This is a genomic window from Pseudarthrobacter adonitolis (assembly GCF_055412845.1).
The window spans coordinates 1-48,697 of record NZ_JBVAYW010000025.1; the positions used below are offsets into that span (position 1 = coordinate 1).

38 protein-coding genes and 2 pseudogenes are annotated in these 48,697 nt (G+C 65.3%); 20 read left to right on the plus strand and 20 right to left on the minus strand.

What is annotated here, in order from left to right; all coding sequences use genetic code 11:
* Both ACZYZ4_RS17245 and ACZYZ4_RS17250 read left to right on the plus strand, forming a co-directional pair.
* Positions 1-114 (plus strand): annotated as a pseudogene (locus ACZYZ4_RS17245) (IS5/IS1182 family transposase); the annotation flags it as partial.
* 2 nt (positions 115-116) lie between these two features.
* Complete coding sequence (locus tag ACZYZ4_RS17250; protein ID WP_463862854.1) at positions 117-1,733, plus strand: serine/threonine protein kinase; 1,617 nt, start codon at positions 117-119, stop codon at positions 1,731-1,733.
* A 28-nt stretch (positions 1,734-1,761) separates the two neighbouring features.
* Here ACZYZ4_RS17250 and ACZYZ4_RS17255 read toward each other — a convergent pair whose 3' ends face one another.
* Positions 1,762-2,655: a TIGR01777 family oxidoreductase gene (locus ACZYZ4_RS17255; protein ID WP_463862856.1), complete on the minus strand. Its 894-nt coding sequence runs from the start codon at positions 2,653-2,655 to the stop codon at positions 1,762-1,764.
* Between the two features lie 74 nt (positions 2,656-2,729).
* On the opposite strand from ACZYZ4_RS17255, the gene ACZYZ4_RS17260 reads away from it, so the two are divergent.
* Positions 2,730-6,215 (plus strand): S41 family peptidase, encoded by a 3,486-nt coding sequence (locus ACZYZ4_RS17260; protein ID WP_463862858.1) that lies wholly within the window; start codon positions 2,730-2,732, stop codon positions 6,213-6,215.
* Between the two features lie 107 nt (positions 6,216-6,322).
* On the opposite strand, the gene ACZYZ4_RS17265 is transcribed toward ACZYZ4_RS17260, so the two are convergent.
* The 6 genes from ACZYZ4_RS17265 to ACZYZ4_RS17290 form a co-directional block, all read right to left on the minus strand.
* A complete protein-coding gene (locus ACZYZ4_RS17265; RefSeq protein ID WP_463862860.1) occupies positions 6,323-6,751 on the minus strand; it encodes an OsmC family protein in 429 nt (142 codons plus the stop codon).
* A 255-nt stretch (positions 6,752-7,006) separates the two neighbouring features.
* Complete coding sequence (locus ACZYZ4_RS17270; protein ID WP_463862862.1) at positions 7,007-7,357, minus strand: hypothetical protein; 351 nt, start codon at positions 7,355-7,357, stop codon at positions 7,007-7,009.
* 168 nt (positions 7,358-7,525) lie between these two features.
* Entirely contained in the window at positions 7,526-9,238 is a 1,713-nt protein-coding gene (gene sucB, locus ACZYZ4_RS17275; protein WP_463862864.1) for a 2-oxoglutarate dehydrogenase, E2 component, dihydrolipoamide succinyltransferase, read from the minus strand.
* A gap of 116 nt (positions 9,239-9,354) precedes the next feature.
* The gene (gene lpdA, locus ACZYZ4_RS17280; RefSeq protein ID WP_463862866.1) at positions 9,355-10,737 is read right to left on the minus strand and encodes a dihydrolipoyl dehydrogenase; all 1,383 of its coding nucleotides are present in this window, start codon (positions 10,735-10,737) and stop codon (positions 9,355-9,357) included.
* A 281-nt stretch (positions 10,738-11,018) separates the two neighbouring features.
* Positions 11,019-12,545 carry a leucyl aminopeptidase gene (locus tag ACZYZ4_RS17285; RefSeq protein ID WP_463862868.1) on the minus strand — a complete coding sequence of 509 codons (1,527 nt, stop codon included), beginning with the start codon at positions 12,543-12,545 and terminating at the stop codon, positions 11,019-11,021.
* Between the two features lie 11 nt (positions 12,546-12,556).
* Positions 12,557-12,781 (minus strand): hypothetical protein, encoded by a 225-nt coding sequence (locus ACZYZ4_RS17290; RefSeq protein ID WP_463862870.1) that lies wholly within the window; start codon positions 12,779-12,781, stop codon positions 12,557-12,559.
* A gap of 24 nt (positions 12,782-12,805) precedes the next feature.
* On the opposite strand from ACZYZ4_RS17290, the gene ACZYZ4_RS17295 reads away from it, so the two are divergent.
* The 4 genes from ACZYZ4_RS17295 (at position 12,806) to ACZYZ4_RS17310 (ending at position 18,141) form a co-directional block, all read left to right on the plus strand.
* Entirely contained in the window at positions 12,806-13,744 is a 939-nt protein-coding gene (locus ACZYZ4_RS17295) for a proteasome assembly chaperone family protein (protein ID WP_463862872.1), read from the plus strand.
* A 69-nt stretch (positions 13,745-13,813) separates the two neighbouring features.
* The gene (locus ACZYZ4_RS17300; RefSeq protein ID WP_463862873.1) at positions 13,814-15,163 is read left to right on the plus strand and encodes an MFS transporter; all 1,350 of its coding nucleotides are present in this window, start codon (positions 13,814-13,816) and stop codon (positions 15,161-15,163) included.
* Between the two features lie 81 nt (positions 15,164-15,244).
* Positions 15,245-16,492 (plus strand): DUF4192 domain-containing protein, encoded by a 1,248-nt coding sequence (locus ACZYZ4_RS17305; protein WP_463862875.1) that lies wholly within the window; start codon positions 15,245-15,247, stop codon positions 16,490-16,492.
* Positions 16,493-16,833: 341 nt separating this feature from the next.
* The gene (locus ACZYZ4_RS17310; protein ID WP_463862877.1) at positions 16,834-18,141 is read left to right on the plus strand and encodes an RNA polymerase sigma factor; all 1,308 of its coding nucleotides are present in this window, start codon (positions 16,834-16,836) and stop codon (positions 18,139-18,141) included.
* A gap of 161 nt (positions 18,142-18,302) precedes the next feature.
* Here ACZYZ4_RS17310 and ACZYZ4_RS17315 read toward each other — a convergent pair whose 3' ends face one another.
* Positions 18,303-18,524 (minus strand): DUF7455 domain-containing protein, encoded by a 222-nt coding sequence (locus ACZYZ4_RS17315; RefSeq protein WP_463862879.1) that lies wholly within the window; start codon positions 18,522-18,524, stop codon positions 18,303-18,305.
* 256 nt (positions 18,525-18,780) lie between these two features.
* On the opposite strand from ACZYZ4_RS17315, the gene ACZYZ4_RS17320 reads away from it, so the two are divergent.
* The gene (locus ACZYZ4_RS17320; protein ID WP_463862882.1) at positions 18,781-20,889 is read left to right on the plus strand and encodes a DNA gyrase/topoisomerase IV subunit B; all 2,109 of its coding nucleotides are present in this window, start codon (positions 18,781-18,783) and stop codon (positions 20,887-20,889) included.
* Positions 20,890-20,954: 65 nt separating this feature from the next.
* On the opposite strand, the gene ACZYZ4_RS17325 is transcribed toward ACZYZ4_RS17320, so the two are convergent.
* Positions 20,955-21,968, minus strand: coding sequence for a M56 family metallopeptidase (locus ACZYZ4_RS17325; protein WP_463862884.1), 1,014 nt, complete (start codon positions 21,966-21,968; stop codon positions 20,955-20,957).
* A gap of 6 nt (positions 21,969-21,974) precedes the next feature.
* A complete protein-coding gene (locus tag ACZYZ4_RS17330) occupies positions 21,975-22,361 on the minus strand; it encodes a BlaI/MecI/CopY family transcriptional regulator (protein WP_193339923.1) in 387 nt (128 codons plus the stop codon).
* A gap of 262 nt (positions 22,362-22,623) precedes the next feature.
* On the opposite strand from ACZYZ4_RS17330, the gene ACZYZ4_RS17335 reads away from it, so the two are divergent.
* The 3 genes from ACZYZ4_RS17335 to cydD are packed head-to-tail and all read left to right on the plus strand — an operon-like array spanning position 22,624 to position 28,819.
* Positions 22,624-24,216, plus strand: coding sequence for a cytochrome ubiquinol oxidase subunit I (locus ACZYZ4_RS17335; RefSeq protein WP_463862886.1), 1,593 nt, complete (start codon positions 22,624-22,626; stop codon positions 24,214-24,216).
* A gap of 22 nt (positions 24,217-24,238) precedes the next feature.
* Positions 24,239-25,288 (plus strand): cytochrome d ubiquinol oxidase subunit II, encoded by a 1,050-nt coding sequence (cydB, locus tag ACZYZ4_RS17340; RefSeq protein ID WP_463862888.1) that lies wholly within the window; start codon positions 24,239-24,241, stop codon positions 25,286-25,288.
* Between the two features lie 6 nt (positions 25,289-25,294).
* The gene (cydD, locus tag ACZYZ4_RS17345; RefSeq protein ID WP_463862890.1) at positions 25,295-28,819 is read left to right on the plus strand and encodes a thiol reductant ABC exporter subunit CydD; all 3,525 of its coding nucleotides are present in this window, start codon (positions 25,295-25,297) and stop codon (positions 28,817-28,819) included.
* Between the two features lie 61 nt (positions 28,820-28,880).
* Here the strand turns inward: cydD and ACZYZ4_RS17350 are convergent, their stop codons facing one another.
* Both ACZYZ4_RS17350 and ACZYZ4_RS17355 read right to left on the minus strand, forming a co-directional pair.
* Positions 28,881-29,399, minus strand: a complete 519-nt coding sequence (locus ACZYZ4_RS17350) for a DinB family protein (RefSeq protein WP_463862892.1) — start codon at positions 29,397-29,399, stop codon at positions 28,881-28,883.
* A gap of 9 nt (positions 29,400-29,408) precedes the next feature.
* A complete protein-coding gene (locus ACZYZ4_RS17355; RefSeq protein WP_463862894.1) occupies positions 29,409-31,919 on the minus strand; it encodes a DNA gyrase/topoisomerase IV subunit A in 2,511 nt (836 codons plus the stop codon).
* Positions 31,920-32,030: 111 nt separating this feature from the next.
* On the opposite strand from ACZYZ4_RS17355, the gene ACZYZ4_RS17360 reads away from it, so the two are divergent.
* The 3 genes from ACZYZ4_RS17360 to ACZYZ4_RS17370 all read left to right on the plus strand — a co-directional run bounded on the left by ACZYZ4_RS17360 (position 32,031) and on the right by ACZYZ4_RS17370 (position 36,750).
* Positions 32,031-34,715, plus strand: a complete 2,685-nt coding sequence (locus tag ACZYZ4_RS17360; protein WP_463862896.1) for a bifunctional acetate--CoA ligase family protein/GNAT family N-acetyltransferase — start codon at positions 32,031-32,033, stop codon at positions 34,713-34,715.
* Positions 34,716-34,757: 42 nt separating this feature from the next.
* On the plus strand, positions 34,758-35,504 hold the full coding sequence (locus ACZYZ4_RS17365; RefSeq protein ID WP_463862898.1) for a DUF5998 family protein: 747 nt from the start codon (positions 34,758-34,760) through the stop codon (positions 35,502-35,504).
* A gap of 79 nt (positions 35,505-35,583) precedes the next feature.
* Positions 35,584-36,750 (plus strand): alkaline phosphatase family protein, encoded by a 1,167-nt coding sequence (locus ACZYZ4_RS17370; RefSeq protein ID WP_463862900.1) that lies wholly within the window; start codon positions 35,584-35,586, stop codon positions 36,748-36,750.
* A gap of 4 nt (positions 36,751-36,754) precedes the next feature.
* Here ACZYZ4_RS17370 and sepH read toward each other — a convergent pair whose 3' ends face one another.
* The 3 genes from sepH to ACZYZ4_RS17385 form a co-directional block, all read right to left on the minus strand.
* The gene (gene sepH / locus ACZYZ4_RS17375; protein ID WP_463862901.1) at positions 36,755-38,137 is read right to left on the minus strand and encodes a septation protein SepH; all 1,383 of its coding nucleotides are present in this window, start codon (positions 38,135-38,137) and stop codon (positions 36,755-36,757) included.
* 431 nt (positions 38,138-38,568) lie between these two features.
* A complete protein-coding gene (locus ACZYZ4_RS17380) occupies positions 38,569-39,612 on the minus strand; it encodes a DUF4238 domain-containing protein (protein WP_463862903.1) in 1,044 nt (347 codons plus the stop codon).
* Positions 39,613-39,828: 216 nt separating this feature from the next.
* On the minus strand, positions 39,829-40,512 hold the full coding sequence (locus ACZYZ4_RS17385) for a nuclease-related domain-containing protein (protein WP_463862904.1): 684 nt from the start codon (positions 40,510-40,512) through the stop codon (positions 39,829-39,831).
* A gap of 461 nt (positions 40,513-40,973) precedes the next feature.
* On the opposite strand from ACZYZ4_RS17385, the gene ACZYZ4_RS17390 reads away from it, so the two are divergent.
* The 3 genes from ACZYZ4_RS17390 to ACZYZ4_RS17400 all read left to right on the plus strand — a co-directional run bounded on the left by ACZYZ4_RS17390 (position 40,974) and on the right by ACZYZ4_RS17400 (position 43,112).
* Positions 40,974-41,357 carry a hypothetical protein gene (locus ACZYZ4_RS17390; protein ID WP_463862906.1) on the plus strand — a complete coding sequence of 128 codons (384 nt, stop codon included), beginning with the start codon at positions 40,974-40,976 and terminating at the stop codon, positions 41,355-41,357.
* A gap of 78 nt (positions 41,358-41,435) precedes the next feature.
* On the plus strand, positions 41,436-42,104 hold the full coding sequence (locus tag ACZYZ4_RS17395) for a hypothetical protein (protein ID WP_463862908.1): 669 nt from the start codon (positions 41,436-41,438) through the stop codon (positions 42,102-42,104).
* 267 nt (positions 42,105-42,371) lie between these two features.
* Complete coding sequence (locus tag ACZYZ4_RS17400; RefSeq protein WP_463862909.1) at positions 42,372-43,112, plus strand: hypothetical protein; 741 nt, start codon at positions 42,372-42,374, stop codon at positions 43,110-43,112.
* Between the two features lie 275 nt (positions 43,113-43,387).
* On the opposite strand, the gene ACZYZ4_RS17405 is transcribed toward ACZYZ4_RS17400, so the two are convergent.
* Together ACZYZ4_RS17405 and ACZYZ4_RS17410 are read right to left on the minus strand one after the other, a co-directional pair.
* A complete protein-coding gene (locus ACZYZ4_RS17405; RefSeq protein ID WP_463862911.1) occupies positions 43,388-43,984 on the minus strand; it encodes a recombinase family protein in 597 nt (198 codons plus the stop codon).
* 392 nt (positions 43,985-44,376) lie between these two features.
* Positions 44,377-44,520, minus strand: a complete 144-nt coding sequence (locus tag ACZYZ4_RS17410) for a hypothetical protein (RefSeq protein ID WP_463862913.1) — start codon at positions 44,518-44,520, stop codon at positions 44,377-44,379.
* 14 nt (positions 44,521-44,534) lie between these two features.
* On the opposite strand from ACZYZ4_RS17410, the pseudogene ACZYZ4_RS17415 reads away from it, so the two are divergent.
* Positions 44,535-44,645: pseudogene (locus ACZYZ4_RS17415) on the plus strand (tetratricopeptide repeat protein); the annotation flags it as partial.
* A 182-nt stretch (positions 44,646-44,827) separates the two neighbouring features.
* On the opposite strand, the gene ACZYZ4_RS17420 reads toward ACZYZ4_RS17415, so the two are convergent.
* Positions 44,828-45,478: a hypothetical protein gene (locus ACZYZ4_RS17420; RefSeq protein ID WP_463862915.1), complete on the minus strand. Its 651-nt coding sequence runs from the start codon at positions 45,476-45,478 to the stop codon at positions 44,828-44,830.
* Positions 45,479-45,705: 227 nt separating this feature from the next.
* On the opposite strand from ACZYZ4_RS17420, the gene ACZYZ4_RS17425 reads away from it, so the two are divergent.
* Both ACZYZ4_RS17425 and ACZYZ4_RS17430 read left to right on the plus strand, forming a co-directional pair.
* A complete protein-coding gene (locus ACZYZ4_RS17425; RefSeq protein WP_463862916.1) occupies positions 45,706-45,954 on the plus strand; it encodes a hypothetical protein in 249 nt (82 codons plus the stop codon).
* A gap of 67 nt (positions 45,955-46,021) precedes the next feature.
* Positions 46,022-46,669 carry a leucine-rich repeat domain-containing protein gene (locus ACZYZ4_RS17430; protein WP_463862918.1) on the plus strand — a complete coding sequence of 216 codons (648 nt, stop codon included), beginning with the start codon at positions 46,022-46,024 and terminating at the stop codon, positions 46,667-46,669.
* Positions 46,670-46,827: 158 nt separating this feature from the next.
* On the opposite strand, the gene ACZYZ4_RS17435 is transcribed toward ACZYZ4_RS17430, so the two are convergent.
* The gene (locus ACZYZ4_RS17435; protein WP_463862920.1) at positions 46,828-47,466 is read right to left on the minus strand and encodes a hypothetical protein; all 639 of its coding nucleotides are present in this window, start codon (positions 47,464-47,466) and stop codon (positions 46,828-46,830) included.
* 539 nt (positions 47,467-48,005) lie between these two features.
* Positions 48,006-48,392, minus strand: a complete 387-nt coding sequence (locus ACZYZ4_RS17440; RefSeq protein ID WP_463862921.1) for a hypothetical protein — start codon at positions 48,390-48,392, stop codon at positions 48,006-48,008.
* Positions 48,393-48,697 lie beyond the last annotated feature (305 nt).

Here is a 48,697-nt window from a genome sequence, read left to right on the forward strand (position 1 = left end):
AAGCAATGGCGCGGCCTCGCCACCCGCTACGACAAGCTCGCTCTGACCTACCGCGGCGGAGTCGTCCTCCGCGCCATCACCATCTGGCTCAAGGAATTAGGAGACATGCCCTAGCGGTGACGGGCGGAGGGACTATAGGGCTGCTGCTGGATTACGCGCCCGGCGGTTCCCTCGGAGATCTGGTCGGCAGCAGGGCCAAGCTCACCATCGGGGAGACGGTCACTGTGCTCACCCCTATTGCCCAGGTACTTGGCTACCTGCACGGTCAGGGGTTCACCCACGGTGACGTATCGCCCGGGAACGTCCTCTTTACAGGTCATGGCAAGCCAATGCTGTCCGACGTCGGCATTGCCAGGATGGTGGGTGATGTTTCAGCAGTGCCGGACCATGGCACCCCGGGGTTTATGGATCCGGCACCGGTGGACGCCGTGAGGGCCGGGCTGCAGCCGGAACGTGACGTCTACTCGGTGGCGGCCCTGGGGTGGTACTGCCTCACGGGCCAGCCGCCACGCCGGACCGCCGACCGCCCACCTCTCTCACTCCTGCTCCCCGACGTTCCTGCCGAGCTGGCCGCTGCCCTGGAGGCGGGCCTTAATGAGGACCGGCGGCTGCGGCCCACGGCTGTTGAGCTGGCGACGGCGGTCTACCGCAGTGCCCCGCCGCTGCCGGTCGACCTTGCGTCCTCCGTCCACGCCACGGTCATCCCGCAGCTGCTGACGCGGCGCCGCGTCCCGAAACATCCCGGCGGAGCAGTAAGGAACCGTCTCCGGGCGTTGCGGCGCCGGATTTCGACGTCGCGCTGGTCTGGGCTGGTGGGAGCGCCGCAGGTCCTCCCGTTCCCGGTCGGGGAGGAAGCGGAGATGCCGCTGGTGCGTGCACCAGCGCTCCGCGAACCAGAGGCCAAGGCACCAGAGGCCGGCAGCCCAGCCGCACCGGCTCAACCGGTCGACGGCGGAAAGCCGGCGCCGCGCGGCAGGCACGCCGTGGAACCCGGGCCCAAGGATCACGAACCAATCCTCGGGGCCAAGCGTCGGACGGTGGCGTCGCAGAAGTCGGTGGATCCCGGCCCGAACCGGCGCGGCGGGCGTGCGCGGCTGGCCGGACGCAATCGGGGCACCGTGCTGCTGGCAGTGGGAGCCGGTGCCATCGTGGCAGGCGCCATCTGGGCCGCCGGTGCCTTTGCGCCGGACGCGCCGTGGGTGGCGCCCGCTGGGACAGGGGCGGTGGCCGCCGGCTCCGGTGACAGGACCCGCGGACCGGCCGAGGCGGACAGTGCGGATACCGGAGAGGCGGACACCATGCTCGCCGCCGCAGGCGTCCCGGCCGCCGCTGCGGCGCAGCTGGATTCGGCGGACCCGCTCGACGCAGTCCGGGGACTGGCCGCCGTGAGGTCCCTGGCCTTCAGCTCCGGCCGGCTGGAGCTGCTGGATCTGGTTAATGCCCCGGGATCGGCGGCTTCCGCCGCGGATGCAGGCCTCAAAGCTGAGCTCCAGGTGTCCGGTCACGTCCTGGCCGGATTCACCAGTTCCGTATCGAACCTGCACGTCCAGCCCGGCAGTCCAACCGGCCAAGTTGTTGTCAGTGTCACGTCAGCCACGTCGCCCTATGAGGAAAGGGACGCTTCCGGAAAAGTCGTGGCAGCAGGCGCGCCGGTGGCCGCCCAGAACCTCCGGCTGGTGCTGGTCTCCGTTGGCGGCCGCTGGCGGATTACGGACGTCCTGCCGGGGTCCTGACTGTCTGGCTCAGCCCATTCCCTCAGACTCAGTGCTTGCCGGCCACCCAGGCAGCGCCCTCGGCCAGCGACGGGTGCTGCCACTGGAATCCGGCGGCTTCAAGTACCGCCGGTTCCATCCGCTGGCTGGGCAGGATGAGTTCGTCGGCCAACTTCCACATGACCAGGCGCAATGCCGGCGCCGGCACGCGGAAGATTGCGGGCCGGTGCAGGGCCGACGCCAGCGCGGCGATCAACGTATTGACGTCTGTGTCTTCGGGGGCGCACACATTGACCGGTCCGCGGATTCCGGCGCCCACCAGGAAGAGGAAGGCGGCGGCGACGTCCGGCACAGTGATCCACGGCCAATACTGCCTGCCATTGCCCAGCGGACCGCCCACCCCGAGCCGAAGCAGCGGCAGCAACCGGCCCATGGAGCCGCCTGAACGGCCGAGCACAATCCCGGTACGGGTTGTCACCACGCCGACGCCGTCGGGCGCCTCATGGGCGGCGGCCTCCCACTCGACGCACAGGCGGGCCAGGATGCCCGAACCTGGCGAGGCGTCTTCCCGGAGCTGCGCGGGCCCTGAATCGCCGTAGTACCCGGACGCCGACTGGCTGATGAACGTCCGTGGCGGGTCGTCGAGTTTGCCCATGGCCGCGGTCAGCGTGCTCGTGGCAGCCAATCGCGAACTCAACAGCGTGTCGATTCGGCGGCGGGTCCACGGCCTGTCCCCGATCCCGGCCCCGGCGAAGTTGATCACTGCGTCGGCGCCGGCCAGCGCAGCCGGATCCAGCCGGCGCGCTGCGGGGTCCCAGCGGATTTCGGCCGGGGACGCAGGCTCGCGTCGGACGAGGGTGGTCACGTTATGGCCTGCTTCTCGCAGCGTTGCGGACACATGGGTCCCGATCAGCCCTGAGGCCCCTGCAATGACGATGTGCATGATCCATCTCACCACGGTCCGCACGCCGCCGGTACCTCCCTCGGACCGTACCGGGAGTTGACTATGATCGAACGATGACTTCTTCGAGCTACTTCCGGTTTCCGCATGTCCACGGCGATCTGGTCACGTTTGTGGCAGAGGACGACGTGTGGTTCGCACCGCTCAGCGGCGGCCGTGCATGGCGGGTGTCGTCGCTGCAGCTGCCCGCCCGCAACCCGCGGTTTACGCCTGACGGCCAGCGGCTGGTCTGGACTGTTATCCAGGGAACCGCCCCGGAAGTGGTCTCGGCGGAGGTCGACGGCGGTGGCTACCGGCAACTGACGTATTTCGGCCATGCCACAACCAAGGTCAAAGGCTTCACCGCGGCCGGCGACGTAGTGGTGACCAGCGCGTTCCGCCAGGCTGAAAGCCGGCACACCTATGCTTACAGCGTCCCGGTTGAGGGGGGGTCGGCTGAGGAGCTCCCCTTCGGGCCGGTCGAATCCGTCGCCTTCGGCCCGGAAGTGGGGGACGAGCGGCCCGTTGTCCTGGCCAGCGTGCTCTCCCGTGAACCGGCCTGGTGGAAGCGGTACCGCGGCGGCACCGCGGGCAAGCTCTGGATTGACGCCGATGGAAACGGGGAGTTCGAGCGTCTGGTTCCCGACCTCGACGGGAACCTCGCAGATCCGCTGTGGGTGGACGGGCGCATCGTGTTCCTGTCAGACCATGAGGGTTACGGAAACCTGTACTCGGTGTTGCCCAGCGGCGGCGATCTGCGACGCCACACCGACCACGAGGACTTCTACGTCCGGCACGCGTCCACTGACGGTGAGCGGGTCATCTTCGAATCTGCCGGTGAGCTCTGGATCCTGCACGATCTGTCCTCTGCCGCGGTACGGCTGGACATCTCGCTGGGCTCCGCGTCGCAATCGCGCCGCCCGGGCCTGCTGAAAACCTCTAAACACCTGGGCGCGGTGGTGCCGGATGACAGCGGCTCCGCCAGCGCCGTGGAGGCCCATGGCACCCTTCACTGGCTCCGCCACGAGGACGGCCCCTCCCGTATCGTCGAGGCCACCCCGGGTGTCCGGGCACGGCTCCCCAGGCCGCTCGACGGCGGCCGCATCGCTTACGTCGCGGATCACGACGGCGTGGAAGCGATCTACATCAAGAAGATTGCCGCGCCGGTCCCCGACACCGTGGTTCCTGCCGTCACGGCAGCCCCGGTCGCCGCGCCCGCCGCAGCCGATCGGAACCAACCGGAAGCGCCACTGCCGAGGCCGGTTCCCGCGGCGGCATCATCCGCAGCGGTGAATGCCGACGCCGTTGTCCCGGTGCCCGATGACTCCCCTGCCGGCGAATCCCCGGCCGGCGTGGTCCACAGCCCCGCGGAATCCGCCGTCAACACAGGACCGTCCGGCCTGCCGACCCGCATCGCCTTCCCCAAGCCGTCACGCGCCAGCGCCCTGGAAGCGAGCCCCGACGGCCGGTGGCTTGCCGTGGGGACCTCCTTCGGCGACATATATGTGGCGGAAACAGCCACCGGGGAACTGGCCCTGGTCACCAGCATCGGCGAGGGCACCATCGCGGAACTCGCATGGTCTCCAGACTCACAGTGGCTGGCCTGGTCCGAACCCGTCACGTCGTTCGGCTCCCGGAGCCGGCTCCGGCTGGCCAACGCCACGGACCTGGCGGGCGGCATCGTCGAGATCACAGACGGCCGTTTCTGCGATGTGTCCCCAAGTTTCACGCCGGACGGAAAGTTCCTGGCCTTCCTGTCCAACCGCAGCTTTGACCCGGTCTACGACGGGCACTCGTTTGACCTGTCCTTCCCCAGCCCCATCAAGCCGTACCTGGTGGCACTGGCCGCCGCGACGCCGTCGCCGTTTGGCCCCGCTGTTGACCTGGCCCCCGGTGCAAACACGGACAGCACGGATGCAGACGCCGGGGCAGGTCCCGCGGTCCGTGTGGATCCGGCCGGGTTGGCGCACCGAGTCATCGGCGTTCCCGTGCCCCAGGGCAACTACACCTCACTGACGTCAACGGAGGGCGCACTGCTGTGGCTGGACTGGGCCCTGGCAGGCGTCACCGGCGACGGCAAAGCCAGCCAGGAAGACAAGGACGCCCGCCCCAGCTTGGTTCGGTTCGACCTGGCCCGCCGGAAGTCCGCCACGCTGGTGGAAGCCCTGGATAGCTACCGGCTCTCCGGCGATGGCAAGAAAGTGGTGCTGGTCAACGACAAGAAGATCAGCGTGGTTCCCTCTGCCGCGAAAGCCGATGAGGAATCCGGCCAGCTGGTCAAGGTGGACCTGGGCCGCATCCGCGTGATGATGGATCCTCTCAGCGTCTGGGGCCAGGCGTTCGACGAAGCCTGGCGCCTGCAGCGCGATTTCTTCTGGGCGGAAGACATGGCAGGCCAGGACTGGGAGTCGATCCACAAGCGGTACCGACCGATCGTTGACCGGTTGGGGTCCCACGACGACCTGGTGGACCTGCTCTGGGAGCTGCACGGGGAGCTGGGCACCTCGCACGCCTACGTTCGGCCCACAGCGGTTACGGAGAACGGCAGCAACGGCCAGGGACGGCTCGGCGCAGACTTCGCCTTCACACCGGCCGGCTGGGAGATCACCCGCATCCTTGCCGGCGAGTCGTCCGACCCGCTGGCCACATCGCCGCTGACCCGGCCCGGCGCCGCCGCGATGGCCGGGGACGTCGTCCTGGCCATCGACGGCGTGCCGCTGTCCGCCACGGTGAACCCCGCGATGCAACTGGTGGGCGCTGCCGGACGGGCTGTGGAGCTGACACTACGCAACGGAGCCGGGCATGGCGCCGACGCAGGGGAGCAGCGGCGGATCGCCGTGATCCCGGTCAAGGACGAGGAGCGCCTGCGCTACCAGGAGTGGGTGGCCGCGAACCGCCGGACCGTCCGAGAGGCCTCCGGCGGCCGCTACGGGTACCTGCACATCCCGGACATGATGGCCAACGGCTGGGCGCAGCTGCACCGTGACCTGGACACCGAAACTGCCCTCGACGGCCTCATCGTGGACGTCCGCCGGAACCGTGGCGGCCACACGTCCCAGCTGGTGGCGGAGCTGATTGGCCGGAAGGTCACCGGCTGGAGCATGCCCCGCGGCGAACGTCCGCGGACCTATCCGCACCACGCGCCGCGGGGTCCGGTGATCATCCTCGCCGATGAATTTGCCGGGTCTGACGGCGACATCATCACCCAGGTCTCCAAACTGCGGGGGATCGGCCCAGTGATCGGCACGCGCACGTGGGGCGGTGTGGTGGGGATCGATAACAGGTTCTCCCTGGCAGACGGCACCGGCGTGACCCAGCCGCGGTACGCCACCTGGTTCGGTGCCGGCGTGGGCTGGTCCGTGGAGAACTACGGCGTGGATCCCGACATCGAGGTGCTCTACCCGCCGCACGCTTATGCCGCAGGCAGGGACCCCCAGCTGGAATACGGGATCGGTGCGCTCAAGGAAATGATCCAGGAGCTGCCCACCGACAAGCCCCCGGTCCGCGAAGGCTACCGTCGCCTGAAGCCCGCTCCGCTTCCGGCCCGCCGACACGTCGACTAAGGCCGGCCCTGCACCAACAGACAGAGGAGGCCCTGCCCCTTCCCGGTTAGTCCGGGCGGGAGCAGGGCCTGCTCTGTCTCAGGAGCGGCGGCAGCCGTCTGAGTGGATCAGGATTCCAGGGATGCGTCCAAGGTGATCTCGATACTGGCCAGCGCGCCGGAGACCGGGCAGCCGGTCTTGGCCTCGCCGGCGATCCGCTGGAACTCCTCTTCGGAGATGCCGGGAATCTTCGCGGACATCGTCAGGTGGCTCCCCGTGATGCCGGTGCCGGGAACGAACGTCACGTCGGCTTTGGTGTTGACTTCCTCCGGAGCATGTCCCGCCTGGGCGAGCATATTGCTGAACGCCATCGAGAAGCAGCTCGCGTGCGCTGCGGCGATCAGTTCTTCCGGGCTGGTCTTGCCCTCGGCCGCTTCGGTGCGTGCCTTCCAAGTAACGTCAAATGTGCCAAGGCCTGAGCTGTCCAGCGTGGTGTGACCCGACCCTGACATCAGGTCGCCGTTCCATACAGTGTGTGCGGTGCGTGTTGCTGCCATGTCCACTCCTCAAAGTCGGTTCGAACCGGGACCGGCCGTTGCCTGGCCCCGCCGGTTCCAATCCTAGGGATTGAGCGGCAGCTGTGCACAGAGTGTCCGCTCTCAGTGGATTGTGACTGTGCGCCCAGCGCCCAGCCGCCTGGCGACTATTGCCTGGCGACTATCGCCTAGCGGTTATCCGCCCGGCCGATAAACAGCGACGGCGCCGCTCCCGGTCGAGGGGAGCGGCGCCGTCGTGGGTGGTTCAGCCAGAGATTAGTTCCACAAGGTGGCGATGGCCACGTTGAGCAGCGCAAGTCCGCCAACGCCGTGGGCCAGGCCCTTGCTGATGTCCTCGCCCTTTTTGTATTTGCGGCGGCCGATGAAAGCCAGCACGCCGACGGCCAGGGCGATCACGAACTTGATGCCCAACTTGAAGTAGTTCGCGTCCATGTCCAAGGCAGGGATCAGGCCCATCAGCACAACGCCGGTGATGAGCTGAAGAGCCGCGCCATCGAACTGCCGGGGGTGGACCGTGGGGGTCTTCATGTTCCCGATCCAGATGCCGACGATCATGGCGGCGCCGACGATGTGCAGGAAAACCACGATGTTGTACACGATAATCATGGGCCCAGTCTACGCAGACGTTCTACACCATGTAGTAAGGCCGGCCGCAGGGTTTTGTGTGTGTCGGCGGAGACAGGGGCGCCTCGCCTTAAACCGCGACGGCGGTGCTCGCGTCCCAGTGGTTTCCCACCGGAGCGTGCACCGCCGTCGTTCGGTTCTGCTTTGGGATTAGAGTCCCAGGTCGGCCTCGAAGGCGCCTTCTTCAAGGCGGGCCTTCAGGGTCTGGAGGAAGCGTCCTGCGTCCGCGCCGTCCACCAGGCGGTGGTCGTACGTGAGGGACAGGTACATCATGGAGCGGATGGCGATCGAGTCGTCACCGTTCTCATCGGCTACCACCACGGGGCGCTTGACGATCGCGCCGGTGCCCAGGATGCCCACCTGCGGCTGGTTGATGATGGGGGTGTCGAACAGGGCGCCGACCGAACCGATGTTGGTGATGCTGAACGTTCCGCCGGACAGCTCGTCCGGGCCGATCTTGCCGTCGCGGGTGCGCCCGGCAACGTCAGCGATCTTGCCGGCCAGCCCGGCCAGGTTCAGGTTGCCGGCATCGGAGATGACCGGAACCAGCAGGCCCTTGTCCGTGTCCACGGCGATCGCCAGGTGCTCGGCGTTGTGGTACGTGATCTCCTGCTTGTCCTCGTCGTATGCGGCGTTGAGCTTGGGGTGCTGCTTGAGTGCCTCGGCAACCGCCTTGGCGATGAACGGCAGGAAGGTGAGCTTGACGCCGTTCTGGGCCAGGAACGAGTTCTTGGCCTTCAGGCGGAGCTTGGCCACCTTGGTCATGTCCACTTCGTGCACCTGCGTGAGCTGCGTGGAGATTTCGAGGGATTCGCGCATACGGCGGGCGATGACCTGGCGGATGCGGGGAGCCTTCTGCGTGGTGCCGCGCAGGGAGGAGGCTGCCGGACCGGCCGGAGCGGCGGACGGCTTGGCCGGGGCGGCTGATGCGGGAGCGGCCTTGGCTTCTGCCGCGGCGAGGACGTCCTGCTTGCGGATGCGGCCACCAACGCCGGTGCCGGACAGTGATGCGACGTCCACGCCGTGCTGGTTTGCCAGCTTCCGGACCAGGGGAGTCACGTAACCGGACTCGCCGCCGGCCGCGGGCTCGGCTGCGGGTGCCGGGGCTGCAACGGGAGCAGGTGCCGCTGCCGCAGCAGGTGCCGCCGGAGCGGCCTCTGCCTTGGGTGCTTCGGGTGCGGGCGCGGGTGCGGGCGCCGGAGCTGCTGCTGGTGCCGGCGCGGAGGCGGGGGCAGCCGCGCCGGAGCCGATGACGGCGAGAACTGCGCCAACCTCGGCGGTTTCGTCTTCGTTGACCCGGATTTCCTGCAGCGTTCCCGCGACGGGGGACGGGATTTCGGTGTCAACCTTGTCCGTGGATACCTCGAGCAGCGGCTCATCCACTTCAACGGTGTCGCCTACGGCCTTCAGCCAGCGGGTGACGGTTCCTTCGGTGACGCTTTCGCCCAGTGCCGGGAGGGTGACGTCGTGGCTTTCGCCGTCCGACGCGGCGGGTGCTGCCGCTGCGGGAGCTTCTGTCTCCGGGGCCTTTTCAGCGGGTGCTTCTTCGGCGGGTGCCTCTGCAGCCGGTGCGGCGGGTGCTTCTTCGGCCGGCGCTGCTGCTTCGGGGGCTGCGCCGCCGCCGGAGCCGTCGCCGATGCGGACCAGGGGAGCGCCTACTTCGGCGGTCTCGTCTTCGGCCACAAGGATTTCCTCGATGATGCCAGCAATCGGAGAGGGGATTTCGGTGTCCACTTTGTCGGTGGAAACCTCGAGCAGCGGTTCGTCCACCTCTACCCGGTCACCTACCTGCTTGAGCCAGCGGGTGACGGTTCCTTCGGTGACGCTCTCACCGAGGGCGGGCAAGTTAACGGATTCAGACATGTCGTCCCCGTTCTCCTTATTGATCTTTTGTGCGGATGATGGCTGGCTTGTTCGAGCTTAGTGCACCCGGCGGGTCACGCCGGGTGCACCAAACGCTGTTGTCTTGCTGGCTGTAACTAGCCGTGGAGCGGGCGACCGGCCAGGGCCATTGCGGCCTCGCCGAGTGCCTCGTTCTGCGTCGGGTGCGCGTGGATGAGTCCGGCAACATCTTCCGGGTAGGCTTCCCAGTTGACGATCAGCTGGGCTTCGCCGATCTGCTCGCCGACGCGGGTGCCGATCATGTGGACGCCAACAACAGGGCCGTCTTTTTCGCGGACGAACTTGATGATGCCGCCGGTGCCCAGAATGGCGCTCTTGCCGTTTCCGGCCAGGTTGTATTCCGTGCTTTCAACCCTGTCATCGCCGAACTTCTCCTTGGCGGCCTTCTCGGAGTAACCCACCGAGGCAATCTCGGGATCGCAGTAGGTGACCTTGGGGACGTTGATGTCGTCAACAACCACGGGCTTCAAGCCGGCGATTTCTTCGGCGACGAAGATCCCCTGCTGGAAACCGCGGTGTGCCAGCTGCACGCCGGGAACGATGTCGCCGACGGCGTAGACGTTGCCGACGCCGGTGTGGAGGCGTTCGTTGGTGATCACGAAGCCGCGATCAACCGTGACTCCCGCTTCTTCGAACCCCAGGCCCGCCGTGGACGGTCCGCGTCCCACAGCAACGAGCAGAAGGTCTGCTTCGAAGGTCTTGCCGTCCACCAGGGTGACCTTGACGCCGTCGTTGTCCTGCTCGACGCCCTGGAAGAAGGTGCCGGTGTTGAACTTGATGCCGCGCTTCTTGAAGCTGCGCTCCAGGACCTTGATGATGGATGCGTCCTCGTTGGGCACCAGGGACGGCAGGCCCTCAATGATGGTGACGTCCACGCCGAAGGACTTCCATACCGAAGCGAATTCGACGCCGATGACGCCGCCGCCCAGGACGATGACGCTCTTGGGCACGTAGTCCATCTTCAGGGCTTCGTCAGAGGTGATCACGCGGCCGCCGATTTCCAGGCCCGGAAGGGAGCGGGAGTAGGAACCGGTGGCGAGGACGATGTTCTTGCCCTTGTAGGCCGTGCCGTTGACGGTGATGGTGTCCGGGGCGGTGAGCTTGCCTTCGCCCTCAATGACGGCAATGCCCTTGCCCTTGATCAGACCCTGCAAGCCCTTGAACTTACCGGCAATGATGCCGTCCTTGTAGGCGTTCACGGCGGTCATGTCGATGGACTGGAGCTCTACGTTGACGCCGTACTTGGCGCCGTCGCGGGCGTGGTCGGCAACTTCTGCGGAGTGCAGCAGGGCCTTGGTGGGGATACAGCCGTTGTGCAGGCAGGTGCCGCCCAGTTTGGCCTTCTCAACCAGACCAACGGTGAAGCCAAGCTGTACGGCCCGCAGGGCTGTGGCGTATCCGCCGCTGCCGCCACCTAGTACCAGGATGTCAAATTCTTGCGCAGTTGCCTGATCGGCCACTTAAACGCTCCCTCGCGTGAACGATGACGCGATCGTGCGCATCATCTGGTCTTGAACTTGTACTGCCGTGATTATGCCAGCAGGCAGGTTCTCGTGCATTTGTGACTACCGTGGTTCACCTTAGCGAACCCCTCATCCATGCTCCACCTTGGCGCCGCCTTTGTGGGGCGCTTGTGTCGAGTGTCACGCGGCCATGTGGCCACGGGATCACGCCCGTTTCTGCAGCGGCCATGACAAACGGCCGCGGGACAACTCAACAGCAAGGTCAGGTGGCTTTGGGGTCAGGCAGCAGCCGCCAGGATGTCCTCCACGTAGGCAACCAGTGTGCGGACCGTGCAGCCCGTGCCCTGCTTGTGGGTGTAGCCGTACGGGCTTCCGTTGTTGAAGGACGGGCCGGCGATGTCGATGTGCGCCCAGGGGATCTGCTCCCCGTCTTTGCCCTTGCCCACAAACTCGCGCAGGAAAACAGCCGCGGTCATCATGCCGCCGTGGCGCTCACCGATGTTGGCGAGGTCGGCCACCTGGGAGTCGATGCTCGGGCGCAGCTCTTCCGGCAGCGGCATAGGCCACACCAGCTCGCCGGCACGGTCGGCGGCGGCCTTAAGCGGCCCGGTGACGCTGTCCGAGCCCATCACGCCGGCGGTCCTGTTGCCGAGGGCGATGAGCTGCGCGCCGGTGAGGGTGGCAACGTCGATGATGGCGTCAGGGTATTCACGGCTCGCCGCGACGATGCCGTCGGCCATGACCAGGCGGCCTTCTGCGTCGGTGTTCAGCACCTCTACGGTCTTGCCGCCGAACATGGTGAGGACGTCGGCCGGCCGTGAGGCGGCACCGGAAGGCATGTTCTCCGCGATACAGAGCCAGGCGGTCGCCTTCACCGGCAGGCCAAGTCCTGCGATCGCCAGCACAGTATTAAGGACGACGGCGGCGCCCGCCATATCGCTCTTCATGTCGCCCATGCCCAGGGCCGGCTTGATCGAGATTCCGCCGGTGTCGAACGTGATGCCCTTGCCCACCAGTGCGATTTTGGCGGTGGCCTTGGCGGGGGCGTATTCGACCTTCACCAGGCGGGGCTGGCGGGTGGACCCCTTGCCCACGCCCATGATGCCGCCGAAGCCTTCCTTTTCGAGGCGCTTTTCGTCCCAGACCGTCACCTTGACGGGAAGGCCCTTGGCCAGCTCCTTGGCGGCCTCGGCGAAGGATTCGGGGTACAGGTGGCTGGGCGGCTGGTTGACCAGGGACCGCGTCGCGTTGACGGCTTTGCCGACCAGGCCGGCCCGTGTCAGTGCAGAGCGAAGCGCATCATTGGCAGCAACGTCTGTGAGGATCACCGCGTTGCGGACCGGTTCCTTCAGCCCGTCGTTGGACGACCGGTACTCGGTGAAGGAATAGGCGCCCAGGGTGGCACCCTCGGCGACCGCCGCGACGTCGGCGACTCCCGCCGTCGGGAGCGCGAGGACAACGGTGGGCAGGCCTCCGAGCTGGCGGACGGCGGAACCTGCGGCACGCCGCAGGGCCTCTTCGGTCAGCGGACGGCCAGCGGCCACCTTGCCGACGCCGGCGAGAACCAATACCCCGGCGCCGGTTTCCGGCAGGCCGGGCAGCCGGACGATCTGGTCAGCGGCGCCGGTGACGCCCAGAACCTTCAGGGAATCGGTCAGCGCTTCAGCCGATTTCGCGGTCAGCGGGTTCTCAAGCAGGACGGGACCGTCCGATCCCTGTCCCACGCCGATGACCACGGCGTCACTGGGGGTCCTCTTCAGGTCCTTAGCGAGGGTACTAAGGTTGATTTCAGTATTCTTGACCATGGGGTAAGTCCTCAATTCTCGAAAAGGCTGTTCGCGCTGGTATGGATGTCAGGCGCTCGGCCATGGAAATCCGGCGGCCGTCCGATCGGGACGTCGCCGGGGTGCCGGTAAACCCGTCCGGCAGGCCATTCACGATCGTAGCCGCTGCGGGCCGCGGCAGCGGAATCTCCTGAGACCTGCGCCACACCGGCTGGCGGAATGCCGGGGTGCCTGGCCGCGTTGTACAAGATAATCACCCGACTCCTTGAAAGGACGACGCCGTGCTTGAACGGATTTCCGGTTCCCTGCTGGACCCCGATGCGCTCTATGCGAGCAACATCGAGCTGTTCCACAGCCCGGCGCTCCGCGGGCTGAACCTGGTGATGGGTTTCACCGGTTTTGCCGATGCCGGCCACGTGGTGAAGCAGATCAATGCGGAGCTCCTGGACACCCTCGACGCCGAGCCGGTGGCTGTGTTCGACGCCGACCAGCTCATCGACTACCGGTCGCGGAGGCCCCACATCTCCTTCGTGGAGGATCATCTGCAGGACTATCAGCAGCCGGAGCTGGCACTGTACAAGCTGACAGACGGGCTCGGTAGCCCGTTCCTGCTGCTTGCCGGTTTTGAACCAGACCTTCAATGGGAGCGGTTCGCGCGCGCCGTCGTCGGCATTGTGGAAAAGCTGGACGTGAACCTCGTGACCTGGATCCACTCCATTCCCATGCCAGTGCCGCACACGCGCCCTGTGGGTGTGACCGTCCACGGCAATCGTCCGGAACTGATCGAGGGCATTTCGGGCTGGAAGCCCACCGTCGACGTTCCGGCGGCCGTGGGCCACATTCTGGAGTTGCGGCTGATGGAAGCTGAGCGCAATGTTGCCGGCTACGTGATCCACGTTCCGCACTACCTTGCCGAGGCGGAATACCCGCCGGCCGCCGTAGCCGGACTTGAATTCCTAGGTGCCGCGACGTCACTGATGTTGCCTGCGGACCGGTTGCGCGAAGCCGGCCGGGAAGTGGGCCGCCAGATTGCCGAGCAGGTCGCAGCCTCGGAAGACGTGCAGCAGGTGGTCTCCCGGCTGGAAGAGCGGTACGACGAGAAGGCCGAAGGCACCGTCCGGCGCTCGCTCCTGGCTGATGAGAATGACGAACTGCCCAACGGGGACGAGCTGGGCGCAGCAGTGGAGGCCTACCTGGCTCGCGAGAACCCGCACCCGTAGCCCGCCCCGCGGCGTCCGCCTGGTAGGCGCCTGCCCTGGACCGGGCAGCAGCCCGGGCATAATGAGGGGGTGACTGCACCCCGCGCCTGGCTGATCTGGACCATCGGCATCTTCGCCTACCTGGTGGCCGTCTCCCAGCGCACGTCATTCGGTGTGGTGGGACTTGAGGCCACCGAGCGGTTCCATGCCGGCGCGTCCGCCATCTCCTTCTTTACCGTGCTCCAGCTGCTGGTCTACGCAGGCCTGCAGATCCCCGTAGGCCTCCTGGTGGACAGGTTCGGCTCGCGCATCATGATCGCCGGTGGAGCCGTCCTGATGGGTCTTGGGCAGCTTCAGTTGGCCTTCGCCGACACCATCCCCGGCGGTGTGGCGGGGCGGGTACTTGTGGGCGCCGGCGACGCCATGACTTTTATTTCCGTGATCCGCCTGATTCCCTTGTGGTTCGCGCCGGCCCGGGTTCCCTTAATCACCCAGCTGACCGGCATGTCGGGCCAGCTCGGGCAGCTGTTCAGTGTGCTGCCTTTCGCCTTTGTCCTGCATTCCTTTGGCTGGACCCCCGGCTTCCTGATGCTCGCCGGCATGGCTGGCTTGGCGGTAGTCCTGGTGCTGGTGCTTTTAAAGGACCACCCGCCCGGTGCGCCCGCCCCGCAGGCGCGGCAGGGGTTGAAGGCCACGGGCGCCTCGCTCGCGCGGGCCTGGCGCCAGCCGGGTACCCGGTTGGGGATGTGGAGCCACTTCACCATCCAGTTCAGCGGCACCGTCTTCGCCATGACCTGGGGATATCCGTTCCTGATCTCGGGACAGGGCCTGGATGCCGCAACCGTGGCCGGCCTGATGATCTTGTACGTTGCGGCGGCGATGGCCGTGGGCCCCTTCATCGGGCAGTTCGTTTCCCGTCACCCGCTTCGCCGGTCAACCATAGTGCTGCTCATCGCCGGCGCAACGGCCGCCGCCTGGGCCGCGGTGCTGCTGACGCCTGGCCGCTCCCCGCTGTGGTTGCTGGCGGGCCTGGTGGTAGTTCTGGCCATCGGGGGGCCAGGATCGATGATCGGGTTTGATTTCGCGCGGACGTTCAATCCCGCGCACAGGATCGGTACAGCAACGGGCATCGTGAATATGGGCGGCTTCATCGCAGCCCTCGTGGCGATCTTCCTGATCGGCCTGGTGCTGGATGTCCTGCGGGCCAGCGGCTACTCCGACGGAGTCCTGTACGGGCTCGAACCGTTCCGGATCGCACTCAGCGTTCAGTTCCTGCTGCTGGGGTTTGGCGCCGCCATGACGCTTATCTGCCGGCGGAAAGTACGGCGTCAGATGGCCGCGCAGGGTGTTGTGGTGGCACCGCTCCTTCGGGCCATGGCGCAGCAGCGGCGGGCGAACCTGGCCCAGCGGCGTCAGCGCGACCCTGCGGGCAAAGACTGACACCTTTCCTGCACAGGCAGGTTATTCACATACGGGAAGCTGGCGCTTCACGGCGGCTGGCACTGCGCCAAAGCTGGAAACATGAAACCCTCAGAACACCTGACCGTCCGAGGCCCTGAAGACATCCTCGGTTTCATTCCGCATTCCCTGGGCTACTGGCCGGCAGACAGCCTGGTTGCGATGACCCTGCAGGGGAACCGGCTGGGAGCAACACTGAGGCTGGATCTTCCAGGCCCGGAAACTCTCGCGGACCCGCGGGACTACGCCCGCACCGTGCGCGATTATCTCCAGGCTGACGAGAATGCCGATGCCGCCCTGCTGGCCTGCTTCACCAACGACGGCTGGATGGAACCACCTGGAACCTACCGCGGGCTACTGGAAGCGCTGCGGTCGGTCCTTGGCGCCGCGGGGATGCCGGTACGGGACGCTTGGTACGTCGGTGACGCCTTCTGGCGTGATGCTTTTTGCACCGACCCGTCCTGCTGCCCCTCGCCGGGCCGGTCTGTTCAGGCGATCCGGGACAGCATGCTTAATGCCGAAATGGTCTTCCGCGGCAGCAGCGTCGGGCCCGCGCCGGAGGACGGTGCCCATCCTCCGCCCACGCTTTCCGGCGAGGACAGGGCAGCCATCCTTTCCACCGAGGAAACGTGGGCGGCGCAGCTGAACCGGCGCCGGGCGAGCAGGGAGCAGTTTGGCCAGCTGATGGTCCAATGGGAGGCATTGCTGGCCCACGTGCCTGGTCAGGCGCTGCCGGTCAATGACGTTGCCTTCCTTCGTGCGTCGCTCCGGGTCCCGGCCTGGCGTGATGCCGTCCTGGTGATGGCCGCCGCCGGTCAGCCGGCTGCCCAGGCGGGGGCCGAGAAATTCGGCATCTTCGATGCCGGCTGCATCCTGGCTCCGGTGGGGCCTGCACTCCTGGCCCCCTCCCCTTCCGGACTTCCAGCGTCGGGAGCAGGACTGCCAGGACGGGCGCCTGCCGGACCGGGTACCAAAGGCATGCCGGGCATTCCGGGATATGGCGAAGTCCTGTTGGGGCTGGACCCGGTGGTTCCCGCGTGGCACTCACTTAACAGCCTTGACGCAGTACTGGAACAGCTGTCGGCGTGCGGCGGGCAGGCCGGTGCGGCCGCACTGACCGGGCGTGGGTGGATCGCGTGGTGCAGGGGGCGGGGGTCCTACGCTGCCGCCTACCTCGGCCGCGCCCTTGAGGAGGAACCCGGCTACCGGCTCGCTGAACTCTTGCTGGAGCTGGTGCGGCGCGGCACCCTCTGCGGCTGGGCTGCACGCAAGGGGGCCGCCTGGCGGAAATTCGAACCGGATGCAGCGTGACCGGTTGCACCTTGGCCAGTTGCAAGCCCAGGTTTGCCGCCATCCCGGCCGCGAAGGCTGCAGGCGTGCGGCCCAGGCCCGATGGCGCCAGCTCCGGGTATGGGGGCAGCCTTGAGGTCGGGTTTGGGAAAACCGTGAGACAATGGTTGCCGAGACCCGGTTGGGTCCGTGGATCAAGTGCATGTGATGTAGCCCGGTCGGGAACATTACGGCCGCCCCGGCAGTTCTACTTGTAGACTCTGCCGGCCGTGGTTGCACCTGATATTCATCACGGACTTGACAGGGTCATAGTGGTGTTGCCCGTATGGTGATTCCACAGACCGCCGCTAGAAAGGTTTTCTGTGACCCCGTCTTCCGCGAAGAAGGAACCCGCCGCCCAGGACGATTTGTCCCCTGAGGCGAAGCAGGCTGCAACGAACGCCAAGCGAGCAGCGACGCGGGCAGCCAATAAAGCCATCAAGGATGCCGCCGGTGAAACCGGTTTGGACGGCAAGCCTGAGCCCAAGAAGCGCGGGCCCAAGCCCGGCGCCAAAGCCGCTGCCGAAGCAGCCGGAAAATCCGCGCGCGGCGCATCGGACGATGATGAGGAAGTTGAGGAGGACCTCGACGACATCAACATCGCCGATGACAGCGAGATCAACGCCGCCAAGGCCGCATCGGCAGCCACGGGCAAGGGATTCGTCTACTCGGATGCCGATGACGACGATGCCCCTGTCCAGCAGGTGATGTCGGCCGGCGCCACGGCTGACCCCGTCAAGGACTACCTCAAGCAGATTGGTAAGGTTGCGCTGCTCAATGCCGAGCAGGAAGTGGACCTCGCGCTCCGGATCGAAGCCGGACTCTTCGCCGAAGAGAAGATCAACGCCGACGACGGCTCGATGGACCCCAAGTTCAAGCGTGAACTTGAGTTCGTCATCCACGACGGCAAGCGGGCCAAGAACCACCTGCTCGAAGCCAACCTCCGGCTGGTGGTCTCGCTGGCCAAGCGCTACACCGGCCGCGGCATGCTGTTCCTGGACCTCATCCAGGAAGGCAACCTGGGCCTGATCCGCGCTGTCGAGAAGTTTGACTACACCAAGGGCTTCAAGTTCTCCACGTACGCCACGTGGTGGATCCGCCAGGCGATTACCCGCGCCATGGCAGACCAGGCCCGCACCATCCGCATCCCGGTGCACATGGTCGAAGTCATCAACAAGCTGGCCCGCGTGCAGCGCCAGATGCTCCAGGACCTGGGCCGCGAACCCACGCCCGAAGAACTGGCCCTCGAACTGGACATGACTCCTGAGAAGGTCGTGGAGGTCCAGAAGTACGGCCGCGAACCGATCTCCCTGCACACCCCGCTGGGTGAAGACGGTGACTCCGAGTTCGGCGACCTCATCGAGGACTCCGAGGCCGTGGTACCCGCTGATGCCGTGAGCTTTACGCTTCTACAGGAACAGCTGCACTCCGTCTTGGATACCCTGTCCGAGCGCGAAGCCGGCGTGGTGGCCATGCGTTTCGGCCTGACCGACGGCCAGCCGAAGACTTTAGACGAAATTGGCAAGGTCTACGGTGTTACGCGTGAGCGCATCCGCCAGATCGAATCCAAGACCATGTCCAAGCTCCGCCACCCGTCACGGTCGCAGGTACTGAGGGACTACCTGGACTAGAACAGGACTCAGGCAGCGCGGGTCACCTTCCGCCCATCATCTTCGGATCGATGGGTGTGAAGGGGGCCCGCGTTTTCTTGTCTTTGGCTTCATGACAAAGAAAGAGGACCCCTCCAGCTGGAGGGGTCCTCTTCGAGGTGTATCAGGTTGTGTGCGCCTGGTCAGTCGACGGATACGGGAGCTTTCTCGTGAAGCCGGCCCGTCTCATCGTGCCAGTCGGAGCTCAACGGCCTCAGCGTAGCCTCGATTGCACGGGCATGGTGGCCGCAGAACAGCAGCTCACCGCCGGAGGACTCGAGTACAGCGCGGACATATGCCTGAGCTCCGCAGCGATCGCACCGGTCCAGTGCGTTGAGTGTGCGGTCTGCCACTGCTGTTGTCATGTCGGCCTCCTTAGTAGATCTGTATGTCTATATAACCAGTATTCGTACCAAACCCATCGCAAGGACGGGTCAAGTTCGCTGTCCGCGTAGCCACAAGAATCGATCAAGGCGCCGGTTTCGGTCACGGAAGGATAACGAGTGGCCTCGCCCACAGCCTGGGGGAAGTGTGGCAGCTCCCCGTCCGCTGCCGCGCCGACTAGGCTTGATGGAGCGCCCGCAGCGCCAGCTGTTCCGTCACTGAAGGAGTTCACAACCCGTGGCACCAAGTTCTGATTACACCGCCCGGCACCTTTCTGTCCTGGAGGGCCTCGAGGCCGTCCGTAAGCGCCCCGGCATGTACATCGGCTCCACTGATTCGCGCGGGCTGATGCACTGTCTATGGGAGATCATCGACAACTCGGTGGACGAAGCGCTTGCGGGATTTGGGCACGACATCAAGATCATCCTGCACGCGGATAATTCGGTGGAAATTCACGACGACGGCCGCGGCATCCCCGTGGACGTGGAACCCAAGACGGGACTCACCGGCGTCGAGGTGGTCTTCACCAAGCTCCATGCGGGCGGCAAGTTCGGCGGCGGGTCTTACACCGCCTCCGGCGGCCTGCACGGCGTGGGCGCCTCAGTGGTGAACGCCTTGTCTGCGCGCCTGGACGTGGAAGTGGACCGCGGCAGCAAGACGTACAAAATGTCGTTCCGGCGCGGCGAGCCGGGGCGTTTCCAGGATCAGGGATCCAAGCTGGACCCGTCGGCAGTGTTCGCGCCGTTTGTGGACGGCTCGGTACTGGACGTGGTGGGCAAGGCGAAGCGTGGAGTGACCGGGACCCGGATCCGCTACTGGGCGGACCGCCAGATTTTCACGCCGGACGCCAAATTCTCCTACGACGAACTGGCCGCACGGGCACGTCAGACCTCTTTCCTGGTACCGGGGCTCAAGCTCACCGTCCGCGATGAGCGCAGGCTGGCCGGTACCCCCGGTGAAGCAGCTGGCCACGAGGAGGTGTTCCACCACGACGGCGGCCTGTCCGAGTTCGTGGACTTCCTCGCCGCCGATCCCGCCGTCACCGACGTCTGGCGGCTGCACGGTTCAGGCAAATTCAAGGAAACCGTGCCGGTACTGGACGAACGGGGACACAGCCAGCTCGCCGAGGTTGAACGTGACTGTGAAGTGGACGTGGCGCTCCGCTGGGGCATCGGCTACGACAGCACCGTCCGCAGCTTCGTCAACATCATCGCCACACCCAAAGGCGGAACCCACCAGTCAGGCTTCGAGCAGGCGCTGGTCAAGACGTTCCGGAAAGCAGTGGAGGCCAACGCCCGCAAGCTGAAGGCCGGCAACGACAAAATCGAGAAGGACGACATCTTCGCCGGGCTGACGGCTGTGCTGACGGTCCGGTTGGCCGAGCCGCAGTTCGAGGGCCAGACCAAGGAGATCCTGGGCACCTCCGCTGTCCGCGCCATCGTCTCGAAGGTGGTGGAGCAGGAGATCACCGCGAAGCTGAACTCAGCCAACCGGAACGACAAGGCGCACTCTGCGCTGCTGCTGGAAAAAATCGTCAGCGAGATGAAGTCCCGGATTTCCGCGCGGGTGCACAAGGAGACCCAGCGGCGCAAGAATGCCCTGGAAACTTCGTCCATGCCCACTAAGCTCGCCGACTGCCGGACGGACGACGTCGACCGTTCCGAACTGTTCATCGTGGAAGGCGACTCCGCACTGGGAACTGCCAAGCTGGCACGGTCCTCGGACTTCCAGGCGCTGCTGCCGATCCGCGGCAAGATCCTGAACGTGCAAAAGGCGTCCGTAGGGGACATGCTGTCCAATACGGAGTGCGCTGCGCTGATCCAAGTAGTGGGTGCGGGATCCGGACGTAGCTTCGACATCAATGCGGCCCGCTACGGCAAAGTCATTCTGATGACCGACGCCGACGTCGACGGCGCCCACATCCGGACCCTGCTGCTGACACTCTTCTTCCGGTACATGCGCCCTATGATCGACGCGGGACGGGTCTATGCTGCCGTGCCGCCGCTGCACCGGGTAGAGGTCATCAACGCCGGGCAGAAGGCCAACGACATGATCTACACCTACTCGGAGGCGGAACTCCACGTGCTCCTGGCCCGCCTGGCCAAGGAAGGCAAGCGCTACAAGGAGCCGATCCAGCGGTACAAGGGCCTGGGCGAGATGGACGCCGGACAGCTCGCCGAGACCACCATGGACCCGCGGCACCGGACACTGCGCAAGGTGGGCATCGAGAACGCCAAGCATGCGGAGGACACTTTCGACCTGCTGATGGGATCCGATGTTGCCCCCCGCAAAGACTTCATCATCGCCGGCGCCTCCAGCCTGGACCGGGAGCGGATCGACGCCTGACGTCCGGTGATGGCTCGCCCCACGACGGCACAGCCCACGCCGGGGATTCAGTCCACGACGGCGGTTCAGCCCAGCAGGCCCGGCACAATCAGCAGGGCGGTGGGCAGGGCCAGGAGCAGGGCGCAGCCGGCAAGCACCATCCCGCGGGCGGCGGCAGGCAGCTGCGGCTGAGGGGAAAGCAGGCGGCTGACCCGGGACGTAGTGGTCCGGGCAGAACCTGAGACGGCGCCGGTGGGCGTCTCAAGCCCGTCCAGCGGAAGGCTGGGGTGCGCGGACGGCATGGCGGCGGCCGCCAGGCTTCCAGCCATCCCCGCCCCCATACCTCCGGTAGGTCCGCTGGCCACAATGGCGATCGCCTTGATGAGCGTGGCTTTGCTTTCCGTCTTCAGCGCGACGTCGTCCGCCAGCATTTCGATGAGCGAGTTCACCGACTCCTGCGCGAGGCGGGTGGTGGGCAGCCAGGGGAGCGCCTGGCGCCACGCGGCAAACGCCCAGAGCAGGAGATGGTGGCGCTGGTTGAGATGGGCATTCTCATGGCTAAGGACGGCCCGTAATTCAGCCGGCTCCAGGGCCGCCATCAGGCCGTCCGAGAGCACCGTCACCGAGCGTGCCCCGCCCGGCAGGCAATAGGCAACAGGTGAGTCGTGGCTGATGACCACCGTGCGGGCCGCGTCCACGGACGGCGCGGCCAACAGAGCCAGGAGCTCCCGGTGCCGACGCCGCTGCCGTTCGATCTTGTAGTAGGTCAGCAAGAGGGTAAAGACCAGATGGGCGGTGAGCAGCGCCGCGGCGGACAGCGCGAAGAGATGCCAGAAGCCCAGAGCCGTGGTGGGCGCGTTGAAGAGGACCATATCCGCCAGCCCACGCAGCCCGAAGATGAGGTTGTCGCCGATCGGTTCGAGCCCATAGACCAGCATTGCGCCGATCATGGACAGTCCGCCCGCAAGTGCTATCGCCTGCCACAGCAGCATGGCCGTGAACGGTGACCGGGCAGGCCACGAGGCACGGGAAAGCAGGATAGGCACTGGCCACGCCAGGACTATCGCGAGGACCGCCAGCAGGTACGAGGCCCAGAACATGGTCCGCTAGATGTGGCCAAGCAGTTTGCGCAGTGTTTCCGCTTCACTGTCCGTCACGGAGCCGATGAACCGTGCCAGCACGGCTTCACGGTCAGGCGCAGAGCCCAGCACTTCATGCATCAGCTCCGCCGTGTGGTCTTCCCTGCTGGAAACGGCCTGGTAGCGGTGCGGCCGGGTACCGCGTTCCCGCTCCACCAGGCCCTTCTTCTCGAGCCGCGAGAGGACAGTCAGGACTGTTGTGACGGCAAGCTCCTTGCCCTCATGCCCGGCAGCATCCCCGTTTGCCTCGGTGGTTGTTGCCAGTCTGTCGCGCAGGGTATTCGCGGTGGCTGCTTCGTGGCCCGCCCAGAGCAGATCCATCACTGCCCGTTCCAGTTCGCCAAGACTTGCCATTGCTATACATCCTTCGATTTCCCCGCACCGGGCCGTTAACGGCGCGGTGACTGCACTAGCGCTACAGATACAAAAACAAATTTACCTGTTTTTCGCCTGAGTTTCTACGTACGGTAGAACACTGGGCGCGCCGCGGCCTTGTGGGCGCCGCTTCCACAATGTAACTGTTGGTTTACAGTGCCTGCCGCATTGTTCTACACTCTGTAGAAGTCAAAGTTCTACGAATCGTAGAAAAGTTGCACCGCCAACCCGAGGGACTGCTGTGGAAGCTCTGGAAATCGCACGCTGGCAATTCGGCATCACCACCGTTTACCACTTCATGATGGTGCCTCTCACCATCGGACTGGGCCTGGTGGTGGCCGTGATGCAGACGCTCTGGCACCGCACCGGCAAGGGCGAATACCTCCGGATGACCAAGTTCTGGGGCAAGCTCTTCCTGATCAACTTCATCATGGGCGTGGCCACCGGCATTGTGCAGGAGTTCCAGTTCGGCATGGCCTGGAGCGAGTACAGCCGATTTGTCGGAGACGTGTTCGGGGCGCCGCTGGCCCTGGAGTCGTTGCTGGCCTTCTTCGTCGAGTCCACGTTCCTGGGCCTGTGGATCTTCGGCTGGAAGCAGCTGAAGCCGGGCATCCACCTGGCCTGCCTCTGGGTAGCCGTGGTGGGATCGGTGTTCTCCGCGTACTTCATCATTGTGGCCAACAGCTGGATGCAGCATCCGGTGGGCGCGGAGATTATTGACGGCCGGCCGGTCATGACGGACGCCTGGGCCGTATTCACCAACAACACCGCCCTGGTGGCCTTTCCGCACACCCTGATGGGAGCACTGGCCGTTGCCGGCGGATTCCTCCTGGGCATCGCGTGGTACCACCTCTGGCGCAGGCGCACGGACGGGATCGATACCATCGGCGCCAATGGACGGGTGGTCCCCGGCGAAGCGGCCATCCCCGGCCGTGACCTGACCGATTACAAAGTCTGGATCCGCTCGTTGCGGATCGGCGCTGTCGTCGCCATGATCTCGTTCGCCGGCACCGCCCTGACCGGCGACCTGCAGGGCAAACTCATGTTCGAGCAGCAACCCATGAAGATGGCCGCGGCCGAGGGCGCCTGCCATGACGGCACCGGCTTTTCAGTCCTCAGCGTCGGGAACCTTGGCTCCAAGAACTGCGATGAGATTGTTGCCCTGATCGAGGTTCCGGGCATCCTCTCCTTCCTGGCCAACGGCGACTTCACCACGGAGGTCAGGGGCGTCAACGGACTGCTGGACCAGTACAAGGCCGACTACGGAACCCACCTGCCGGACAACCCGATCTACGGCGAGCGGGCCGGCCAGGAGATCGAGTACGTCCCGGTTATGGAAGTCACCTACTGGGGCTTCCGGATGATGATCGGCTTCGGTGGCCTTGCGGCGCTGGCGGCGCTCATCGCGCTGTGGGTGACGCGGAAGGGAACCGTGCCTGCATCGCGTTGGCTGATGCGCCTGGCGGTGTTTGGCATCCTGGCCCCGTTCGGCGCCAACGCGGCCGGCTGGATCTTCACCGAGATGGGCCGGCAGCCGTTTGTGGTGGCCCCCAACCCGGACTTTAACGGCATCGACCAGGTGTTTATGTTTACCGCGGCGGCCGTCTCACCCGGAGTGTCGGCCAGTGAACTGCTGACGTCACTGATCGTCCTGACCGCCGTCTACGCCGCGCTGCTTGTGGTTGAGGTCAAGCTCCTGGTCAAGTTCATCCGGGGCGGAGTCGCGTCCGCGATGCCGGAACTTGCACACACGCCGGCCGACGAAAACGGGGACGCCTCCAAGGGCACGGGCACCGGTAAGCCCGCCGACGACGTCCTGGCATTCGCCTACTAAGAAGAGCAGAGGATACTCAAGCATGGAACTGCTTCCCACCATCTGGTTCATTGTCATCGCGGTGCTTTGGACCGGCTACCTCTTCCTTGAAGGCTTTGACCTCGGCGTCGGAATGCTGATGAAGCTGTTCGCGCGGAACAACACCGAGCGCCGGGTGCTGCTGAACACCGTCGGCCCGGTCTGGGACGGCAACGAGGTCTGGCTGATCACGGCCGGGGCGGCAACGTTTGCGGCGTTCCCGCTGTGGTACGCCTCGCTGTTTTCCGCCCTCTACCTCCCACTCCTGGTGGTGCTGGTTGCCCTCATCTTCCGTGCCGTGGCGTTCGAATACCGCGGCAAGGGCGACACCGACAAGTGGCGCGCGCGCTGGGACTGGGCCATCGCCCTGGGCTCCTTCTTTGCCGCCTTCGGCGTCGGCGCTGCCCTGGCCTTGACCACCACGGGCCTGCCGCTGAACGCGAACGGTGACCGCGTAGGCGGTGCCTTCGCGTGGTTCAGCGGTTACGCCGTGCTGGGCGGGCTGGCCGTGGTGGGGTTCTCCCTGCTGCACGCGCTGGCGTTCCTCGCGTTGAAGACCGACGGCGATGTGCGCCACCGCGCGCGCCGCTGGTTCGTCCGGCTGCTTCCGGTCCTGCTGCTGCCCCTGGCAGGCTGGGCACTCATCATCCAGTTCCTGGAAGGCAAGCCGTGGACCTGGGCGGCCGTGATCGTGGCTGTCAGTGCCGCAGCAGCAGCGTGGTTCCTGGCACGGCGGGGATCCGAAGGCAGGGCGTTTTTGGCGATGGGGGTCTTCCTCCTCCTCGGCAGCGCGTCCATTTTCGGTGCGGTGTTCCCGGTGGTGCTGCCCTCCACCCTGGATCCGGCGTTTGACCTCACAGTTGCCAACGCGTCGTCCTCCGATTACACACTCGGGCTCATGAGCGTGGTAGCAGCCGTTGGCCTGCCCCTCGTGATCACCTACCAGGCGTGGACGTACTGGGTGTTCCGGCGCCGGGTCAGCGCGTCCCAGATCCCCGCGGCCCACAGCTTCCTGCCGGCCATTGCCGTCAGGGCATTCACCACGAAGGGCTGACCGGCCGTGCGCCCAGATTTTCCGGCCGGACCGGCCACCCGTTCCGCCATCTACTGGCTTGGCCTGCTGGCAGCGCTGAAGGCGCTGTCGCTGGTTCTAATGGGGCAGGCCGTGGCTGCCATGCTGGCCGGGCTGGCCGCCGGGAACGGGTCCTGGGCCGAGCAGTTGCCCTGGGGCCTAGCGGGCGTTGTCCTGAGGTCCGCCACGGTGTGGGCCCAAGGCATCGCCGCGCGCCGCGCCGCGCTGGGCATCAAAGAGGAACTCCGCTCCGAACTGCTGGCCCGGGTCCTGCGGAACGGGGCGCGCAGCACCGGCCCGGCCGACGGCGGGCTGGCCGTGCTGGCTACGCGCGGGCTGGATGCCCTGGACAGCTACTACACGCAGTTCCTCCCCGCGCTGGTGAACTGTGCCGCGATCCCGCTGCTGCTCGGGGCGCGCATCCTGTTCACCGACTGGGTCAGCGCCGTGGTGATTGTCCTGACAGTTCCGCTCGTCCCGCTGTTTATGGTGCTGATTGGCCGCTACACCGAGGACCATGTCCGTGAGGCCCAGGAAACGCTGACCCGGCTGTCTGCCCACATGCTGGAGCTGGCCAAAGGCTTGCCCGTCCTGGTGGGACTGGGCCGTGCCACTGCGCAGCGCAATGCCCTTGAGGAGATCTCCGAGGAATACCGCGCCAGGACCATGGGGACACTGCGCACCGCGTTCCTGTCCGCACTGGCGCTGGAACTCATCGCCACGATTTCCGTCGCAGTGGTTGCCGTGTTCATCGGCGTCCGCCTGGTGCACGGCGACATGCCGCTCGAGGCCGGCCTCCTGGCGCTGATCCTCGCGCCGGACTGCTACCTGCCGCTCCGGGAGCTCGGGACCGCCCACCACGCCAGTGATGACGGCCGGGCGGCCCTGGCCGAGACCAGGAAAATCACGGCAGCGCCCGAGCCGCGGCCGCTGCCTACACAGGAAAGCGAAGCTACCGCGTACGACGACGGCAGCCGGCGTTCCGTGCCCGGGTCCGGGGGAGTGACGGTCACCGACCTTACCGTCACGTACTCCGGACGGTCCGCTCCCGCCGTCGGGCCCCTGACCTTCACCGCCCCGCACGGGCTGATCACTGCCCTGGACGGCCCCAGCGGCGCCGGCAAGAGCACTGTCCTTGGCGTGCTGGCCGGGACCGTCGGGGACGGCGGCGGAACCACGGTGTCCGGCCGCCTCTCCGGCCTGGAGCGCGGAGCAATCGCCTGGGTTCCGCAGCATCCGGTTATGGTGGCGGACTCCGTGCTCGAGGAGGTCATGCTGTACCTCGGCGGCGGAATGGGCCGTGACACTCCGGCAGCAGCCGGGGCGGCAAAGGATTGCCTGGCGGCAGCGGCTGCCGGGCACCTGGCCAGCCACCATCCGGCTGAACTGAGCCCGGGCGAGCTGCGGCGCGTTGCGTTGGCGCGCGGCCTGGCCCGTATCAAGACCGGTGCCACCGTTCTGCTGCTCGACGAGCCCACCGCACACCTTGACGCGGTATCGGCGGCGCTCGTGCAGGACTCGATCAGTGCGCTCCGGGGGAAGGTCACCGTCATCCTGGTGGCCCACGACCAGCAGACCCGCGAGCTGGCCGACCACCTGGTGCCTGTATCGGCCCGCGGCATCACAGCGTCCTCCGAAGGGACTGTGCTGTTAGCTGGGACAGGGCCGGCCGGGGTAACCGCGCCGTCCGGAGCCGGGCGCGATGGCGGAATCGTGTCCGCCGTGGAGCGAGAGCATGTCCAGGAAACTGCCGGGCGTCATGCGACGCAGGCGCAGGCGCAGACGCCTGCGGCTGGGGATCCCCGGCCAGGCGGGACCGCCCGCCTCCTGGCCGGCCTGCTGTCACCTGTGGCCGGCAGGTTCACCGGTGCCGCCGTGGTGGGCACTTTTGCCGCCATTTTCGCCGTTGCCCTGTCCGGCCTCTCCGGCTGGCTCATCATCAGGGCCAGCGAACAGCCGCCCATCCTGTACCTGCTTACTGCCATCGTCGGGGTGCGGTTCTTCGGGATCGGGCGCGCCGTTCTGCGCTACTGGGAACGGCTCCTGCTCCACGACGCCGTCTTCGGCGCCCTCACCCGGCTGCGCGGCCGGCTCTGGGAATCACTGAGCCGCAAGGCACTCTCGCTCCGGCGGCTCCTGCAGGGCGGCAACGTCCTGGGCACGGTGATTGACGACGTCGACACCGTCCGGGACCTGCTGCCACGCGTTGTCCTGCCGCCCGTCACGGCGCTTGCCGTGGCCGGTTCAGCGCTGGTGGCAACCGCCCTGGTGGCGCCTGCCGCGCTGCCCGCCGTTGCCTTGGCTGCAGCTGTCAGCCTGTTTGTGGCGCCGGCGGCCGCCCTGTGGGGGGACCGCCGCTCGGCCACAGCGGAACAAAGCCTGCGGGCAGGCGTCCTGCGGCGCACGTCCGCTGCGCTGGATGCCCGGGCGGAGCTGCACGCGAACGGCATCGCGGCAACAGTCCTGGACACGCTGCGTTCCGAGGACCGCTTGGCCACCCGGGCATCGCAGCGTTCCGCTTGGGCCGAAGGCCTCGGCCAAGCCATGACCGTCGGTGCCTGCGGAAGCGCCGCCTTGGCTGCTGCCGTGCTGGCTGCACCCCAGGTGCTGGCAGGAACCATGGAGCCCGCCACTGCCGCGGTTGTTGTCCTGCTGCAGCTGGCGTTGGTGGAACCGTACGCAGCGATGACGACGGCGGTGCTCCAGTACCCGGCGCTTCGCAGCGTGATGCGCCGGGTCAGTGAGTCCGGCGTACTGGATGGCGGCGCGACGGAAACCGGGGACGGCGACGGCCTGCATGGGGTCCCCGCCCGTTCCGGCGCAGCCGCGGGCGTTGAACTGGAAAGCGTCGGGGCGGCGTGGCCCGGCGGGGAACCTGTGTTCTCCGGGATCTCCGCAACGGCCGGACCAGGCACCTGGCTGGCGGTCACCGGACCGTCCGGCGCGGGGAAATCCACGTTGCTCGCAGTCCTGCTGGGATTCCTACCGGCCGCCACCGGCCGGGCAGCGGTGTCCGGGACGGCGGCCTGGTGCCCGCAGGAGGCACACCTGTTCGATTCGACGCTGCGGGGCAACCTGATGCTGGGCGTTCCCGCAGCGGACGCGGTGACAGGCGTTTCGGCTGCTCGGGGCGGCGGCGTGCCTGCCGACGGTGACGCCGAGCTGGAAGCAGCGTTGACCGCCGTCGGCCTCAGCGCCCTGGTGTCGCGGCTGCCGGCCGGGCTGGATACCCGGATCGGGCCGGGCGGTTGCTTCCTCAGCGGCGGCGAGCGGCAACGGCTGGCCGTGGCGCGGACCCTGCTGACGGGGGCCGAGGTCATCCTGCTCGACGAGCCCACGGCTCATCTGGACGCGCAGGCGGGACGGGAAATGCTGGCAGACCTCCGCGCCGGCCTGAAGGACCGCACCGTGGTCATGGTGACCCACAATCCGGCCGACATCCAGCCGGATGACGCCCGGCTGGAGCTCTCAGCAGCTTCCCGGACGGGCGCGGCTGCTTCGCTGGTTGGTTAAGTCCGCAGCCTGAAAGCCGGGCGTGCGCTGCCCAGCCGTCACTGGCTCAGCCGTCTACTCCTCAGCCGTCCACATCGTGGAGGTGATGGACGACGTCGTGCAGGAAGTACTGGGCCAGCGTCAGGACCGTGAATTCGGAACCGTTGCTGCGCACGCCCCGCCGTCCCCATTCTGCCTCCCTGACGCCGGCGAAGGACTCTGCGATCTGCTTGCCCTCGGCCGTCAGTTCGGCGCTGACCACGGCGGGATCGGCGTTCGCGTAATCCTTTTCGACGGCGGTGCGGTCCTGGTCCCAGTTCTCAAATTGGGCGGCGTCGGCGTCGAGCATGAGGTTCAGCCGCTGGTCGAACAGCGTGAAGACGTCGCGGACGTGGCAGGCGTATTCCAGGGCCGACCACGTGCTGTCATCCGGGCGTTCGGCAACCTCAGGCCGGCGGAGGACGGCCCGCCAGCGCGGAAGCATGTTCTCCACGGTGCCCGGCACGGTGGCCGGCGTGGCGGTGGAAGAGTCGAAGGAGCACTCGGGGCACGGCCGGGACAGGACCCAGGTCCAGTCCTTTTCATCAGGAATGATAGGCATGGCAGCAGTCTAGGCCGGATCGCTCCAGGCCATGGCCGGACCCACCGCGTCCACCGCCTGGGACAGGGGAATCCCTGACCCGTCCCGCCGGCCGTGTTCCTGCGGCAGCGACCTGGCAATCCCGGCCAGCGATGAGGCCTTCGCGGGTCCGTGCCCGGCCCAGGCCAGCAGCAGCGTGTCTTCGCCCTTGAGGAACCGGTGGGCGCGGACGCCTGCTGTCGCGCGGCCCTTGGCGGGGTATTCGGCGAAGGATGTCACCTTGGCCGCACCGGGCGCGGTGCCCGGCAGGGCGCCGTCGGTGCCGGCGATGGTCACCACCACGGCGGCGTCGTCGGCGGCGGTGACGGCCCCGAAGAACAGCACCTGGTCCCCGGCGCCGAGCTTGATGCCCACCATGCCGCCGGCCGTCCTGCCCTGGGCCCGGACGTTGGCGGCGCTGAAACGGAGCAATTGCGCCTCACGGGTCAGGAACACCAGGTCGGTCTCTTCTGACCCGGCCGGCGCCACACCCACCACCTGGTCCTTGTCCTTAAGCGCAATGACTTCCCAGTCCTCGCGGTTCAGGGGGTAATCGGGCTGGACCCGCTTGACCACACCCTGGGCGGTGCCGACGGCCAGGACTTCATCGAGCGGGGCGAACGCCACCAGCGTTTCGTTCTTCAGCAGCGTGATGAAGTCCTTGGCAGGGACACCGCCGGCGAGGTTGGGCAGTCCGGACATCGGCGGCAGTACCGGCATGTCCATGACCTGAAGCCGCAGCATCCGGCCCTGGGAGGTGACCGCGGCGATTTCCCCGCGGGCCGAGGTCTTGACCACTGAGCGGAAAACGTCGTGTTTGGCCCGCGGCCCGGATTCGGCGAGGGGCTCCTGGTTGGACGTGCGCGCGATCTGGCCCGACGCCGTCAGGATGGCCCAGCAGGGATCATCCGAGATCTCCAGGGCGAGCGGCGCGGCCTTGCCTTTGCCGTTGGGGGCGGCCGCCAGTGCTGCGGCCACGGTGGGGGAGACAGCCTCGGATTCGAGCAGCACGGTCCGCCGCGGCGTGCCGTATTTTTCGGCGATTTCTCCGAGTTCGGTGGACACGAGTTCCCGCAATCGCTCCTCGGAGCCGAGGATGGCTTCAAGCTCCGCGATCTCACGGCGCAGCTCCTCCTGCTCCTTTTCAAGCTCGATCCGGGAGTACTTGGTCAGCTGCCGCAGCCGCAGTTCCAGGATGTAATTGGCCTGGATCTCGGAAAGATCGTAGATGGACATCAGGCGGACCCTGGCCGCTGCCACCTCATCCGAAGAACGGATGATCTGGATGACCTCATCGATGTCCACGATGGCGATCAGCAGGCCCTCCACCAGGTGCAGGCGGTCCTTCTTCTTGCCCAGCCGGAACGACGTCCGCCGCCGCACCACGTCGATCCGGTGCTCCACGTATACGGAGAGCAGCTTCACCAGGCCGAGGGTCTGCGGCTGGCCGTCCACCAGGGTCACGTTGTTGATGCCGAAGGAATCCTCCATCGGCGAGTAGCGGTAAAGCTGCTGGAGCACGGCGTTCGGATTGAACCCGTTCTTCAGCTCGATGACCAGGCGCAGGCCATGCTGGCGGTCCGTCAGGTCAACGATGTCACTGATCCCGGTCAGTTTTTTGCTATTGACCGCGTCCTTGATCTTCTCGATCACCTTTTCCGGGCCCACCATGTACGGCAGCTCGGTGACCACCAGGCCGGTGCGCCGGGCAGAGAGCTGCTCGATCTCCACCTTCGCCCGGGTCTTGAAGGAACCGCGTCCGGTGGCGTAGGCGTCCCGGATGCCGTCCAGGCCTACGATCCGGCCGCCCGTTGGCAGATCCGGCCCGGGCACAAAGCGCATGAGGTCATCGAGGGTCGCATCCGGGTGGGCGATCAGGTGCCGCGCGGCGGAGATGACCTCCACCAGGTTATGCGGGGCCATGTTGGTGGCCATCCCCACGGCGATGCCCGTGGCCCCGTTGACCAGCAGGTTGGGGAACGCGGCCGGAAGGACGTCCGGCTGGGTCAGCTGGTTGTCGTAGTTGGGGACAAAGTCCACCACGTCTTCGTCGAGGTGGTCGGTCAGCGTCAGGGCCGCCGCCGCGAGCCTGGCCTCCGTGTACCGGGGTGCCGCGGGACCGTCGTCGAGGGAGCCGAAGTTGCCGTGGCCGTCAATCAGCGGCAGGCGCAGCGAGAAGTCCTGGGCCATCCGGACCATGGCGTCATAGATGGCGGTATCGCCGTGGGGGTGGAGCTTGCCCATGACCTCGCCCACCACCCGGGCGCTCTTGACGTGGCCGCGGTCCGGACGCAGGCCCATCTCGCTCATCATGTACAGGATCCGGCGCTGGACCGGCTTGAGCCCGTCCCGGGCATCAGGCAGGGCCCTGGAGTAGATCACCGAATACGCATACTCCAGGAAGGAGCCTTCCATCTCGGACGTGACATCGATGTCCACGATGTTCTCGACGAAATCCTGGGGAGCGTCCCCGGCAGGGGCTGGGCTTTGGCGGCGGGCCATGGGGCTGGTGGATCCTTCTGGGTTACTGGTGGTGCTGTGGTCTGGGCGCAGGTCTGGAGGAAGATCTCCGGGCACAGGCCTGCGCCGTCAGTTTGTGGTTAGGCTAAGCCTATGGTGGATCAGCCCGGGGACGGCGAATATCCGGAACATTGGGAAGCCGATGTCGTACTCCGTGACGGTGGCACCGCCCATCTGAGGCCCATCCATCCCAGCGATGCGGACGCGGTGCAGGCTTTCCATGCCGGGCAGTCGCAGAACTCAATCTACATGCGCTTCTTCGCGTTCAAGGCCCGGCTGTCCAGCAAGGAGCTCAAGCGCTTCACTGAAGTGGACTACACGGACCGGGTTGCCCTGGTGATCACCTTCGGCGGCGAAATCCTGGGGATCGGCCGCTACGACAGGCTTGATGACCCCCTCGAAGCCGAAGTCGCGTTCAACATCGCCGACGCCCACCAGGGCCGGGGCATCGGCTCAATCCTGCTCGAACACCTTGCCACAGCGGCCCACGAAAACGGGATCCGCCGCTTCAGCGCCGAAGTGCTGCCGGAAAACCGCAAAATGCTGATGGTGTTCGCCGATGCCGGCTACGACGTTAAACGCCACTTCGACGATGGCGTGGTCAGCTTGGAGTTCAACATCGACCCCACCGAAAAGTCCCGGGCGGTGATGGAATCACGCGAGCACCGCGCCGAGGCGAGAAGCGTCCGGGAGCTGCTGTCGCCGTCGTCCATTGCCGTCATCGGGGCGAGCCGCAAATGGGGGACCGTGGGGTACCAGCTGCTGGAACACATTATCGAAGGCGGCTTCTCCGGGCAGGTCTACGCCATCAACCCGGAGGCGCTGGAGCTCGCAGGAATGATGTCCTTCGGCAGGATTTCCGAGGTTCCGGAGCCGGTGGGGCTCGCCGTGGTAGCCGTTCCGTATGAGGAAGTGGCCACGGTGGTTGACCAGTGCGCCGCGGCCGGCGTCAAGGGGCTGGTGATCGCCTCCGCGGGCTTCGCGGACGACGGCGAACGCGGCCTCACTCGCCAGCGCAACCTGGTCCGCAAGGCCAGGGCCAACGGCGTGAGGGTGATCGGGCCCGCATCGCTGGGGATCGTGAACACCCATCCCGACGTGAAGCTGAACGCCTCCATGGCGCCCTCACTGCCGGGTCGCGGGGGCTTGGGCCTGTTCAGCCAGTCGGCGGCGATCGGTGTTTCCCTCTACGCGGCGTCGCACCGCCGCAGGCTGGGCCTTTCCACGTTCCTGTCGGCGGGTAACCGCGCCGACGTCTCTGGCAACGACATGATGCAGTTCTGGGAGGACGACGCCGACACCACCGCGGTGGGCCTCTACCTGGAGTCGATCGGGAACCCCCGCAAATTCTCCCGGATCGCCCGGCGGCTGGCCCGCACCAAGCCCGTGGTGGTGGCCAAGTCTGAAAGCATGGGCCTGCGGCTGCCGCCTGGCCACGCCGTCCGGACCACCCAGGCCCCGGTCGGTGCGCTGGACGCCATGATGCGCCAGGCCGGCGTCATCCGGGTCGAGACCATCGAACAGCTGATGGACATCACCCAGATAGTGTCCGGCCAGCCGCTCCCGGCGGGGCCAGGGCTGGCCATTTTCAGCAACTCCCTGGCGCTGGGCAAAGTGGTGGCTGACAGCGCCGAGGCACACGGTCTGACCGTGGATGGCATCGTCACCGACGTGGATCTCGACGCCGGCATGTCACTGGCATTGCCCGCCCTCCGCCGCAGCCTCCAGGACACTCTCGCGTCCGACGCCGTCCACGCCGTGGTGGCGGCTCTGCTGCCGGTGCGTGGCCTGACGGTGGACCATATCGCCGAGGTCCTGGCCGAATGCTCGGCCACCGCCGGAAAACCGGTAGTCGCGGCCTTCACCGGCATCCTTGACCCCTCCATCTACGTGGAGGGCATGGTGGGGGCCGAACAACGGACAGTGCCGTGCTTCTCCAACGCCGGTGCGGCTGTGGCGGCGCTCGCCGCCGTGGTGCGCTACGCGGAGTGGGTGGCACGGGACCCCGGCCACTTTGTCCAACCCGAAGGCTGCGATCCGGAAGCCGCACGGATCCTGCTGGATCAGCTTCTGCACGATGTCCACGGGGAGCAACTCAAGACCCTGGAGCCGGCGTCCGCGGCAGAGCTGCTGGCGCACTACGGCATTGCCGTGCTGCCGTCCGCCGGGTTCGACTCAGAAGATGAGGCCGTTGCTGCCGCCGGCAGGCTGGGCTGGCCCGTCGCGCTGAAAACCACCGATCCGGCACTTCGCCACCGCCTCGACCTGGGCGGAGTCCGCCTCGACGTCGACGATCCGGATTCCCTCCGCCGCAACATCGTGCAGATGCGGCGCTCGCTGGCACCCTACGGTTCGCCGGCCCTGGAGGTGCAGTCGATGGCCCCGGTGGGGCAGGCGTGCACGTTCCGGGCTATTGAGGATCCGCTGCTGGGGCCGGTGGTCTCCTTCGGGCTGGCCGGCGACGCGGTCAACCTGCTGGATGACTGGGCGCACCGCGTGCCTCCGCTGTCCGCCGCCGACGTGAAGGACTTCATCCGTGGGCCCCGGGCCGCCCGCAAACTTTTCGGCTACCAGGGCCTTCCCGCCGTCGATATTGTTGCCCTGGAGGAAGTCGCCGGGCGGTTGGCCTGGATGAAGGACAACCATCCGGAAATAGCCCTGGTGGAATTCAACCCTGTCCTCTGCGGAACCCAGGGCGTGTCCATCCTGGCCGCAGATATCCGGATCGGCAACGCAGCCCAGCGCACTGACAGTGCCCGCCGTGCCATGCTGGGCTGACCGCGGTTAGCATGTCCCCGGCCGATCTGTGAAAATGGGGGAATGAGCTCACAGCCTTCCCAGTCGACGCCTTCCACTTCCGGCAGTGACAACCAGGCAACCCGCCCCCACAGCTCACGCAGCCACACGCCCCAGGGCCAGAGCCTGGATGGCGCGCTCCAGAAGGCTGGTTTCTACCCGCGCCTGGTGGCCGACGTCGTTGACGATGCCCTGGACGGCCGCGAATGCGTGGCCCACCTGGTGCACCTGGAAACCCACTTTGACCGGGCCGAAGTCCGCCGCCACATCACCGTGCTGGTGCTGACCGCCGACATGCTGGTGATCACCCACGTGGACGACCAGCAGCTCGACGAGGCCGGCGAACAGATCGTGGCCCAGATCTCCACCGAATCCGTTCCTGTCGCACAGATCCGCTCCGTGGTCCTGAGCTACATGTACTCCCAGCCGCAGGACTACAAGCCCTCGGATCCGGTCCGGGAAGTCACTCTCGCCATTGCCTGGTCCGGCGGCCAGCGGCTGGACATGGGGCCCGCGAGCTGCGGAGACCCGCAATGCGAGGCAGACCACGGCTACAGCGGCACCATTGCCCAGGAGGACATCGTCCTGCGGATCAGCGCCGAAGCCGACGGTCCGCAGGCCGTCCAGGACGCCAAACTTTTCGCCCGTGCCCTGAGGGCCGTGAACACCGGCTCCACGGCTCCCGTGCCGCACGCCGGCCAGACGCTCCAGCCCCGGCCGCGGACGGGTGTGTTCGGGAACAGGCTCAGCCGCGGGCACCAGCAGCGCTGAGATGCCGGATCAAGAACAAGCAACAGTCTCCTCAGCCTCTTCCGCAGCGGGTTCCCGAGTGGCCGGTCAGCAGCTGAGCATGCCGCCGGCGCCTGCCTTTGGCCGGCGGTCCATCGCGGACGTCCTCACCAGCGCGGCCGCCAGCCTCGGGGTGGAGGGTTTCACGAACTCACTCGGCCTTCCGCCGGCGTCGCGCGTCTGCGTGGTGCTGGCCGATGGCCTGGGCCGGAACCTGCTGAAACAGAAGTCTGCCCACACACCCTTCCTGCGCTCCGTGATGCAGTCCGGTCAGGGGGAAGTTCCCGTCTGGCTGGACTCCACGTTCCCCTCAACGACGGCCGCTGCCCTGGCCAGCTTCGGCACAGGCCTTCCGCCCGGCCAGCACGGAATGGTGGGCTATGACGTCCTGGACCCGGAACAGGACAAGGTAGTCAACATGCTCGGCAACTGGGATGCCAAGGTGGACCCCGCTGAGTGGCAGCCGTTCCCTACCGTCTTCGAACGGGCCTCCGAATCAGTTAATGTGACCACGGTCAGCCTGCCGCAGTTCGGCAACTCGGCCATGACCCAGGCGGCCCTCCGCGGCGGGAATTTCGTCTCAGCCGTGACGGCCCACGCCCGCACAGAAGCCGCCGCCGAAGCCATGGACACCGCCGGTCAGTCCCTGATGTACTTCTACGTCAACGAACTGGATAAGGCAGGCCACCGGCACGGGTGCCAGTCTCAACAGTGGGAACACCAGCTCGAAGAGCTCGACGCAACAGTCAAACGGCTCCACGCGTCGCTCCCGGCCGGGACCACCGTACTTCTCACCGCGGACCACGGGATGCTCGACGTCCCGGAACAGCAGCGGATCGACTTCTCCTCGGACGCGTCGCTTGTTGACGGCGTGCGGCATACGGCGGGGGAGCCCCGGATGGTCCACCTCTACCTTGAGGATCCGGCGGACGCCTCGGGCCGGGAGCGCTTGCTGGGCGCGTGGCGAGCCCGTTTCGGCGACAGAATCTGGGCCTTCACCCGGGAGGATGCCATCGCCGCCGGCCTGTTCGGGACGCTGCGCCCCGCCGTCGGGCCCCGGATTGGCGACATCATGATTGCCGCGCGGGACGCCCTGGCCCTCTACGACACCCGCCGCGGGCGCCCCGCCGCCATGGAGGTTGTGGGACAGCACGGCTCGCTGACCAAAGCGGAACGCGAAGTACCGCTGCTGTGCTTTAGCGCCGAAGGCAGGCCACGACGACGCTGAGTCGTCAGTCCCGCTTGGTCCCGAAGACGATCTCATCCCAGCTGGGAACCGTGGACCGCTTCGGTTTCGCGGGCTGCCGTTCAGGCTGGTCCGCGTCATGGTCGTGATGCTGGCCGGATCCTGCGTCGTCGGTGCTGGCCGTGTAGGCTGCGCGGCGCGGGCTTCCGCCGCCCAGCAGTTCGTCCAGGCCCACGCTCGGCGAGGGGCGTCCCGGCCCCGACTCGCCTGGGGCGCCCTGTCCTGCAGGACGGAGAGGGGACGCCACGATCGTGATTTCCCTCGTGTCGGTGCTGACGCCGTCGTGCAGTTTCAGGACGTCATCATCGTCAGAGTCCCGGTGCGGAGGGATGAGGCTCAGCCGGGACAGCATTGACGGCCGGGCGTCGCGCTTGCGGGTGAGGGGGTCAGCTGTGGCGGCACGTGCGGCGTCCTCCGGCGCGGTGGACTCGGCGGGAGCTGCGTCGCGGATTTCCGGCTCGCGGTACTGCTGTTCCCTGGATTCCGGTTCCGGGACCACCTCCGAAGGACGTGGATGGGCGGCGGGCACGCCGTGGGTCAGGAGCAGCGCCAAGGCGTCGTCCGCGTCCTCGTCGACGCCCAGGCGCTGGCCGCGGCGTGAACGCAGCATATCCAGTAGACCGTCGGATTCCCTGGCCTGCGGGACGGACTGCGGACCGGTCGAATTGCGGGCGGCCGCCGCTTCCGCGTCGGTTTCAAAGTCAAACGGCCGGTCCGAGACCGCAGTGAGGCGGCGGGCCGGGACGGGACCGTCCAGCGGCTCCAGTTCACTGAGCTGCTGAGCCCAGCGGTTGGCGTTCTGCAGCGACTTGCGGGCTGGACTGAAAGTCCATTGCGCAGGCGGCTCCTCGCCGATGCCGGAGGTGCCGTCCTTTTTGGTTTCAAAACGGGCCACCACGGTCCAGTTGCCGTCCTGGCGCCGCCATGAATCCCATTCCACGGTGGAAGGCTCAACTCCGTGGGCTGAGAGACGGTGGTTGACCATGTCCTGGAGGGACGCAGGGTTGTCGCCAAAAACGGAGCGGTAGGTGTCATGTCCGGGGGAGGGCGAAGCCACGTCCACCTTCCGTGCCTGTTGCGCTACATACTCCCGCTCGGCAAGGACAGGGCCCTCATACCGCTCGACTTTTCCGAGGGGAAGCCCGGAAAGCTCAGCCACCTCCGCTGCGGTGGCACCGCTGCGGATCCGTGACTGAATGTCCCGCGGGGACATGGCAATGGGCGCGGCCGCGGAAGCGGTCTTCGCCGAAGACCGGCTGGCCGCCCGCAGTGCTTCATCGATCGGCAGCTGGAACATCTCGCCGCCGGCACCGCTCAACAGGAGATGCTCCCCGTCGTCGTGTACGCCTACAAGCCGTAGATCCTGCATACAAATCCTCCACCCTGGCATTACTATCAATCGAAACTCTGCCACTCACGGGCACTCTTTTGGGTTAGGAGCAAGGGCGCGCCGCGATATTCCGGCACTTTCGGACGCCATTGCCGTCAGCGGCGGGGGTTTGCGCAGTGCATGCGGACCGGACCCGCGCAGAAGTCTGGATTTTGCCGGCTGCTCGCGGAAAAATGTGCCCCCGCACGGGGTGTGACTGGCAGCGATAAATGGCGGTTTTTCGTAGCGCTATTTGTCACCCGGCAGCCAATAGAGGGATCCTTTGCTGAGACTGCCAGCGGTGAAAGTCGTGACTCACGATAACCGCCGATGCTGAGGACAGGACTGCTGCCCGAATGCAGGTTCGCAGCAACGGGCCGGAACTCATCCTGCCCGGCTAAGAAGCAGCCGGCCGCTTCGCCATGTAGCGGCTACCGACTGTCATAGGCACGTTTAGCATGCTCCAAGTGGTCCGACATCCGGCGCACCGCATCGAGCGGATTGACGACCGGACTTGGTTCCGCGATCAAGTCCTCATCATCCCAAGTATGGCGGTCCAGCCAGCGTCGTTCGATCCCCATATCGGGAGGCATCGCGTCGTAGTACATGATCGATTGGGAGGCTGTGGAGTCTCGGCGTTTCACCGTGTCCTGGAGGATGGACTCGTGCATCTTCACCCGTGGATCATGTTCCGGGTGGAAGAAGATGTGGCGATGGGCGGTCTCAAGGATGAGATCATTCAGCGCCATCGCCAGCCCGCCAGGGAGATTGATCCTGTGGTCTCGCCTCAGCCGAGGCTGGGCATCATGCAAAGCGCCTGGCAGGTATAGGAACCGATGCGGGTCGAGGGGGACATAGACGTCCCAGTAACTTGCAGCGCGCAGTTGGTCCTCATCGTCCTGCCCATTGATGATTTGAACGGGAACGTCGGAAGTGAACAGGCACAGGTTCGTAAACCCAATGCCCCACGGTCGTCGCGCCAGAAGAAAGGCGAGCGGTGCGATCTCCCGCACAATGTACTCGAGGTGGGGGTTGTTGCGAGCGAGCCGGGAGGGAAACGGCAGCGACTCGCCATCCAGTTTCCTTAGCCGTTCTCGTTGACGGGCCGTTCTGAGGATCTGCGCGGCGATCCACCATGCAATGGCATATCGAGTTTCGTCCCTTGTTGGCCATTTTCCAGGCAGGGCACTATCAGCCGGTAAGCGCCCTTTGTCGAGCACGAAGCGGAAAGCGGTGGCCGCTTCACCCTCTATAACCCCCAAGAATTGCTCCATATGGTGATGGGGTATCCCTTCAGGATCGGTCCCCCAGTAGAAGCCCTTCGCGGAACCCACATTGTGGATGCCTTGCGTAAAGTCGGTTTGGGGCCTATCCGCTAGGGCCGCTTGGATAACCTGGGTGGTTGCCGCCTGCTTGGCAAAGCGTTTGAGGTACATCACCGGCACAATGTGGTCGTTCGTGCTGCCTGGCTTCATCTGTCTTGCCCCTCTTTGACGTTCTCGCCGGTGTCCGGCACATAGAGCAAACTATCGAATACATACTCCCCTTAGCTCTAGGCGCGTCTTCCCGCTGTATCCGGCGCATGACGCTGGACGGCAAGGCAGACCTGATCCAAAATTTTGGATGGCACTGGCGCCGGTGAAGGATCCCTTAGCGTGCTTCCGAACAGCTTCGAACATCGAGACCTGACGTCACGCAGACTTGAACCGCGAGGCTAACGACTCACGCATCCTCGCCACATCCAAGTCGCCGGCTGTCTGCTCTATGAGCACTTTGGCTAACCGTTTCGGCCAGAGCACGTGAACGCCACGAGTCGAGAACGCGCCCCCGATCAGGGGCCAATCTGCTTCGACGAAGCACAGCGCCCCAGTGACCGGAACATCCCCAACGAGGTCGCGCACGACGTCGACCTGTTTGAGCACGCCATCGACCAGTTTCGTGCAATCACGGCGGCCAACGAGGAGCTTCTCAATGCGTGGGCGAAGGATGCCACCCTCGATCTTCAGTTCAGGCCGTCCCTTGTACCGCTTGGCATCGATCACCCAGATTCCACTGGGAGTGATGGCGATGTGGTCGATGTTGGCCTTCGAGCCGGGGATGCGTCGGTCGTGGAGGACAGCCAGGCCATCGGCGGCCAGGGCATTTAGCCGAGCACCGAGGCGTTCCTCACCGACCGCGCCTCGATCCCAGGACTTGGTGTGCGGCCGCTCGTCAGAGAGGGCGACTGCGAGGCCACCGAATCGACCCCACTTCTCGCGGAGCTTTTCCTCGTCCTTAGCCTTGCGGCGCTCAAATTCACGTCGCGCGGATGACCCGGCTACTCCGGAATGAGTGGACAACGAATCATCACAAGGTGCTTCCAGGTCGGGGGACATGGTTTCCGTAGCCTCGGTGGCACACTCCAAGCAGCGGATGGTCTTCGTCTCGCTCTCATAAATCGCTTCTGTCCCGGCCGGAAGAGAGGCACTGCACAGCCGGCACGCTCCGGCGTACCGAAGCCTCATCTGCTTCATGAAAATGCACTTTGGATCACCGACACGGACCCAGTCTGCTTGTAGATCACGGCCGTTAGGCCGCGGATGCGCTTTGCCATGGCCCCATCCTCACCCACGGCAGGAACTTTTTCGGGATGTGCCGCGCGTAGCGGCTCGCGAACTGTCCCGGGCCCTCGACGAAGCATCGAAAAGGCGCAACTGAGTATGCATGACGCTGACGTGCAAGTTGGCATACAGATAGTTCAGGCGGCGGCCTCGCCACGGCGGCTACGTTGCTGGTGGCTGCGAAGTAACTACGCAGTGACTGTTCTCGAGTGTCATCTGGGTGTTATTCTGGGGTCATGAGCATCTCAACGACCATCATCGCGGGTCACAACGAGACCGCCCGCCTGGACATCCACGAGCTCGTACGGCGATTGAACAGCCACCTCGGCCCTCTCTTGGTGGCTTCTCTGGCAGGTTCGAAGGACAGGAAGCTTCCGCACAAGTGGGCAAAGCCCGACGGTCCGACACCTGGTCCGGCCTTCCAGAAGCGTCTGCAGTTGGCGCACCGCGTCTGGATCTCCATTGCAGACGCCGAGAGCGAGGCCATCGCGCGCGCTTGGTTCATCGGTGGAAATCCCTTCTTGGGCGAAGACACCCCGATCACCGCCATCCGTGAAGACCGGCACAAAGAAGTCCTCCAGGCACTGACGGCGTTCCTCGAGGACAGGCAGGACGTTTGAGCGGGAAGCAGTGTACAAAAACGGGTCTCTGGATCCTGGACGACTTCCGGTCCGGCCGCCGGGTCGCCACCACCAACCGTGGTGCCCTGGATCCGCCTGAGCGGTGATGACCCGGCAGGCTGGAGCCGCTACGACACGCCGGGTTCCACTGTCTACATTTCTGACAACGACGAGATCGCCTTCGCGGAGGTGCTGTCCGGGTATGCCCTGAAGCTTGGCGCCAAGCATCCGATGCAAAAGGATGCCGACTTCATGGGGATGACCCTGGACGATTACGTCAAGGGCGTCAAAGATGACTGGGGCAACCAGGTCAAGATGGGCTACCTGCCGCGGCACTGGCGCGACCGGCGCAACATCTACCAGCTCACCCTGGGCGACGCAGGCTGGTGGGTCGACGTCGAACACCCTGACTCCATCGCAGCCATAGGGGGCGGCATCGGCGAGAAGCTCAACGATGTACTCGGCGTCTCCCAACTGACGCTCGGCGTCCTCCACGGTGAGAACCGGGCGGCGACGACCATGATCGCTACGTGGATCCGCGAGCAGGTCCTGGATGACGGCAGCCTGCCGTTGGGCATCCGGTTCGAGAGCAAACACGGCGGGGGAGATTGTTGGGCATACTGGCTGCGCCGCCGGGACGATGGCCTGGACGGCGATGAAATGGTCTCCAATTCGGTCACCGAGATTCAGGCACACAATTCCGCTCTAATGACCGTGGCGAAACGCTTCGGCATCAAGGTCTGGTAGATGGAACGTGAGCACTCCCTCGGATCCAGCACAACCGCAGGAGTTCCAGGACTTCTTCTCTGCCGTGCTCCAGGGAGGATAGTCACCTGAGCTGCTGGACCGGGCCAACCTCAAAACGGTACGGACGGCCGTCGCCGGCGCTTTGGCCCAGGCACCTGCATACGAGGTGGCGGAGGAGTGCCTGCGATTCGGCCTGGCGCCACTCAAAGAGGGCGAGGATCCGTGGAAGAGCAAAATCCGATACGTTGAGAGCTCCGGGAACTCTCCTTGGAGCAGCTCGTTGCCCTGGGCCACCGGGTCAACGAGGAGTATCCGTCAGTGGAGCTTGAACATGTGCTTTCCCTTGCCGGCGTCGGTGGGGTGGCTGGCGACCTAAAGAACCTCATCTTTGCCGCAAACGGGCCGAAGCCCAAGATTGTTTTGCTGGATGCCGTGAATAACGACATTCAGATCACGGAGAACGCCGAACATTGTCTGGTCTACGACAGGGCCCTGCCAGCTGAGGGACTGAGCTGGCGGGCGCTGGTGTCCTGGTGGGCCGGGACCGAAACTGTTCCCGCCGACGCCGAACGCGAAGCGGCCGGGGCGCTCTACCGACGCCTCATGGCATCGATGGATGGCAACGGCGCCGAGCAATTCCTTTTCCAGCAGTACTGCAGTTTGTACGGGTCCCACGGGTTCGATCTTCCGGCCCTGATCCCGCAGGTGTACCTGCACTACGATCCCTACACCAAGCGAAATGGCGGTACGCTCCCGCGCCAGCGGATGGATTTTCTCCTGCTGCTGCCGAACCGGAGGCGGGTCGTGCTCGAGCTGGACGGGGTTCAGCATTACGCTGACACGGACGGCCGGGCCAAACCGAGGCTGTACGCGGAGATGGTGGCCGAGGACCGCCGGCTCAGGCTCACTGGCTACGAGGTCTACCGCTTCGGTGGGTACGAATTCGTGAACCGGGACCAGGCGGAGATCATGCTGAACGGCTTCTTCCGCGAGCTCCTGCAGGTGTGACGCAAGAGCGGGGAAGTGTCGTCACCGCGCAGGGAGTAGAAGCGCATCACCTCAGGCTCTCCAAGCAGCGCGGTCATACTGTCGAGGCCGGTCTGAGTCATCTCACGGAACTGCAATCGATCAGTCGGCCGTGGTGTTGGCATACGTCCACACCATTTCGAGATAGAAACCCCGCCCGTTAGCCGGTCGATCACCGTGCCGCGGAAGGCCGCCGCCATGTTCCGCGCAGTTGCTGGCTGTGACTTTCAGCGATAAATGGCGGTCTTTTTGCGCCGCTAAATGGCGGCCTGCTGGTTCGGGAGTGCTCGCGACCGTCTATAAAACGTTGCTCGGGACATTCCGAGATCGCGCGCGACCTGAGCAGCGGGCTCGCCGCCTTCGACCAGGCGGACCGCGCTTCGAATCTGACTGTCAGTGACCCGGCGAGGCCGGCCACCAAGATCCATCCCGGCTTCTCGACGTTTGGCGATGGAATCGGTGACGCGTTCGCGCTTGATCTCGTGTTCCATCTGCGCGAGGGCGGCCATGATCGTGAACAACATGGACCCCATTGGTGTCGCCGTGTCGACATCGCCTCCACCGAGGTTTAGAACGCGCAGGCCCGCCCCTCGACTACGGAGTTCGTCGGCGAAGGCGAGCATATTCTGTGTGGAACGTCCGAGCCTGTCCAGCGTCGTGATGACGAGGGTGTCGCCATCGATCAGCGCGTCGAGGGCCCGATCGAACTGCGGTCGTGAATTTCGCGTCCCGGACACGCCGTGATCAATGTAGAGGTCATCGCGCCGGACTCCCGCGGCAAGAAGGTCCGCCTGTTGCCGGTCGGTGGATTGCTGTCGCGTGGAAACGCGTGCATAGCCAATCAGTTTGGCCATGGGCTGCCTCCGATGTGTCTCATAACTAATGGTGGATACAGCGATTCAACCAGAAGGTTTCGAGACATAGTTACGAGAATCGCCGGCCACGGAAGAACTCTGACAATTCCGCGAAAAATAAGATGCTGCAATCGTCACAGTTGGCCCAGCCTGTGAGTCGTCTCGTATCCCAAGGGTTATGTGACGCGCCCTGGGACCACTCAGCGCAAGTAGGAGAGATCCGGGTCCAAGTCGATCTCAATCCCGATCTGTGGGCGTCGCTGCTGCGACATTTGGCCATAAGCCCCGACCGCACCCAGCTGGTTCTCCTGGCCCACCTGCGCGACATCCAAGATCCGAACGATCTGCCACCCTCTTAGGTCAGGGTGCAGACGACCGACTTAGAGGAATGATCAGGGGTTCTCGGATCGCCTGGCCTTCACGCGTTCCAGACTCTTGCGGAGGCTGCCCTTGGCTGAGGGCCTTCGGCGATCGAACAGCTGCTCCAGGAACGTAAGCGCAACCACGATTAGCTCGAGGATGAAGTCAACGATCATGCGAGGTTCTCGGAGAATCTCATCCAGAAATCGCGGCAATGCTGAACAACCTCGCCACCGTCTACGCGGACACGGGCCGGCGCCGTGAAGCCAGGGAATGCTACGACCATGCAATCGAGATATAGACACAGACAGTGGGTGAGGACCATCCAAGCGCAGTTGCCTGCATTCAGAACTGAGCTGCTGCGGAGTTCTCGGACAGTGGTCGCTGCCGATCTCGGCGGTCAACCTTCGTCCCCAGGCTGCGCGGCTCCTCCGGGGCAGCCACGCAGCCTGTGGTCGACGGATGTGTTACTGATTCCGTGGATTACCGGCTTTGGCTCAGCTGGCCGCAGGCTACCGGCAGTGTCGCCCAGGCCGGAAGTCCGGGCAGGGACGCAACCGTGGTTGGCAGCGGGTCGGTCGGATTGATGCCGTGGATGACCACGTGCCGATCCCCCAGCTTCAGTGCCTGCTTGAGTTCTGATTGCAGGTGGGACTTGGAGGCCTCTTCACTGTAGTGGTAGCTGCCGGACGCGTCCGCCACCGGGAAATCGAGTGAGGGCGCGAAGCTGTTCAGGTCGCTGTCCAGGGAGATCAGAATCGGCCCATACTTGGGCAGACCTTCGATAACGTCCACGAAGCTGTCGTGATTCACGTCATCGCTGGCATTGGGGCAGGTGGTCCCGGCATGGATGTGCTGCGGGTGGAGCGTTCCGGCGGTGACCCCTTGGACGTCCACAGTGACGGTTATATCGTCACCGTTGACTGTGATGACAGCGGTCCCGCTGGCGGACGGAATCGTGTAGGTTGTGCCGGAAACAGTGTGCGCGCCGGCGTTCAACGGTGACAATTGAGCTACGAATTCCTTGTTCGGCACCGACTTGTTGCCTGGCCCGGAAGCCGCAGGTGCCCCTGCCGCGGTGAGCAGGACAAGCCCCACCGTCACTGTCCCGCACAATACTGCTGATCTGCGCATGATGTCTCCTCAAAGGATCACCGTCTCGCCATAGCCTCATCCAGTGGCGGGTCCGGCTTGCACTCAAGGAACGGCGCCAGCCCATGCGGGGTGACGACCGCCCCCGGCATGTAGCCTGAAAATACCATACAGCGGGGGTCGCAGGCGATAGCCCCGGCCCGGCAACGACAAAAACTGTTCGAGGCAGAAGCAGGTCCAAGGAAAAATTAGGGACACGACACCCTCCGGTGCACATCGAAGCACTCATCGAGGTGCTGGACGCAGCGGGAACCCCACCCAAAGACGGTTGGCTGGTGACCTCCACCCACTGGCAGAACCTCTTGTGCGACGGGCAGGACGGACGCTGCCCCGCCTACCCGCTGGACATCATCACGGACAGCGCCCTGAACGCCGAGATGGTCTACCGCGGCAGCCCCTACAACCAGAGCGCGGGCGCGACCTACGCCCCCTTACGGACAGCCGAATCTTTCTCCTAGTCCGACTCGATGTGTCTCATAACTCCTGTGTCCCAAATCCCTAGGGTTCTGCGAGAGACTTGGGGTCATGGTTGCCCAACGAAGATCCGCTCAGTCTGCTGCCAAGTGGCGCTCGGAGCATGACGTGTGGATCGATCACGCATCGCTCGACCTCTCGGATGTTGATTGGCTCTCGGGTGTCCGGTGCCTGACGCTCTGGGCGGTAAAGATACCTTCGGGCTTGTTGGCGTCGCTGCCGCAGCTAGAGCGGCTAGACCTCCGCGGGGGTGCTGGGGCGTCCATCGACGTGGTCAATGGTTGCTCGAAGTTGACCTATCTTGCTGTCAATCAGATTCGTGGTCTGTATGATCTGTCTGCTCTAAGTGCTCAAACTAACCTCCGGCTGCTGAGCCTCTATGGATTGCCTCAAGTGCGGACTCTTCCTTCGCTCGCTAGCCTTCTGCATCTCAAACGACTGGAGATCGGATCGATGAAAGGGCTGGCTGGGTTGGGTCCGCTCCTAGAGGCGCCGTATCTGGAGGAATTGTTGCTTTCCAAAGCAGTCTCTTTGAGTAGTACCGATCCGGAGGCAATCGCTGCCCACCCTTCGATCAGGGCCTTTGATTGGTTTGCGGAAGATGTACCGGACAAGACTTGGGCTCCGATCGTTGATCGAGTAGGGCGGCCAAAAGCAAGAGCTTTGAGTGCTTCGGATTGGTTCGATCAGAATCCGTGATCCAGCCCGATCCAGATTCTTTGCTTCGATTGAAGTCTGTTGATCAATATCTAGGAATGGCTGGCATGTAGCGGGACCATGGTTCTCCACGAGCGGGGCGGGAACTTCGGTGACCAGACCGCGGAGGGATCCTGAGCGGGCGCGATGCACTCGGCTAACTAATCCCTTTGGTTGACGTTTAATTCGTCCAGTTCGCGGATCGTGACTCGGGCAGGTTCTGGACCCAGCACCTGTTGCGCCCGACCGTAGCTACGCCAGCAGGAAACGCTGAGGATGCTGAAAGCGATAGCACCGGCACCGCCCAGAGCGATGGACATATCGAGCAGGGAGTGCGCTTCGTCGTAGCCCGGATCGTCGAACCCGACTTCGCCAAGGGCGGACCAGGCTTCGTAGCCCTGCACCCCGGAGGCAACCTTGGTCACCGTCAGGACCAATATCCACAGGAGTGCTGCCCCGGCCGCGAGGTAGGTGACTTTTATGATTCGCCTCTGCCGGTTCCAGGCCTTGAAGGTCTTCGGACGCAGCTCCGCCGGTATTGGACCCAGGGCTGCCGTGGAGCGTTTCCACCAGCGGTGCAGCAGGACCGAGGAGAGGGCCAATGTCGCGGTCAGCACTCCAAAGGCTGCGACAAGCAGGTCTTTCGAGCTCTGCAGATATTCGTAGGCAGGATGGCCGAATGCGACGTCCCCTCGCAAAAGCGGTCCGGCAACGTTCAGGAGCCAAAAGCTGAGCAGGAAGAGACCCACAATCAAAGGCAGCTGGAAGACAAAAACTGCGACGCCGTAGATCAGCGTCATGCGCCGACAGCGCCGCGACCACGTCGTTGTGCTTTCAGATGTCTCGGCGTGCTGAAGATCTGTCATTGAGGTCCCCCCACCTAAATGGCTACGTGGGTCCAGCTTAGCCGGGGGAAGGACACCGGCGCCCCCGCCGGGGCGCTGTCTAGGCATGTTCCGGCAAGAGACCTGGACCGATCGAAAGGCATCTCGTGGCTTCCAGCAATGAACATATCCGGGTAAAACTGCCGGAAGGGTTTGACCCTGCCCGCCACACGGGAGGCTTGGCAAATCCCCTTACGGGCAGCTGAACCCACCTCAAACCGAGGCGAAGTGTCTCATAACCCAGATGCCTCGAATCGCTAGCGATGCAAGTCAGCCCACAGACTCAATGGGCGGGCTGTGCAGACGGCTTTGGACATTCCGTGCAGCCGACTTCGAAAACTGACAGACGTGGCAGCGGGCTTCTGCGGCACGGTGATCGACCGACTTACGGGTCCTATTACTGCTGTGGCGCCTCTGACGTCGCTGGTTTGGTCGTCCGATGCGTCGAGTCCAGTTCAGCTCACCAGCGCAGGATTCCCACTTAGAAATTGGATATGAACTTCCGAGGATTCTCTCGGATCGTCTCCCCAAACTCGCACCGAAAAGTCTTGGGCTCCCAGCTGAAAAGTTGCCAAGGATTCGATGTAGACGTTCCAAACTTCCAGCTTCTGTCGACTTGAATGCAGGACATCCTGAAACAAGAGGGTCATTGGCTTCGTTGGTGGACCGTCGCTCACTGTAAAACGCACCTTCCCTTCCGCGTCGTGAAGTACGGCGTGGGCGACCATGCTTTCTGTCCGCCAGAGGTTTGCTATGCCATCGATATCCGGAACTTCGGGATCATCCTCTAGTACGAGGTACATCAAGGCATTGGGGAAGGGCGTGGTCAGTTCAAACATCATGTGTCTTCCTTGCGAAGCTGTGTGGCTGTGACCTGTTTATCAGATAGAAGTCCGGATTCACGTCGGCGAACCACTGGGCCCGCGCGGTCAGATTCGAAATGAACCCGCTGAGGGTTAGGTTGGGACCCATGAAGAATCTGCGTCCAGAACTTGCAACTAATGAGCAATGAGCAACTACTACCCGGCGAATGGGACTGCCCCCGGTTTTGTTGACTCCTTGACCTAGCGAGCGAGTGCTCGTGGAAGGATGTTGACCATGCCCACGGCTTATGGGGCGGAGTTCCGCCAGGATGTTATTGATGTTG

What these genes read in the sequence shown, in the direction of transcription:
- ACZYZ4_RS17270 (WP_463862862.1), bottom strand. Translation starts at nt 7,357, where the DNA reads ATGATTATCGTGTACAACATCGTGGTTTTCCTGCACATCGTCGGCGCC.
- sucB (WP_463862864.1), bottom strand. Translation starts at nt 9,238, where the DNA reads ATGTCTGAATCCGTTAACTTGCCCGCCCTCGGTGAGAGCGTCACCGAA.
- ACZYZ4_RS17385 (WP_463862904.1), bottom strand. Translation starts at nt 40,512, where the DNA reads ATGTCCCCCGACCTGGAAGCACCTTGTGATGATTCGTTGTCCACTCAT.
- ACZYZ4_RS17325 (WP_463862884.1), bottom strand. Translation starts at nt 21,968, where the DNA reads ATGTTCTGGGCCTCGTACCTGCTGGCGGTCCTCGCGATAGTCCTGGCG.
- sepH (WP_463862901.1), bottom strand. Translation starts at nt 38,137, where the DNA reads ATGCAGGATCTACGGCTTGTAGGCGTACACGACGACGGGGAGCATCTC.
- ACZYZ4_RS17330 (WP_193339923.1), bottom strand. Translation starts at nt 22,361, where the DNA reads ATGGCAAGTCTTGGCGAACTGGAACGGGCAGTGATGGATCTGCTCTGG.
- cydB (WP_463862888.1), top strand. Translation starts at nt 24,239, where the DNA reads ATGGAACTGCTTCCCACCATCTGGTTCATTGTCATCGCGGTGCTTTGG.
- ACZYZ4_RS17350 (WP_463862892.1), bottom strand. Translation starts at nt 29,399, where the DNA reads ATGCCTATCATTCCTGATGAAAAGGACTGGACCTGGGTCCTGTCCCGG.
- ACZYZ4_RS17410 (WP_463862913.1), bottom strand. Translation starts at nt 44,520, where the DNA reads ATGATCGTTGACTTCATCCTCGAGCTAATCGTGGTTGCGCTTACGTTC.
- ACZYZ4_RS17440 (WP_463862921.1), bottom strand. Translation starts at nt 48,392, where the DNA reads ATGATGTTTGAACTGACCACGCCCTTCCCCAATGCCTTGATGTACCTC.
- ACZYZ4_RS17315 (WP_463862879.1), bottom strand. Translation starts at nt 18,524, where the DNA reads ATGACAACAGCAGTGGCAGACCGCACACTCAACGCACTGGACCGGTGC.
- ACZYZ4_RS17305 (WP_463862875.1), top strand. Translation starts at nt 15,245, where the DNA reads ATGAAACCCTCAGAACACCTGACCGTCCGAGGCCCTGAAGACATCCTC.
- ACZYZ4_RS17360 (WP_463862896.1), top strand. Translation starts at nt 32,031, where the DNA reads ATGGTGGATCAGCCCGGGGACGGCGAATATCCGGAACATTGGGAAGCC.
- ACZYZ4_RS17390 (WP_463862906.1), top strand. Translation starts at nt 40,974, where the DNA reads ATGAGCATCTCAACGACCATCATCGCGGGTCACAACGAGACCGCCCGC.
- ACZYZ4_RS17285 (WP_463862868.1), bottom strand. Translation starts at nt 12,545, where the DNA reads ATGGTCAAGAATACTGAAATCAACCTTAGTACCCTCGCTAAGGACCTG.
- ACZYZ4_RS17355 (WP_463862894.1), bottom strand. Translation starts at nt 31,919, where the DNA reads ATGGCCCGCCGCCAAAGCCCAGCCCCTGCCGGGGACGCTCCCCAGGAT.
- ACZYZ4_RS17435 (WP_463862920.1), bottom strand. Translation starts at nt 47,466, where the DNA reads ATGACGCTGATCTACGGCGTCGCAGTTTTTGTCTTCCAGCTGCCTTTG.
- ACZYZ4_RS17265 (WP_463862860.1), bottom strand. Translation starts at nt 6,751, where the DNA reads ATGGCAGCAACACGCACCGCACACACTGTATGGAACGGCGACCTGATG.
- ACZYZ4_RS17380 (WP_463862903.1), bottom strand. Translation starts at nt 39,612, where the DNA reads ATGAAGCCAGGCAGCACGAACGACCACATTGTGCCGGTGATGTACCTC.
- ACZYZ4_RS17430 (WP_463862918.1), top strand. Translation starts at nt 46,022, where the DNA reads ATGGTTGCCCAACGAAGATCCGCTCAGTCTGCTGCCAAGTGGCGCTCG.
- ACZYZ4_RS17370 (WP_463862900.1), top strand. Translation starts at nt 35,584, where the DNA reads ATGCCGCCGGCGCCTGCCTTTGGCCGGCGGTCCATCGCGGACGTCCTC.
- ACZYZ4_RS17365 (WP_463862898.1), top strand. Translation starts at nt 34,758, where the DNA reads ATGAGCTCACAGCCTTCCCAGTCGACGCCTTCCACTTCCGGCAGTGAC.
- ACZYZ4_RS17260 (WP_463862858.1), top strand. Translation starts at nt 2,730, where the DNA reads ATGACTTCTTCGAGCTACTTCCGGTTTCCGCATGTCCACGGCGATCTG.
- ACZYZ4_RS17255 (WP_463862856.1), bottom strand. Translation starts at nt 2,655, where the DNA reads ATGCACATCGTCATTGCAGGGGCCTCAGGGCTGATCGGGACCCATGTG.
- ACZYZ4_RS17405 (WP_463862911.1), bottom strand. Translation starts at nt 43,984, where the DNA reads ATGGCCAAACTGATTGGCTATGCACGCGTTTCCACGCGACAGCAATCC.
- ACZYZ4_RS17420 (WP_463862915.1), bottom strand. Translation starts at nt 45,478, where the DNA reads ATGCGCAGATCAGCAGTATTGTGCGGGACAGTGACGGTGGGGCTTGTC.